This is a genomic window from Streptomyces caeruleatus, from assembly GCF_001514235.1.
Classification (GTDB): Bacteria; Actinomycetota; Actinomycetes; order Streptomycetales; family Streptomycetaceae; genus Streptomyces; species Streptomyces caeruleatus.
Genome location: NZ_KQ948935.1, coordinates 1 through 56,888 on the forward strand (window position 1 = coordinate 1; position 56,888 = coordinate 56,888).

Genomic DNA, 56,888 nt, shown 5'->3' on the forward strand with positions numbered 1-56,888 from the left:
GGGCCGGGCCGGCGTCTTCGCCCTTCCGCCAAGCAGGTCAACGCCTCCGGAGCGGGCGATGGCCCTGCCCGGCTGCTTGTCACCGGCAGCCAATCCGTCGAACACCCAAAGTAGCCTCTTATGATCGGAAAGTGACTACGCCTGCTGTCGTGCCGGACTGCATACCGGTACGCCTGCCACACACCGCGCGGACGAAAGGCCCGCTCCCGACGCCGAGCGGGACGAGCCCGTTGCCCTTCTCACCTCGTCGGAGTCACCATGGCCCCGCCCTCGCCCTCGCCCTCGCCCCCGCCCACGCCCTCACCCCGTCCACGCCGGTTCGGGGCGTCGATCCTGCCGGTCCTGCTCCCCTTCGCCCTTCTGGTCCTGGTGGCGGTGTCCGTGGGGTCCTGGCTGCAGTTCACCGAGCGGAACGCGAACGACACGGTCCACACGGTCGGATCCCGAGCCGCCGACCGGGTGGACGTGGAGGCCACCGTCCAGAGCGTCGACGCCGCGGCCAGAGAGCTCGTCCTGCGGGTCCGGGTCACTCCGCGCGGGGCTCTCGGCGAGGAGGAGGGGACCGTACCGGTGGCCGATCTCAGCCTCCAGACCTCCGGGGCGACCCTCAGCGACCTGGAGTTCAAGGCGCACGAGCGGCTCGCGCCGAAGGACGTGCAGGTCGCGCTCGCAGGTGGGTCGATCAGCGACTACCCCTTCGACACGTACGAGACCGACGTCGAGTTCTGGGCGCTGATGGGTGGCGAGCAGGTGCCGGTGCGGATGCTCTTCTCCAACGCCGAAACGCTCTTCTCCTTCTCCGCAGCGCCCCCTTCTTCCGGACCGGAAGCCGTCGTCGGGCTGAGGCTGTCCCGCTCGGGCAGCCTGCTCGTCTTCGCGGTCTTCATGATGGTCGTGATGTGGGCGCTGGCGGGGTCCGTGCTCCTGGGTGCCTGGTACCTGACGACCCGCCGCGAGGCGCTGGTCTGGCCCGCCCTCTCCTGGATGGCCGCCACGCTGTTCGCTCTCGCCGCGTTCCGCAACACCGCCCCCGGCACGCCCCCGATCGGCTGCGTGCTGGACTGGTTCGCCTTCCTGTGGGCCGAGACCGTCATCGCCCTGTGCCTGATCGCCGTGGTCGTCACCGGCGTCCGCACCGCCCTCCGCGCCGCCCTCCACCCAGGTGACACCCACATCACCCGGTAGAGCTTCGACGGCCACAGGCGCCGACCTCCCCCTTCCCTCCCCCCTCCCCCTCCACTCCACCCCTCCACTCCGCCCTTCGGCCCTTCCACCCCGTCATCCGCCTCTGCGGATGACGGGGGTTCAATTTGCGCCACATCATTCGCTGTTGTTGACGGGTGAAACTCCGGCGAGCGTATGCTCGCAGCCAGTTTCATCCGCTATTGCGGATGGGCGGACGTCGAAGGAGGAGAGGGAGCCATGCCGCGAGCCGACGAGGTGCAGATCGTCGCTGTCGGGGATGTCTTCGTGCATCGCGAACGACCCGACGAGGCGTTCCGGCACGTCAGTGACGCATTTCGGCGAGCGGACGTGGCGTTCGCGAATCTGGAGGGCGTCTACAGCAACACGCGGGAGCGTGCGCCCAGCGCGGGTGTTTTCCCGTCATCGCCGACCCGGGGCACGCGCCGTGCATCCCCGGTGCCGGGTTCGACGTCGTCTCGCTCGCGAACAACCACAGCCTCGACGGGGGATCGCTCGCCCTGCTGGAGACCCGCGACCTGATGCGGGGCGCCGGGGTGGCGACCGCGGGCGCCGGTGAGGACGGCGTGGCGGCGCACGAGCCGGCCGTGCTCGACACCGGCCGTGGCAGAGTCGCCGTCCTCGCCTACGCCAGTGTCTTCCCTCGGGGCTACGAGGCGCGCCCCGGAGGGTCGGGGCTGGCGCCCCTGCGGGCGACCACGCTCTACACCCCGTGGGAGACCAACGAATGGAACCCGGGCCTCCTGCCCCGGGTCACCACCGTCCCCGACGAGGGCGACATGGAGGCGCTGCGCGAGGACATCGCCCGGGCCCGCGACCAGGCCGACGTGGTGCTCACCAGCTTCCACTGGGGCGACTTCACCAGGCCGTACGTCCTCACGGACCACGAGGTCCGCACCGCCCGCGCCGCCATCGACGCCGGCGCGGACGCGGTCCTCGGCCACCATCACCACCTGCTGCGCGGCATCGAGCTCCACCGCGGCCGGCCCATCTTCTACGGCCTCGGCCATTTCGCCTTCGACCTGCCCGGCCTGGAGGAACGGCTGCGCAGGTCCGCCTATCTGGGCCGCGGCGACGCCAGGCTGCGACGCGAGAGCGCCCGCCGCTTCGGTGAGTTCCACATCGGCGACCGTGCGGGCTATCCGCTGCTGCCCTTCCATCCCGACGGCAGGCTCACCGGGTTCGCCGTCCTCGGCTGGGCCGACGGCACGGTCCGCGCCGGATTCGCCCCGTGCGTCCTCGGCCCGGACAACAGCCCGCGCCCGGTCGCCGCCTCGTCGCCCGAGGGAAAGGAGGTCATCGACTACCTGGAGCGCTGCTGCGCGTACGAGGAACTGTCCACGCGCTTCGAACGCGACGCCGGCACGTTCCACGGCCTCCCCGTCACCGCCGTACTGCCCGGCGACTGACCACCGCACCACCGATCGGCAAGCCCGCAACGGATCCAGAAAGGTCTTCCATGTCGGATCGCAAGCGCCACACCGCCACGGAAACGGACGAGGACTACTACTGGCGGCGCGTGCGCCGCAACCTCGGCTGGCTGGGCAACACCGTCGAGGAACAGACCGAACGCCAACTCAGGCTGAGGAACGCGGTCATCGGCATCGCGGGCGTCGGCGGCATCGGCGGTGCCACGGCGGACCGGTTGGTGCGCATGGGCGTGCAGAACCTGAAGGTGGCCGATCCGGACACCTTCGAAGTCTCCAACATCAACCGGCAGTTCGGCGCCACGATCGACACCGTGGGCCGCAACAAGGCCGAGGTCGTCGCCGAGGCCGTGTACAACACCACGCGCGACGTGAACATCGAGGTGTACCCCGAGGGCATCACCGAGGAGGTCGTGGACGAGTTCTTCGAGGGCTGCGACTACGTCCTGGACAAGATCGAGCTGTACGAGATAGAGGCCCGCTACACCCTGCACCGCGCCTTCCGCCGCTCCGAGCGCTGCCGGTTCATGATGTGCACCCCGGTCTTCGGCCACCGCACGTTTTCGAAGTGGCGGCCCGGCGCATCGGCGGCTCGTCCATCGGGCTTCTGCGACGTGGCGACCACCCGCGCCGGCGACTTCTACCGGGAGTCCCTCGAGGACACCGTCCGCCCTGGTGGGCAGCTACACCGACGTCCTGGTGCTGAGGCACACCGACGACGACGCCGCGCACCGTGCCGCCGCCGTCTCCCCGGTGCCCGTCGTCAGCGCCGGCACCGGCGACCGGGAGCACCCCACCCAGGCCATGCTCGACCTGTGGGTCCTGCGCTCCAAGCTGGACGGCCTGGCCGGGGTCACGCTCGGCTACGTCGGCGACCCGGCCTGCCGCTACGCCCGTTCACTCGTGTACGCGCTGGCCGAGTTCGGGGCCGCCGGGGTGGTCTTCCTCCCGCCGGACGGGGCGACGGTCCCCGACGACGTACGGTCGACCCTGGCCAGGGCCGGGATGTCGTGGCGTACGGCGGGATCGGCGACGGAACTGCTCCGGAACGTGGACGCCGTGACGATCATCCCGTTCGAGCTCTCCGACTTCCACGAGAGCGCCGTACGCTCCCATGCCCGGTCCGCACGCCTCGACGAACGGTTCGTGTTCGACCAGGCCCTGCTCAGGCGTACGGGGACGGGGGTGCCGGTGATCCACACGGGGCCGCGCGGTCCGGAGCTGCCGCCGGAGGCGGACGACGCTCCGAACGTGCACTACTTCGAGGGGGTCGCCAAGGGTGTCTTCCTGCGCGCGGCCCTGATGGCCGAACTGCTCGCCGCGCACCTCAGGCGGTAGCGCGTCGGTGGCGTCAAGCGCGGCTCGGCGAGACGGACAGGGGCCGGGCCCGGGGCCAGACACCCTGGGCCCGGCCCACGCCCCTACGTCCACTTCGGCGACTCCTCGGCCCAGGCCGACCGCCGTGTCCCGCACCGGCCTCCCTCGCCCCCGGGCCCCCCTCGCCCCCGGGCCCCCGCTCCCCCCCTCACGCAGCCGCGCGCGTGCGCAGTTCCTGCACGTCCAGGTCCAGCCAGTCACGCAGCCCGCGTGCGCCCTCCTCCGGTACCCGGATCACCCGGCTGCCGGACGCCCTGACCACCCAGCCGAGTTCGAGCAGCCGGTCGAGCAGTGCCGCGCCCACGGCGCCCGCCAGGTGGTGGCGCTGTTCGGTCCAGTCGACGCAGTAGCGCACGGTCGGCCTGGTCGTGCAGGGCGGTCGCACGCCCACCATGTCCAGGATGTGCCAGCCGTCGTCCGTGACCTCGTAGGTCAGGTCCCGGCCCGGCGCGGACAGCCGGTCGCGGACCGATCGGTCGGGGTCGTGCAGCCCGTCCCCGCCGATCAGCACCTTCCGTTCCAGCAACGCCTGCATCAGGCCCACCCCGAGATGGCCCGCGAGGTGGTCGTAGCAGGTGCGGGCCAGGCGCAGGGCGGAGGCCCGGGTCCCGGAGCGCAGGGAGCGCGGCGTGAACGGCGGTGCCAGATCGGCGAGCGACTCCAGCGCGTGCGCGACCTTGGCCGAAGCGAGGCTGTAGTAGCGGTGACGTCCCTGCTGCCGGACCGTCAGCAGCCCCCCGTCGACGAGCTGGGTCAGATGGCTACTGACCGTCGACGGCGCGACGCCGGCCTCCGCCGCGAGCATGGTCATCGGCAGCGCCCGCGCGTCGAGGAGGGCGAGCAGGATCCGGGCCCTGGTCTGGTCCCCGATGAGGGAGGCCGGAGTGAGGAAATTCGCGTCTCCTGCCAGGTCGCGCATGACTCTCCCGAGTGGTCGGTGCAATGGCCATCCAGTCATTCCATGCTGTCACCGACCAGGGCGCCACCGAACCGCCGGAGCGCTTTCCCCCTCGATTTTCCGCCGCTTTTTGCCATTCCCATACGCACCACATTTCGACCTGGCCCGAAACTTTCCGCGACTAGCCTGGCAAGCGACCGCTCCCCCTTGCGCGGACCGTCCCGGCCAATACCGGACCACCGGGTCCGCGGGGTATCCACCCATGCTTTTACGGAGGTACCGATGAGCCGTGAGCTGATCGTCCGAGGAAAGGTGCCCGGCTACCGTTACTCGCCCGGAGTCGTGGTCGGTGACACGGCCTATCTGGCCGGTCATTTCGGCGTCGACGGCGAGGGAAAGCTCGTGGCGGACGACGTCGCCGGCCAGGGGCGCCGGGCGCTGGAGAACATGGGCGCCACGCTGGCGGCCGCCGGGATGCGGCTCGGGGACGTGGTGAGCATGCGGGTCTGGCTCACGACGTACGACGACATGCCGGCCTTCGACGCCGTGTACGGCGAGTTCTTCGCGACCGACCCGCCCGCCCGTACGGCCTTCATGGTGCAGCGACTGCCCCTGGGCGCGGCGGTGGAGCTGGACGCCATCGCCGTGCGCGACTCCGCCGAGGTGAAGGCGCGACTGGCCTGATGCCGGGTACGGAACGGAACGAAGGTACGTCGATGTCCCTGGACGACGGCACCCCTGCGGGCGCGGTCACGACCGCGGCTCCCCGGGCCGACCGCGCCCCCTCCCGGCTGCCGCTGGTCGCGCTCTGCCTCGGGTTCTTCATGGTCATGCTCGACGCGACGATCGTGACGGTCGCGCTGCCCCGGATCGGCCAGGACTTCGCCACCGGCGGGGACCTGACGGGCGCCCAGTGGGTCGCCGACGGCTACACCGTGGTCTTCGCCGGGCTGCTGCTGTCCGCGGGGTCGATCGGCGACCGGCTGGGCAGCAAGCCGGTGTTCCAGGCCGGGCTCGGTCTGTTCGTGCTGACCTCGGTGGGCTGCGGCATCGCACCGTCCCTGTGGTTCCTGGTCGTCATGCGTCTTCTGCAGGGCCTGTCGGCCGCGCTGGTGGTCCCCACGTCGCTGGCGCTGATCCACGCCTCCCACGAGCGCAGGGAGGACCGGGCGCGCGCCATCGGGGTGTGGGGAGGAATCGGTGGCATCGCGGCGGCGGCCGGGCCGGTGCTCGGCGGGCTGCTGGTCTCCGGGTTCGGCTGGCGCTCGGTGTTCTACGTGAACATCCCCTTCGGGGTCCTGGGCCTCGTGCTGACGGCCCGTCATGTCCGTGCGCCCCGACAGCGGGCCGAACGCGGCCTGGACCTGCCCGCCCAGTTCCTCGGCATCGTCACGCTGGGCGCCCTCACCCTCGCCATCATCGAGGGACGCCGGCTCGGCTGGTCGGCCCCTACGGTGGTGGGCGCGCTAGCCCTGTTCGCGGTGGGCGCGGCGGCCTTCGTGCTGACCGAACGGCGCGTCGCCCGGCCCATGCTGCCGCTGGCCCTGTTCCGCCATCCCGTGTTCTCCGGGGCCACGGCCGTGGGACTGCTGCTCAACGTCGGCTTCTACGGGCAACTGTTCGTGGCCACGTTCTACTTCCAGCAGTACCGCCACTACGCGGTGCTGTGGGCCGGGCTCGCCATCCTCCCCCAGACCGCCATGGCGGGTCTCGCCTCGGCCCTCGGCGGACGGGCGACCGCCCGCACCGGACCCCGCGGGCCCATGGTGGCGGGGCTGCTGATCGGCTCGGCGGGGTTCTTCGCCCTGCTCGTCGCCGGGCGTTCGACGCCGTACTGGATGCTGGTCCTGCCGCTGGCCGCGATCGGCTTCGGTACGGCGTTCACCATGCCGGCGACCGTGGCGGCGGTCGTGGAGTCGGCGCCCGCGGACCGCTCGGGTGTGGCCTCGGGCGTGCTCAACGCCGGCCGTCAGGTGGGCAGCGCGGTCGGGGTGGCCCTGCTGGGCTCGCTGGTGGCCGGGGCCGCGCACTTCGAGTCGGGGATGCGCGTCGGGCTGACGATCAGCGGGTGTTGCTTCCTGGTCGGCACGCTGATCGCGCTGACGGCGGTCCGGGGCCGACGGGAGAGTGCGGCCACTGTATGAGACCGTCTTTCCGGCCACCGTATGAAGCCGTCCTCGTCCGCTGAGGTGGATGCGCAGCGCCTGCGGCCGATAGCATCGCCCGATACAGCGGACGGCCCGACGGGGCTGAGTCTCAGCAGAGGACAGCTGATGAAGGAGAGCGACCTCCCCCGCGGCCAGGGCGGCCGGCCGATGCTCGCCAAGTTCGACGAGCGGCTGCGCGCCCTGATCGCGGCGCTCTACCCCGACGAGCGCCGACGCCCGGGCTACGCGAAACTCGCCGCGCAGATCAGGGATTCCACGGGCGGCACGATCTCGGCGACGTACCTGTGGGAACTCGCCACCGGCAAGAAGCGCAACCTCACCCTGGAACAACTCGACGTGCTCGCCGAGTTCTTCGGCGTCCCGCCGGAGTACTTCTTCGACGACGAGGCGGCGGAACGCGTGAACGCCCAGCTCAAGCTCGCCTCCGCGCTGCGCGACGCCCGGGTCCGCAATCTGGCGCTGCGCGCCGACGGGCTGTCCCCGCAGACCCTGGACGCCCTGCTCACCATGGTCAACGAGGCCCGCAGGATCCAGCGCCTGCCGGAGGTCGAGACGCCGGACGAGGCGGAACCCGGCGCCTAGGGCCTGTCGTTTGGATCGTGCCGGCGTCGCGACGGCAACCGGCGCCGGTATTCGCCCGGTTGGCGGCCGGGGGCGTCATGTCGAAGGATTTCGCGGGCCCTGACGTCACAAATGAAACCTGCAACTCGGAGATCGCACGCGTTTCGCGCACACCCGACCCGCATTCGAGGCACCCGCATGCCCCACCATTTCACGCGTCCGCCGCGGCCGGTCCCACCGAACTGTTCACCGACCTCAGCCCGCGCACCGTGCGGCGGCTCCTGGCCCGTACGAGCTATACGACGGTTCAGGAACAGCAGGCCGAGATGCTGGCGAGTCTCATCGGGACGGCCGCCGACCGGCCCCGCAGAGCGCCGTCGGCAGAAGTGCTGGGCCAGTTGGAGGCGGCGCTGGGCGTGGGCGGTCCGCATGCGCACTGATCTGGACTCCGCCGCCCGGCTCGTCGAGGACGTCGGCACCGCGGCCGTCTGGGGCGCCGTCCTGCTGCGCATACCGTCGGTGCGTCACGACCGGCGTCAGCGCGGCCTGTGCCTCGCGGTGGTCGCCGCCGCGGCGGCCATGGCGCTGCGCCTCGGTCCGGTCGGCGGCGCTATCGACCTCGTCACGGACGATCCGCGCACGACCCAGCTGGCGATGCATCTGTTCGGCGCCTTCTCCGCCGTCGTCGTCCTCGACTTCCTCCTGACGGTGTCTGGCGCCGGGCCACGTCGCGCCTTGCTGCACATCATCGGCGGGGCCTGTCTGCTGACGCTGGTGTACCTGGACGTCTCGGCGGCCCCGCACACCGAGGACGTGATCGGGCCGCACGGTGCGCCCGAGCCCTCCCTGGTCTTCTGGCTGACCCTGATCTGCATGCACCTCGTGGCCGACGGCAGCTGTGTCATGGTGTGCTGGCGCTACAGTCGGCGGGGCACGGACGGGCCCTCCCGCACGAGTCTGCTGCTGTTCGGTCTCGGCACCACGTTCGCCGGGCTTTTCTGGGGCTGGGACCTGGTCTACATCGAGGTGCGCTCGCCGTGGATCCCGGCCCTGCTCTCCCTCACGATGGGCCTGCACGGCCTGTTGCGCGCCGCCTCCATCGCGGTCCCCACGCTGCTCGACGCCCGCCGGGCCGTGGGTGACGTGAAGGTGTTGTGCCGACTGGCGCCGCTGTGGCGGGACCTGATCGTGGCGGTGCCGTCCGTCGCGCTGTACGAGCCGCGCCACCCTCTGCTGGAGATCTACTGGCCGCGCGGCCCGAGGAACCTGATCGTCTACCGGAAGATCGTGGAGATCCGTGACGCGATCCTCGACCTGCGCGCCTACGTCCCGCCCGACTCCGCCGAGCGCGGATCGCCGGCCGACCGGGACGGGCGCGGGACCGGCGAGGCGGACGCGGATGCCGTGGCGCGGATGCTGCACAGCGCCCGCCGCGCGAAACTGGCGGGCCGACCGCCGCGCGAGCACTCGGCACGTCCGGTCCAGCCCGCCTGCGCTGACGTGGCGGCGGAGACGGCCTTCCTGACCAGGGTCGCCGCCGCCTACCGCCGCCCGCGGCCCCGGCGGAGCCGACCGGAGCGGGACACGAGCCGCGTCGGCTGAACCCACCGGCCCGCGCGGCCGACTCGTACCGTCCCCACCTGCCGTCGGTTACGGGCTGTCACCGGGAATCAGGGCTGCTGCTTCCCAACCGACTTCCGTGACGGATCTGTTGACCCTGCGGAGACCGCAAAGGCGGCCTCAGGGCCAATGTTTGAGAGTGATAGCATTCCGCCGTCTGCGACCTTGATCCACTTCGCTCAGGCACACCCCGCCTGAGGTGGTCTGCTCTTCGCACCAACAGTCATGCGGTCCCCTGTGACGGGTTGCGGATCCTCGCGAGCTGTATCCGTCGACGCCTGCATGCCACGCGCCGGGAAAGGTTTCCATGAGTCAAGACGCGCTTATCTGGTGTCTGGTTGCGATAGCGGTGACAGCCGTAGCCGCAGTCGTGGCCCTCACACTCCGTAACTCCGCACTGGGGGCGAAGAAGAGGGAAGCCGAGGCCGCGCTGACACAGCGGCTCAGATACACCGAGGGCGAGCTCGGCCGCATGCAGGGAGAACTGCAACGGGTCCGGGACGAGCAGGACGGTGTCATCGGGGAGGCCGAGCAGGCGGCGGAGGAAAGCACCAAGGCGGTCCTCAAGGGCGCCGCCCGCTTCCTCCAGAGCCTCGCGGCCGAACAGACGGCGTTGCTGGACGAGATCCAGCGCAAGTACGGCGGGCACAGCGTCCTGACCGACCTGATGGACGTGAACCACGCCAACGCGCAGATGGCCCGCAAGGCCCAGGGCATCGCGGTCATGTGCGGCGCCCCGCTCGGCCGGCGCAGCCAGCCCGCCAGCGTCTACGACGTGGTGCGCAGCGCCCAGAGCCAGATCCGCAACTTCCACCGGGTCGAGATCATGCAGCCGAGCGGTATCGCGCTGAAGGCGTCCGCGGTGGCGCCGGTGGCCCTCGCCGTCGCCGAACTGCTCGACAACGCTGCCAGCTTCTCGCAGGCCGAGGCGCCGATCGAGGTAACGTTCCAGCGGGTCCAGAAGAACCTGTGCATCATCATCGACGACGCCGGCGTCAGCATGAGCGACGAGGACCGGCAGGCGGCGACCGCACTGCTGTCCGGCGACGAGTTGCCCCGGCTGTCCCAGCTGGGCACCCAGCCCAAGTTCGGCTTCCCCGTCGTCGGCCTGATCGCCCGTCAGTACGGCTTCAAGGTGGATGTCACGGGAGTCTCCCGCTACGGCGGCGTCCGCGCCGTCGTCCTGCTGCCCGAGGAGCTGTGGACCATGGAGGAGACCTCGCCGCCGGCCAGTGAGGTGCCGGTGAGCAGCATCCGACGGGTCGAGGGCCGTGAGCAGGGCAGCGCCCGCACGGTGCACGGCCTGCCGAAGCGCGGTGCCCGCAAGTCGCCCATCGCCAGCGTCCCCTCCGACGGCGGCGGGACGGCGTCCGCGCCCAGGAGGCCGGCGCAGGGTTCCGGCGGCGGGGGCCTGGGGGCGTTCCAGCGCGGCACACTGACCGGCCGTGACCTGGACGCCCCGACGCCCGAAGGGTCCGAAGGCGCATGACTACTACGGACATGTCCTGGATGGTCCAGGACATCGTGGACAACGTCCCCCGGGCCCGGCACGCCGTGGTGCTGTCCGCGGACGGGCTTCCGCGCGGGGTGACGGACGGTCTGATCGACAGCGACGTACGCACGATCGCCGCCGCCATGGCGGGGATGCAGTCGCTCAGCCGCGCCACCGCCCACTTCGCGGGGACGTCCGAGGAGCGGCACTGGAGCCAGACGGTCATCGAGTTCACGCACGGCTGGGTGTTCCTGATCGGGGCCGGGCAGGGCACCTATCTGGCCGCCGCCGCGGAACCCGACGTCGACATGCAGCAGATCTCCTTCCGGATGAACCGGCTGGTCGCCCGGCTGGGCAACAACCTCACCTCGGCGCCCCGGGTGAACGGCGGCGACTCGTCCACGGACCGGGCCGACGCCGCGAACCGCAGCGACGCGGCGGGCGGGTCGGGGTTCGTCCTCGCCGAGCTGGACCAGCTCATCGCCTCGGTGCGCGGTGCCCGGCACGCCCTGCTGCTCGGGGCCGACGGTCTGCCGCGCGGTGCCAGCGGCGGGATCGGCCGGGACCTGGCGGACACCATCTCCGCGGCCATGACGGGCATTCACGCCTACAGCCGAGCGACCGCGCCGTTCGCGGGCGGGCTGCGGGACGAGGGGTGGCGGCAGACGGTCATCGAGTTCCAGCACGGCTGGATCTTCCTCGTCGCGGCCGGTGAGGGCGCCTTCCTCGCGGCGGCCGCCGCCCACGACTGCGACATCGAGGAGTTCACCACTCGGCTGAGCGATGTGGCGCCCAGGCTCACCACACGGCAGGTAGCGCAGGGAGGGAAGGCCGGCGATGCATGACGAACCGGACAGCGAGCTGGAACTGACGTCCGCATTAGTGCCGCTGTTCGTCATCGCGAAGGGACGTGCGCTGCCCGCGGACCACGAGTACGAGCACACCACGCTCGTCACCGCCCAGGAGGGCACCGAGGCCGCTGCCCGCACGCTGTCCCCGGAAGCCAGAGCGGTCATGGACCTGATCACCGACGGCTTCCTGTCCGTGGCCGAGATCTCCGGCTACACACGGCTGCCGCTGGGCATCGTGCGCATCCTGCTGGCGCAGATGGCCGAGGACGGCCTGCTCTACGTGAGGAATCCGGCGCCGCGTGCCGAACGTGTCGACCGCGAACTGCTCACCGCCGTGCTCGATGGCCTGAAGACCCGATTCGGAGCGTAATTCGTGTATCTGGATCCAGCCGTCTCCCGTTCCGTGAAGATCCTCGTCGTGGGCCACTTCGGGGTCGGGAAGACCACCTGCATCGGCAGCATCTCCGAGATCGAGCCGCTGCAGACCGAGGAGGAGATCACCGAGGCGAGCGAGGGCTTCGACGACCTCTCGGGCAACCCGGACAAGACGACCACGACGGTGGCGATGGACTTCGGGCGCCTGTCCCTGAGCGACACCCTGGTCCTCTACCTCTTCGGAACCCCGGGCCAGGAACGCTTCAAGGAGATGTGGGAGGGGCTGTCCCGGGGCGCGCTGGGCGCGCTGGTCCTGGTGGACCCCGAGCGGCTGCACGAGAGCTTTCCGATCCTGGACCTGGTCGAGCAGTTCGGCCTGACGTACGCCATCGGTGTCAACCACTTCGACAGCACCCCCGACTACCCGCTCGACGAGGTACGTGAGGCGCTCAACCTCAGCGAGGAGACCCCGGTCGTCCGCTGCGACGTGCGCGACCAGGGTTCCTCGGCCCAGGCGCTGATCACCCTCGTGAAGCACCTCATGACCACCCTCGGCTAGGAGCCACGGCATGCAACAGCACTTCGACCCGTCCGGGACACCGGCCGGCTGCCCCGCTCACGGCAACATACAGCTGTACGGGCCCGAGTTCGGCTCCGACCCCGAGCGGCACTACACCCAGCTGCGCTCGATGGGGCCGAGCGCGCCGGTCGACATCGCGCCGGACGTCGAGGTCGAGCTGGTCACCAGTTACGACGCGGCCCTCTACATCCTGCAGAACCCCGCGTCGTTCGTGCGGGACGCGCGCCGCTGGAACGCCCTCAACGAGGGGCGGGTGCCCGCCGACAGCCCGGCGCTGCCGATGATGGCGTACCGCCCCAACGCGCTGTTCAGCGACGGCGCGGCGCACGCCCGGCTGCGGCAGGCGGTGACGGACAGTCTGGCCACCGTCAACCAGGTCCAGCTGGTCCGTCAGACGCAGCAGTCGGCCGACTACCTGATCAGCCGGTTCAGCTCCGAGCCCCTCGGCCAGGCCGAACTGATGGCCGCCTACGCCCAGCCGCTTCCGCTGCTGGTGTTCAGCGATCTGTTCGGCTGCCCGCCGGACATCGGTGACCGGGTGATCGTCGGGATCAGCGGCATCTTCGAGGGCACGCCGGGTGCCGACGAGACGCTGGGCGCGGCGCTCGCCGAACTCATCGCCCTCAAGCGCCGCGAGCCCGGCGAGGACCTCACCACCCGGCTGATGGTGCACTCCGCCCGGCTGACGGACGAGGAGGTGCTGCACCAGCTGGTGACCCTGCTCTCCGGCGGCACCATGCCCCTGACCGCCGCCATCGGCACCAGCGCCGCGCTGTATCTGAGCGACGAATGGCCGAGCGGTCTGCCGATCGAGGACGCGGTCGTACAGACCCTGTGGAACTACGCGCCGATCGCCAACTACGCGGGCCACTACCCGGTGCACGACGTGGAGCTCAGCGGCCGGACCGTCAAGGCGGGCGACCCGGTCCTGATCTCGTTCGCCGCGGCTAACACCGACCCCAAGCTGACCCAGCACCGCGAGCAGCTCAGCGCCAAGGCCCACCTGGCCTTCGGGGCCGGCCCGCACGCCTGCCCGGCCAAGGACCCCGCCTTCCTGATCGCGTCCACGGCCGTCGAGTCCCTGCTCAACCGGCTGCCCGACGTCGAACTGCGCGTCCCCTTCAAGGAACTGGCCTGGGCGCCGACGCCATGGAGCCGTTCGCTGGTGACCGTGCCCGTACGGTTCACCCCGCGGGTCGTGACGTCGGCCGCGGCGGCCCGGTCCGCGGCGGCTCGCTCCGCGCAGACGGCGCAGTCGTCCTCGGCGCCGCAGCCGTCCCCCGCGCCTCGGCCGGCCCACGCCGCGCCGCAGCAGAAGGGCGGGCTGTTCAGCCGGTTCCTGGCATGGACCAGGGGCGCGTGACGCAGGTAACTCTATGAGACGGGTGTGTTACTGAATCTTTCAAGGATCACTCGGGTACGTATGGCGGCTGAATCTCAGAAAAGGAGCTGCCATCGTGGGGAGTGTCACCACTCCGATATCCGACCGTCGTGCCACCGTTGCCCTCTTCTCCCGTCTCCGGACGGTCCAGGGCCAGGCCGACCCCTTTCCCCTCTACGCCGAACTCCGGTCGCGAGGAGACGTCAGCCCCGCACCCTGGGGTGGTTTCCTCGTGACCGGTTTCGGCGCCTGCGACCAGGTGTTGCGCAGCGGCACCTGGCTTGAGCCGGACACGGGGTGGAGGCAGCGGCAGGGGGAGCGCACCCGCTGGAGCGCTCCTTCCTCCCGTGAGATCAGCCGCACCCTGCCCGCGCTCAACCCCCCGGAGCACACCCGGGTCCGGCGGGCGGCCGGCACCTTCGACCGAGGCACCATCGAGCAGATCGGCTCGCGCGTGAGCCGGGTGGTCGACGGACTCCTCGACTCCCTGATGGACCATCTGCACACCGGGGAGGCCGACTTCGCCGCCCTGGTCAGCGAGGAACTCCCGATCGCCACGATCGGGGACTGGCTGGGCCTGCCCAGCGCGGACTGGTCCCGGCTGCGCGAACTGACCCACGACCAGGTCTTCACCCAGGAACTGTTGCCCTCCGCCAGCCAGTTGGCCCGGTCCGACGTGGCCATGGCCGAACTGCGTGCCTACTTCCTCGCCCTGGTCGCCGAACGGCGCACACGTCTCGGCGACGACCCGGTCTCCCGCTGGATCCGCACCTGGGACGAGCTGGAACCTGACCGGGACAAGGCCGACGAGGCGGTCTACTTCCTCGCCCTGTTCGTGCTGCTGGCGGCGCTGGAGACGACGTCCACCCTCCTGTCGACCATGGCCCTGCTGCTCGTCGAGGACCCCGACCGATGGGGTCTGCTCGCCGCACAGCCCGATCTCGTGCCCGCGTTCGTGGAGGAGTCGCTGCGCTACGACCCTCCCACCCATGTCATCAGCCGGGTCGCCGCACAGGACTGCGTCCTGGAGGGCGTCGAGGTCCGGGCGGACGAGATGGTCCACCTGATGGTGGGAGCCGCGCACCGGGACCCGGCCCGGTACCCCGCTCCCGACCGCTTCGACCTGAGCCGGGGGCCCGGGCACCTCGCCTTCAGCGGAGGCATCCACTACTGCCTCGGCGCTCCCCTGGCCCGGTTGGAGGCCCAGACCCTGCTCAGCCGAATGATCACCCACCTCCCCCGCCTCACCCTGGTCCGCCGCCCCTCCCGCGCCCCCCGGGTGGCGTTCCGGCGTCTGCTGAATCTGGATGTCGCCCTCGCATGAACCCCCTGACCGCTCGCCCCTCCTCCCCCACCTCCGCCGCCGCACCGGTCCCCATACCCGTGCCGGTGCCCGGACCGGCACCGGCTTTCGCCCCCGCGCACGTGGACATCGCGCAGTCCGGCCCCGTCCTCCACGTCCGGCTCAACCCGACCCGCCAGGACGACACGCTGAGCGCCGCTGTCCTGGACGAGCTCATCGCCGTCCTCGACGACCTCCACGAACGCCCCGACATCCGTGTCCTCGTCCTGTCCTCCCTGGGCGAGGACTTCTGCCTGGGAGCGGACCGACAGGAGTACCAGGACGCCCTGGCCACGGACCCCTCCGGAGCCGCCCTGCGCCGCATCGCGGACAAGGCCCAGCGGCTGTGCCAGGCCCTGGAGGACACCCACGCCATCACCATCGCCCGGCTCCACGGCAAGGTCGTCGGCGCCGGCCTGGCACTCGCCGCCTACTGCGATCTGCGCGCCGGCGCGGACACCTGCCGGTTGCGCATGCCGGAGGTCGGCGTCGGCCTCGCGCCGGCCTGGGGCGGCGCCATGGGCCGGCTGGTCTCGGAGGTCGGCGCCGCGCGGATCCGGGAACTCATGCTCACCTGCGACATCTTCGACGCCGACACCGCCCACCGGCTCGGTCTCCTGCACAAGGTCGCCCCCCTCGACCAGTTGGACGCCACCGTCGCCGCCTGGACCAAGCCCCTCGCCCGCCGGGCCCCGGAGGCGCTCGTCCTGACCAAACGCATGCTCACCGGCTACGCGAAAGCCACCCGCACCGCCGACATCGCCCTCCTCGACGCCCACCTGCTGACCTCCCGGCTGAGCGCGCACACCGCCATGAGGTGACGACCCGCCGGCCGGCGGTCCGTACGGCCGGCCGGACACAGGGGCCCTCTCCGACACGCTCGGAGAGGGCCCGACGCACACCTGGGAGGCCCTGTGCCATTCCGGCTGTGGTGAAGTGGGGATCATGACGACGAGTGACGCGATCGTGGTGCCCGAGCTGTACTCCGGCTACCCCTCGGTGGCCTTCGGCGGCTACGTCGCCGGCGTACTGGCCGAGAGGTCCGGGGCACGGACCGTACAGGTCGACTTCCGTGGCCCGGTGCCCGTGGAGACCCCCGTGCGAATCGCCGAAACGGCGGACGGCGGCGTGGAGTTGGGCGACGCGGCGCGGCCCCTCGCCGTGGCGCGCCCCGCCGACCTGCCGCTCGACGCGCCGGCCGCGCCGTCCTGGGACCAGGCGGCCGGCGCGGCCGAGCGGTTCCGGGCGGCGCCGCCGTCGGGTGTGGTCGACTGCTTCGGCTGCGGCCTGCGCCCCGCCGACCGGGGTCTACGGGTGTACTGCGCCCCGGTGCCGGATGCCGGCCTGGTCGCCTCCGCCTGGACCCCGTCCCCCGCCTTCGCCGGCCCGGACGGCCTGCTGCCGCTCGCCCTCGTCTGGGGCGCCCTGGACTGCCCCGGGAACTGGGCGGGCCGCTTCCTCGGCACCCAGCGCGCGGGCGCGGTCACCGCGTCCCTCACGGGCACGGTTCTGCGGCCGGTCACCACGGGTGAGCCGTACGTCTCCTACGCGTGGCTGCTGTCGGAGTCCGGCCGCAAGCACACGATGGGGGCGGCGCTGGCCACGGCCGAGGGTGAACTGTGCGCCGTCTCGGAGGCGTTGTGGATCGACCCCAGGCCCGCCTCCTGAGCGGTCAGCGTTCCGTCCGTTCCAGTTCCTCATCCAGGGCGAGGGCCGCGCCGATCAGGGCGAGGTGGGTGAAGGCCTGCGGGAAGTTGCCGAGTTGTTCTCCGGTGGGGCCGATCTCCTCGGCGAAGAGGCCCACGTGGTTGGCGTACGTGAGCATCGTGTCGAAGGCGTAGCGGGCCAGGTCGACGCGGCCGGCGCGGGCCAGGGCGTCCACGTAGAGGAAGCTGCACAGGGAGAAGGTGCCTTCGCGGCCGCGCAGGCCGTCGGGGGAGGCCGCCGGGTCGTAGCGGTGGACGAGGCTGTCGGAGACGAGTTCGGTCTCCATGGCGTCGAGGGTGGACAGCCAGCGGGGGTCGCGCGGGGCGATGAAGCCGACCGCGGGCATGAGGAGCAGTGAGGCGTCCAGGACCTCGCTGCCGTAGTGCTGGACGAACGCTTGGCGTTCGCTGCTCCAGCCGCGCTCCATCACCTGGTGGAGGATGGTGTCGCGGGCGGTGGTCCAGCCGGCCAGGTCGGCGGGGCGGGCGTAGTCGCGGGCCAGGCGGATGCCGCGTTCGAACGCCGTCCAGCACATCAGGCGGCTGTAGGTGAAGTCCTGTGGCCCGCCGCGCGTCTCCCAGATGCCCTCGTCGGGGCGGTCCCAGTTGCGCGTCAGCCAGTCCAGCAGTCCGGCCAGCTCCAGCCAGCCGTCGTAGCCGGCCATGTGGGTGAGGTCGCCGGTGTGGCTGAGGGCGTGGACCGCCTCGCCGTAGATGTCGAGCTGGAGCTGCTCGGCGGCGCCGTTGCCGATGCGGACGGGGGCCGAGCCGCGGTAGCCCTCCAGGTGGTCGAGGGTCTCCTCGGCGAGGTGGGGGTCGCCGTCGATCCGGTACATGATCTGCAGGGGCTCGCCGGTGACCGTGCGGCCCGACTTCAGCCGGGCGCCCAGCCACCGGCGGAAGGCGTACGCCTCGTCGGTGAAGCCGAGGCGGAGCAGGGCCCGCATCGACAGGGACGCGTCGCGCACCCAGGTGTACCGGTAGTCCCAGTTGCGTTCGCCGCCGAGCTGTTCGGGCAGGGCCGCCGTCACCGCGGCGACGGGGGCGCCGGTCAGGGCGTAGGTGAGCAGTTTGAGGGTGATGGCGGACCGGTTGACCATGCCCTGCCAGCGCCCCCGGTAGCGGCTGCGGCGGATCCAGCGGTACCAGAAGGAGCGGGCCGCGTCGAAGTCCGCGCGCAGGCCCTCGGCGGTCGGCGGGGCGGGGGGTTCCGCTCCGGTCGCGCACACCGTCAGTACCGCCGCCGCCCGCTCGCCGTGCCGCAGCTCGACGGCCGCCCGGACGTCCGCGCCGTCCCGTTCCAGGGCGAGGGGCCCTGCTGCCTGGAGGTACGCGTCGGTGCCGGGGCCGGCGAAGTGTGCGACGTCCGGGCGCAGGTCGAGGCGGTGGTCGGCGCGGCCGTAGTCGAAGCGGGGCCGGCAGGCGAGCGTGAAGCGGACCCGGCCGCGGGTCACCCGCATGGAACGGACCAGTCGGTGCACGTCGGTGGCGGTCTCCGGAGCCTTAACCGGCATGAAGTCGACGACCTCGCCGACGCCGTCCGGCGTGAGGAAACGGGTGATGAGGACGGCGGTGTCGGCGACGTACAGCTGGCGGGTGGTGACGTCCTCCCCGTCGACCGTGATGCTGAAGTGGCCGCCCCGGTCGTGGTCCAGCAGCGCGGCGAACAGGCTGGGCGAGTCGAAGCGCGGAGCGCAGAACCAGTCGACGACGCCCTCGGAGGAGATCAGGGCAGCCGTCTGGAGGTCTCCGACCAGCCCGTGATCGCCGATCGGTGGATAGCGCCGCATGGTGGTCCTCTCGGCCTCCCGTCGCCGGGTCCGTGCGGGTCCGCCCGCCCGTGCCCCGACCCTCCTGCCGGTCCGGGACGGTCGCCACAGGGAGTACGCCACCTGCGTGAATCCCGCGGCGGGCCCGGCCCCACCGCCCTGCCGACGAATCGGGGCACGCCCCCTTTCCCGGACGACGAGGAGATGGCCCGCCGGACGGTCCTGGACGCCCGGCACAAGCGCGTCGCGCCGCAGATCGCCTCCGACGGCAGCCGGCCCCAGGAGCTGACCCGGACCCGGAGCTGGCACTACTCGACGTTCGACCTGGTCGCCTACACCCGGCTCGCGGCCATCGGCCGGCACGTCGGCGTGGGTCTGTGGGCCTACCGGGGGCCGGACGGGCAGAGCCTGTTCAAGGCGGTGGACCATCTGCTGCCCGCCGCGACGGGGGCGGCCGCCGACGCCGGGGGCAGGCGGGCACAGCGGGCCGTTGCGCTGCTGGAGGAGCCGCCGGGCGGCGATCTGTGGGCCCTGCGCCCGGCGGCGGAACAGCTTGACTCCATCGCGGGCTGACCCGCATGCCCGCTGTCAGACCGTGGAGAGGTCGATCGCCCGGTCGACGTCCTGCGGCCGCAGCACCCGCAGGATGCCTTCCAGCAGGTAGTAGTCGGCGTACGGGAGCGAGATCTCGACCCCGTCCTCGGCCGGCCGGTTGCGGGTGCAGCGGGCCACGACGGCCTCCGCGCGGGTCGAGTTCCTCGTCAGGCAGGTCTCCGACAGGGCGGTGAGCAGCCGCAGCGCCACGTCGCGGTAGGCGGGTCTGCCGGTGGCCGCCGCCAGGTCGAGCAGGCCGCAGGCCATGATCGCCCCGGCCGACGCGTCCTTGATGTCGTACGGCTGCTGCGGGGCGCGGTAGTCCCAGACGGGCACGTGGTCCGGGGTGAGCGCGCCCACCGCGAAGTCGGCGAGTCGGCGCGCGGTGGCCAGGAACTCCGGGTCTTTGGTGCGTCGGTACATGGTGGTGAACCCGTACAGCCCCCACGCCTGCCCGCGCGACCAGCAGGACGTGGGGCTGTAGCCCTGGACGGTGTTCGGGCCGACCGGCGCGCCGGTGTCCGGGGCGAAGTCGTAGACGTGCGGGGTCGATCCGTCCGGGCGCGGGAAGACCCGCCCGGTCGTCCTCGCGTGCTCCACGGCGATGTCCAGGTACTTGCCGTCGCCGGTCTGGCCGCTCGCGAAGGCCAGCAGGTCGAGGTTCATCATCGTGTCGATGATGACCCGGCCGGCGTTCCTCGGATCGTCCAACGCGCCCCAGGCTCTGATGAAGCGCCCGCGCGGGTTGTACCGCTGGATCAGGGAGTCGGCGGCCCGGACGGCGCCGGTGCGCCAGGCGCCGTCGCCCGTGAGCCGCCAGGCGGTGACCCAGGACGGGTAGAAGAGGAAGCCGAGGTCGTGCGTGCCGGTGTCGTACTGGCGCGGGGCCAGCTTCTTCGCCGAGGCCAGGGCCAGATCGCGGAAGGTGTCGTCCTCGCTGTGGAGCCAGGCCATCCACAGGGTTCCGGGCCAGAAGCCGCCGACCCAGTCGCCGTTCTGCGAGTGGACCCACTTCTCGAACTTCGTGCCGACCGGGAAGGCGGTGACGGTCGGGGCGACGGCGTGGAGCTTCTCGACGGCGTAGTCGGCCGCCGCGCGGAGCTTGCGCAAAGTCGGTGCCGGTGACGGTGCCGCGGCGGCGGGTGTCGTGGAAGTGCCCAGCACTGCGGCACCGGCCGCCGTGGCCAGCACGGTACGTCGGGAAACGCTCATGACCGTCCCTCCAACTGGACTACGGGGGAAAGGAGTTGACCGAGCCTTGCACGGCCGAAGCGATGCTGTACACCCACGTGAGCAATGTTCATGTACGTGAAGCAGCACTGCCGCCTGCGGACCAGCCCGCCCGCGCCGTCCTCGATCGTCTCGACCAGCCGGCGTCCGGGGCCGATGGTCAGCGGCACCCCCGACTCGTGGGCGACGGCGAGCCCGGCCTCGGCCGCGTCGGAGTTGGGGCGCAGGCCGACGCGCTGGAAGGCGCCGGGGGGTGAAGTCCATGTGATCACGATGACCGGCTGCCCCGCGCTGTCGGTCCCGGCCGGCCCGCGTCGGGTTGTCAGTGGTGGGTGACACGATGACCGTATGAACGAGGAGCTTGACGACGTACTGGCCGACCCCGCGCGGCTGTTGACCGCTGACCGCGCGGCGGTGCGCGGCCACATCGCCGCCGAGGACGGTGCGGGGGATGTGGGGCGGGAGGGGCCGGAGGTCTTCCTCCAGGCCGAGGCGATCTTCGGCAGCGACGACGTGACGCGGGCCGAGTTCGCCTCCTGGCTGCACTTCGCGGCCAAGGCGACCGGCCACGAGGAGTACGCCGAGCGGATCGCGAAGGCCGAGCCGGGCATGCCGTGGCGGACGGTGTGGGCGTGGTGGCGGCCCGCCAACTGGTTCATAGCCCACCCGAGCCTGAACGGCGACTACTACCAGGTCCACCGTCGTCTGCACGAGGATCGGCTGCTCATCGAGGTGGCGACGGACTGGCGCGGCTGTCTCTGGCTCGACGCGGAGACGGGAGGCCGGGTGAGGCTCCAGGTCGAGGGCACCCTGCCGGTAGCGCCCTCGGCCCGGGAGGCGCTCGACGCGCCCGACCTGAACGACTGGAACCTCACCGCGCCGGTGAGCTGGGAGGGCGCGGCCGCGTTCGCCGCCGAGGGCGGCAGGACCCGCTATCTCGTCCAGAGCGCCTCGGGCCTGGCGGTGATCGAGACGGACGCGGAGGTGCTGCGGGACTGGCCGCGCGGCGAGGGCATCGACTGCGGCTCGGCCGACGAGGCGCTGCCCGAGACCGAACCGGAGGTACGGCGGCCAAAGGGCCCGCTCACCGCGGACCGGGTCGACGACGCCTTCGGTGAGCGGTATGTACTGCGCATACCCGAGAGCGACCTGCCCGAGGGACTCGAACACCCGGGCAGCAGGCGCTTCTTGAGGGACATCGGCCTGCCCACGATGTGGTTGTGCCACGGCGCCGAGTACGAGGCCCGACGGCCCGAGGCCATGCGGCCTCCGACCGACGACGAGCTGCCGGGGGACGGCCTGCCCGAGGGGGTGACCGCCTCGGACCTGATCACCTTCGGCACGGTCGACTACGGCGACCTGTATCTGCACCGCCACGACGGGTCCGTGCACATCTGGAGCCGCCTGGACGGCCTGACCGACAAGACACTGGTGCGGCTCGCGCCGGACCTCGATGTCTTCACCCGCGTCCTTGAGGCCGTCTACCGCTACAGCAACGCCTGCTGGCACCCCTACCTGGTGGAGGGAGGCCAGGACGCGGTGGCGGAGGTGTTCAAGGACGAGATCGACGAGCTGTCCCCCGGCCTGTTCGACCCGGAGACGCCGTGCGGCGAGGTGTGGAGCTGGCTCTACGCAGGGATCACCGAGCTGGGGGTGGACGGCTTCTAGGCACCTCCGGAGGCGATGAACAACGCCTGGTTGTACGTCTAGGGTGGCGGGGGTGGACCTCAACGCCGTACGCACCTTCGTCGCCGTCGCCGACGCCGGGCAGTTCCAGAAGGCCGCCGTCGACCTGGCCCTCACTCAGCAGGCCGTCTCCAAGCGCGTTGCCGCACTGGAGCGGGACGTCGGTGTGCGGCTGCTGACGCGCACGCCGCGCGGGGCCGGGCTCACCATCGACGGGCAGGCGTTCCTGTCCCATGCGCGGGCGCTGCTGCAGGCCGAGGAGCGGGCGCGGGCGTCCGTGCGGCCCGGGAGCCGTGCCCTGCGGATCGACGTGGTCGGCCGGCGGGTCTCGCTGGCCGGATATCTGCGCGACTTCCATCGGGCCCACCCCGAGATCGCCCTCGACATCGTGACGCTGCCCGGCGCGGAGGAGGCCCTGGCGGCCGTCCGGGACGGCGTCATCGACGCCACCTTCCGGGCGGTCGCCATGCCGGGGCAGCGGATCCCGGACGGCATCGAGTTCACCCCGGTCCATGACGAACCGATCCACCTCTTCACCGGCCCGGCCCACCCGTTCGCGCGCGCCGCCTCGGTCTCCCCCGCCCAGCTGGCCGGCCACCGGATCTGGATGCCGGGCAACGTCCCCGGCGCGGAGTGGACCGCGTACTACGACGCGCTCGCCGCCGACTTCGGGCTGACCATCGAGGCGACCGGCCCCAACTTCGGGGTCGAGGCCCTCATCGACACGATCGCCGCCTCCTCGACCCTGGCGACCTTCCTAGGCACCCAGACGCCCCTCGTCTGGCCCGCCGGCTACGACATGCGGCTGATCCCGCTGCGCGACCCGACGCCGGTCTACCCGCACTCGATCCTCTGGCGCGCCGACAATCCGCACCCGGCGCTGACCGCGGTGCGGGAGTACCTGGCCTCCGTCCACCACGACCCTCCGGACGGCGAGGTCTGGACACCGCAGTGGGCTCACCGCTCGTGTGCTCACCGCTCATGAGCTCACCGCTCTACGAACGGCTCCTCAGGTCCGCGCTGACCGCCGCCGCGACGACCCGGTCCCGTTCGGCGGAGGTGAACAGGCCCTCGGCCAGCCAGGTTCCGGCGAGTGCGCGCACCGCCGCCACGAAGCTGCCCGACGACGCGAAGGGTGCCTGCTCCCAGAGGACGTCGAGGAAGGTCAGGCCGTCGCCGCGAGCGCGGTTCGGGACGCCCGAGTCGGTCGTACCGAACAGGACGACGGGTTCGGCCCTCTGGAAGTAGGCGTGGTAGCGGGCGTCGTCGGCGAGATGGAAGGGGGCGAGGGTGAGGCCGTGGGTCGTGAAGTGCAGCGGGCGGCCCTCGGGGCGGATCGCGTCGGCGAGATCGCCCCGCAGCGTGAAGTCCTTGTAGAAGGAGAACACCCGGAACTGCGCCGCGTCGCTGCGCGCGACCAACAGCACCGGCCCGTGGAACAGCGACTGCACACCGGGATCGTCCAGCGCTCGCTCGATGCGCAGACGGTAGGGGGCGGTGACGCTGACCCGGTCGCCGCGCACCCAGTTCCTGCTCAGGGTGAGGTACGTGCCGGGTGTCGCCGCGACCCGTTGCCGTACCCCGTTGACCGCGACGGTGAAGCCGCCCGTCGCCCAGGAGGGCACCCGCAGCTTCAGGTCGAGCCTGCCGCCGCCCTCCCGGAACGTCAGGGTGCGCGCCCCCTCGGCCGGGAAGTCGCCGGCCTGCTCGATGACGAGACCGCGCTCCGGCCAGCGCAGTGTCGAGGCGAGGTACAGGTTGACGTACAGGGACTCGCCGTCGGCGGAGCGGAAGTAGACCGAGTCCTGGTACTTGGTGTGGTTCTCCATGCCGGTGCCGCCGCAGCAGGTGCCGGTGTTGCCGTACTCGCGCACGACGCCCGGACCCATGCCGACGAAGTAGGTCACCTCGGGGCTGCTCGTGCTGGGGGCGGCCCGGCGGGAGGCGAGGATGTGGTTGGTCAGGCCCCGCTCGTAGTAGTCCATGTACGCGGGGTCGGGTGCGTGGAAGAACAGCTGCCGGCTCAGCTTGAGCATGTTGTGCGTCGCGCAGGTCTCGGCGTTGTCGGCGTCCAGAGTGGCCGCGATGGCGCCCCGCGCGCGGAACATCTCGCCCTGGCCGGTGCCGCCCAGGCTGTACATGCGGGTGCCGGTGACCATGCCCCAGAAGTTGCGGGCCGCGGCGGCGTACGTCTCCTCCCCGGTGTGGTCGAACAGCCTGACGTAGCCGGTGAACTGGGGGATGTGCTGGTTGGCGTGCCGGCCCTCCAGGACGTCCCGGTCCGCGGCGCAGGCGTCCAGCAGCGCCGTGTTGTCGAAGCAGCGGGCGGCCGCGAGGTGCTCCTGCCGTCCGGTGAGGGCGTACAGGTCCGCCATCACCTCGTTCATCCCGCCGTACTCCCCGGCGATGTAGATCGACCACATCCGCTCCAGCTGGGCCCTGGGCAGCCGGCCGAGTCGGCTGTGCACCCAGTCGCCCATCCCGGAGACAATCCGCAGCGCCTGCGCGCTCCCCGCCAGGGTGTGCGCGTCGAGCAGGCCGCGCATGATCTTGTGGCAGGTGTAGTACGGCGCCCAGATGGTCGGGTAGGTGGTGTAGCTCTCCAGCAGGATGAACTGTGTCTCCGGGTACGCCGCCAGATAGCCGGGGTGGCTCGGCCTGGGGTCGCCGTGCTCCGCCAGGGCCTGCCGGCACTCGCCGAGCGCGGCGACCAGGTAGTCGAGCTTGGCCTTGAGGGCGGCCTCACGGGTGTCGGCGTAGGCCTGGGCGAGGAGGGTGAGGAAGTGGCCGCCGTAGTGGCCGCGCAGATTGCCGTCGGAGGTCTCCCAGCCGCCGGGCGGCCTGGCGCCGCGGGTGTCGAGCCCGGCGTTGGCGCGGAAGACGGCCAGGATGCGGTCGGCCGGGTAGGACCGGGCGTAGTCGAGCATCAGGTCGCGTGTGCGGCGGAAGGCTCCGGCGCCGAGGGTGACCTGGTCGAGGGGGAAGGGGTGTACGGCCCAGGTGGGCGGCGGTACGGGGGCGGCGGCGTACGACGGCGTGGTCAGCTGGGCGAGGGGGACGGTGGCCGCCGTGGCGGCGCCGATGCCCAACACGCGTCTGCGGGTGGGGGGGTTGGGACATGCTCGGTCTCCAGGGTTGAGACATGCTCGGCCTCGTCGGCTCGGAAGCTGGTCAGTGCCCTGTCGTCGGCAGCCACACGCGCATCGTCGAAGGGCCCCGGTTCGCCCAGGAGTGGTACGGCACCAGCACGACCCCGTGCGGCTCGGCGGGGGACGGCCCGGCCTGGCCCGGCGATCGGTACGGCCATGCCCGGACATCACGCTGTTCTCCCGGTCCGGCCAGTTCACCCGGTGCCACCACGGTTCCGTCCGGCCCGTCCGCCGGCTCGGCGTGCGCGTCCACCCGTACGGCGTCGGCCTCCCGTCCGTCGGGAAGGTCCACGGACTCGGCGCAGTACACCAGCGGACCGCGCTGGACCGCGACCGTGCCGCGTACCGCGTCGATGCGGGGGTCCGGTGCGATCCAGCGTGGGGTGACGGGCAGTTCGAGCCGGATCTCGTCGCCGGGCCGGAAGGCGCGGGTGACCGTGGCCGTGCCCGGGGTGACGGTCCGGCGGGTCCCGTCCGCGTCGACCAGCGAGGCGGTGCCGCCCTCGGTCCACGCCGGGACGCGCAGCGACAGGGTCCAGGGCCGGTCCGGGGACCGGGCGATGCGCACGGACACGGTCCCGCCGGACGGGTAGTCGGTGCGGACGCGCAGGGCGATGCCGCCGGTGGTGATCTCCGCGTCGGCGTACTGGTGCAGTTGGATGCCGTCGTCGGACGCCGTGGCGAGGTACGCCGGCAGCACGGCCAGGGTGCGCGCCACGTTCGTCGGGCAGCAGGACACCGCGAACCAGGGTGCGCGCAGGCTCGACTCGGCGCGCGGGCTGTCGCTGTCCGCCGGCGGGACGGTGCCTCGGCGGCGGCGGTGCAGGGTGTTGGCGTAGAAGAAGGCCCGGCCGTCCTCGGCGGGGGAGGCGGCGACGACGTTGAACAGGGTGCGTTCCGCGAGGTCGGCGAAGCGGGGCTCGCCCGTGGCGAGGAGCAGTCGCCAGCTGAGCATCACGGAGGCGACACCGGCGCGGTCTCCGAGTAGGCGCGGTCCGGGGGCAGTACGAAGTCGTCGCCGAAGGACTCGTCGCGGTGGTGCGAGCCCACGCCGCCGGTGAGATACGTCCGCCTCGCGACCGTCGCCTCCCACTGCCGTACGACCGCCGCGAGCAGCTCGTCGTCGCCGGTCTCCACGGCCACGTCGACCGCTCCGGCCGCGAGGTAGAGGGCACGCACGGCGTGGCCGCGCAGGACGGTGGCCTCCCGTACGGGCATGTCGTCCTGGTAGTAGGCGCGGCCGAACTCGTTGTCGGCGAGCGTGCCGTGGCCGCGGCGGTCGACGAACAGGGCGGCCTGGTCGAGGTAGCGCTGTTCGCCGGTCACCCTGGCCAGTTCGACGAGGGCGGTCTCGATCTCGGGGTGGCCGCAGACGCCTTCGATGCCGCCGCGCCCGAACGTGGCGCACACGTGGTCGGCAGCACGTAGGGCGATCTTCGCCAGCGGGCCGTCGCCGCGCGTCCGGATCTGGGCCACGCCCGCCTGGATAAGGTGGCCGTAGCAGTACAGCTCGTGGCCCCATTCGAGGTCGCTGTAGCGGGGTTGCTGGCCGGGGCGGCCGAACGCGGTGTTGAGATAGCCATCGGGTTCCTGGGCGGAGCCGATCACCTCGGGGATCGTGTCGGACCCGGTGCCCGTCCAGGCCGTGGCTTCGAGCAGCTTGTAGACGTCGGAGTCGGCGAACTTCCATCCCCGCCGCTGCGCCATGGGCGCGGAGAAGTTGCCGATCCAGCCGACGCGCTCCATCCAGTGGCGGCAGTGGTCGAGGGTGGCTGTGACGTTGGCCTCCCGGCGCCGGGCCCAGAATCCTCCGGTGATCCGGACCTCTTCGAGGCCGAGAGGCCGTAGGCGACCGCGGCTCGGGGCCACCGGTACGACAAGATCTGTGTTCTCCTTCAACGCGTCATCCCTTCAAGGCACCCGACATGAAGCCCCCGCACGTAGTGCCGTTGCAGCAGCAGGAACACGAGCAGACAGGGCACGGCGAGCACCACCACGCCCGCCTCGGTGGCCCCCGTAGTCGACGGCGCCCATGCTCTGCTGGCGCAGGTTGGCGACGGCCAGCGGCAGGGGCGCCTTCTCGCTGTCCGAGATGAGGATCAGGGGCGCGATGAAGTCGTTCCACGCGGCGAGGAACGCGAACAGCCCGACGGTGATCAGCCCCGGTTTCACCGCCGGCAGCAGCACCCGGCGCAGCGCGCCGGAACTGGACCCGGGCATTCTCCAACTCAACGGCAGGCTCTATCTGTTGGGCTCCTTCTACAACGGCTCGCAGCCGATGTTCATACGGCCGCTGTCGAACCCCTGGACGGCGAGCGGCACCCGGCGCGTGCTGTCCACCCCGACGTACAGCTGGGAGACGGTGGGCGGCGCGGTCAACGAGGGCGCCGAAGTGCTCCAGCGGGGCGGGAAGACGTTCATCGTCTACTCCGCCAGCCACTGCTCCACGCCCGACTACAAGCTGGGGATGCTCACCTACAACGGCGGTGACCCGCTGGACTCCGCGTCCTGGGTCAAGTCCCCGAACCCGGTCTCCGCCAGCCACTGCTCCACGCCCAACGCGAACGGGGTGTACGGCCCCGGCCACAACGGCTTCTTCAAGTCGCCCGACGGGACGGAGGACTGGATCGTCTACCACGCGAACAGCTCCGCGAGCGGCGGCTGCGACATGAACCGCAGTACCAGGGCGCAGAAGTTCACCTGGAACGCCGACGGCACTCCGAACTTCGGCACCCCGGTGGCCCTGGGCGTACCGCTGACGTCGCCGTCGGGTGAACAGGCGGACTAGGCGGACCAGGCCCCGAGGAGGGTGGCGATGCCGAGGACTCCGACGGTTCCGAGCAGCGTGCCGAGCGTGGCGGTCCACATCCGGCCGACGCCCTGGCGGGCGTAGTGCATGCCCGCCGCGCCGAGGGTGACGGCCAGACCGCCGGCGATCAGCGCGAACGGGGAGAAGACGAAGGACGTCAGAGCGGCGATGACGCCGAAGACGAGGGCGGTGGGCCCCAGGGCGACGGCCGGCGAGTCGTGCTGGGCCGCGACGATCGGATCACGCATTACCAGTACCCCCTGTTTCTGAACACGTTCAAAGTATCACGGGGTGCTGAGGTCGTCCCCCCGTTCCCCCTCGGCCTGGGAGGGCTCGGTCCTGGGGACGTCCGGGTGCTGTTCCATGGCCGTGCGCTCCGCGGGTTCGTCGCGTTCGCCCTCGGCCTGGGAGGGGGTGTGCGAGTACAGCCAGCGGTCGTAGTCCGAGGCTCCGGTCTTCATGGCTGACCTCCCTGGGTCGCTCCTCTTCCATGCTGCTCCCGGGGCGTGGCGCCGACCAGTCGTCCCCGCCTCTCACCCGGTGAGGCCGATCTCGGCGCAGGCAGCGCGGAGCTGCGAAGTGCAGATCTGGTCGACGGTGTAGCGGCCGGCGTTGACGAGGGTCTGCCTCAGGTTGCCGGCCGTCACCAGGTTCGGGGTGAGCAGGATGGACGGGATGTCCTTGGTGGTCGGGCTGTCGGTCGTCGTCGTGGCGACGTCGTGGGCTCCCTCGCCTCGCCCCACGGCGACGGCCATGGCGGCGGCTGCCGCGGCCTCCTTCTCGAACGGTTTGTAGACCGTCATGGACTGCTCGCCCTTGACGATGCGCCGCACGGCCTCCAGGTCGGCGTCCTGGCCGGTGATCGGCGGGAGGTCCTTGACGCCGGCCTTCTTGAACGCGGAGATGACACCGGCGGCGATGGCGTCGTTGGCCGCCACCACGCCGTCGATGTGGTCAGCGCCGAGGGCGGAGATCGCGGCGGTCATGTTGGCGTGCGCGTTCTCCGGGCTCCAGCCCGCCGTCTCGTACGACCGGGCGATCTTCGCCTTGCCCGAGATGACGGACATCGTGCCCTTGCGGAACCACGCCGCGTTGGCGCTGCTCGGATCGCCGTTCATCATCACGACGGTTCTGCCCTTCCCTCGCTCCGCCATGGCCTTCAGCAGCGCCTCGCCCTGGAGCCGGCCGACCTGTGCGCCGTCGAAAGTGACGAAACCCGAGATCGGGCCCTCGGCGAGGCGGTCGTAGGCGATGACCGGGACGCCGGACTGCCGTGCCTCCTGGATCGAGGAGCGCACCGCCCTGCTGTCGGCGGGGTCGAGGATGAGGACCTTCGCGCCGTTGGTGATCATCGAGATCACCTGCTGCCGCTGCCGCGCCGCGTCGTTCTCGGCGTTGGCGTACACCATCGTGCAGTCGGGGCACAGCTCCTTGAGCCGCTGTTCGATCAGGGGCTTGTCGGAGTGCTCCCAGCGCGGAGTGACCCGGTTCGGGAGGAGCAGGCCGACCGTGAAGCTCTCCGTGCCCGCTCCGTCGTCCTCGCCGCAGGCCGTCAGGGAAACCGTCATGAGGCCCGCGACGAGCGCCGCGATCACGTGCAGCGTACGGGTCCTCATGACAGCTCGCCTCGTTCCGTTCAGAGCTTCGAGTCGGTGGAAGCGGGCTCGTCCCTGGGCACGGTGACCTCGCTCCACACCTGCTTTCCGCCCGCGACCGGCACCGAGCCGCAGGAGTCGGACACCGCCTCGACCAGCAGCAGCCCTCGGCCGCCCGTCGACTCCCAGTCCACGATCACCGGCTTGGCGGGGGCGCGTGGCGAGGAGTCGCTCACGCAGACCCGGACCCGGTCCCCGCGGAGCATCAGGTCGAGGCGTACGGACCCCTGGGTGTGCACCAGGGCGTTGGTGACCAGTTCGGACACGACGAGCAGCACCGCGTCGGCCGTGTCCTCGACCCTCCACCTGCGCAGGGTGCGCGCGGTGAAGCGCCGGGCGTGCATGACGGCGTCGGGCAGCCGCCACACCACCCAGCCGGCCCGGATCGGCCGGGTCTTCATGCCGTCGTAGCGCAGCAGCAGCAGCGCGACGTCGTCCTCGCGCCGGCCGATGTCGCCGAGCAGCGCGTCGGCCATCCGGGCCGGATCCTCGGGGTCGGCGGCGGCGAGCGCGGTGCGGGTGCGTTCCATGCCCACGTCCAGGGGCAGGTCGGCGGCCTCGACCAGGCCGTCGGTGACCAGGGCGAGCACGGTGCCGGGGGTCAGGGCGAGCGCGGTCATGGGGAACTCCGCCTCGGCGAGGACCCCGAGCGGGGGTCCGCCCTCGACCTCCACCTCCTCGGTACGGCCGTCGGGATGGCGCAGCAGCGGGGCGAGGTGTCCGGCGCGGACGACCAGGGTGTTGCCCTCCTCCATGTCGAGCTCGACATAGCAGCAGGTGGCGAAGAGGTCGGTCTCCATGCCGACGAGGAGGCGGTTGGCATGGGAGACGACCACGTCGGGCGGGTGGCCCTCGACCGCGTACGCCCTGACCGCCGTACGCATCTGGCCCATGATCGTCGCGGCTCCGGCGCTGTGTCCCTGCACATCGCCGATGACCAGCGCGACCCGGTCCTCGGACAGGGCGATGACGTCGTACCAGTCGCCGCCCACCTGAAGCCCGCGTCGGGCGGGCAGGTAGCGGGCGACGGCGGTGCCGCCGGGGAGTTCGGGCAGGCGCCTGGGCAGCAGGCTGCGCTGGAGCATCGTCGCGAGTTCCTGCTCGGCGTCGTAGGCGTGCGCCCGTTTGAGGGCTTGGCCGATCAGGGCCGCGGTGGCGGTGAGCAGGGACCGCTCCTCGGGGATGAACTCGTGCGGCTGGTCCCAGCCGACCAGGCACACCCCGGCGACCCGGCCCTTGGCGGGGAGGGGCAGGACGGCCAGGCCGCCGGCGCCGATGCCGGCGAGTCCCGGTTCGAGGGCGGTGCCCGCGGGCCAGAGGTCCATCCGGCCGTCCCGCAGGGCCAGTTGGAGGGTGGGCAGGGCGCTGACCGGTGCGTCGGGCCACTCGGAACGCCACTGGGCGCGCCACAGCTCGGGCCAGGCGTCGGGCTGGGGCGGGTCGAGCAGGGTGACCACGAGCCGGTCGTCCCGGACGTCGGCGAGCGCCACCCGGTCGGCGCCCAGCGGCTCGCGCAGCGCGGCGACCGCGACATGGCCGACGTCCCGGACGGTCGCGGCGTCGTCGAGTACGGCGGTGAGCCACTGGATCCGGGAGACGTCGTCGGCGCTGCGGCTCTTGACCGAGGTGGCCGTCACCACGCCCAGCACCTGCTCGGGCTGCTCGTCGGTGGGCCCCAGGACCCGGCAGATCAGGCTCAGCCAGCGCATCTCCAAGGTGGGGCAGCGGACCCGGAACTCCAGCTCCCGTCGGCCGGGCGCCTGGGCGGACGGTTCCAGGACCGACATCAGCGCGGGCATGTCCTCCGGGAGGGCGTGCGCGAGCAGGGTGTCGGCCTTGCCGTCGAAGTCGTCGGGCGTGGTGCCGACCAGTTCGAGCAGCGTGCCGTCGGCCTCGATCAGGCCGGTGTCCGGGACCAGGACGAAGGTGCCGACGCGCAGCCCGCGCAGGGCGCGGCCCAGCAGGTACGGCTGCGCGGGCCGGCCGGACTCGGCCAGCAGCAGGCCGGCGACGGCGTCGGCGTACCGCTCCAGGAAGCGCTGCTGTCCGGCGTCGAAGCCGTCGGCGGAGGCGCCCACGACGACGAGGCAGCCGAGCCGGTTGCCCTCCCGCTCCAGGGGCAGCGCGCCGAGCGAGGCCGACCTGGCGCGTGGGGGCGTGGGTGCGCCCACGGGGTAGGAGGCGAGGGCGGCGGCGTTCAGCCACAGCGGGCGGTCGGTGCGGAAGGCGTGGGTCGCGGCCGAGCCGCCCGACACGGACAGCCGGTCCGGCAGCCGGTACTCGGAGGTGGCGCCGACCGTCTCGACCAGTTGGAGCTCCTCGTCCCCGGCGGTGGGCGCGTAGACGCCGGCCAGCGCTGCTCCGGCGAAGGTCAGGGCGCGGTCGCTCGTGGCGGCACCCGGCTCCGTAGGCGGTGAACCGGTGCCCGCGGTGCCGACCTCCCATGCCCCCGGCGCCGAAACTCCGGTCCGGGCACGGCCGTCGTGCGGCATGTCCGCGCCTACCTCCCGTCCGTGCCGGAGGTGCCGAAGGGGATCGGGGCACCACCTCCCGCCGCCCCGGTCGCTTCCCCACACCAGAATCGCATATATGGATGAGCCAGACATATCAGGCTGCGGCTTCCTCGGCGGTTCCGCGCTGCTCCCCAGCCGGCTCCGCGCTGCTTCCCAGCCGGCTCCGCGCTGCTCCCCAAGCCCGCTCCGCGCTGGTTCCCACCGGGTTCCTCGCCGGTTCCGCGCCGGTTCCGCGCCGGTTCCGCGCCGGTTCCGCGCTCCCCTGGCGGGGCCTTCGCTGCGTTCGCAGATCACCGCGGCCGGTGTCAGACTGACCACGTGGTCGTCCTGCCACGTCCAAGAACCCGGCCCTTGTGCCCGGGGTGGCCCCGCACACGCGTCCTCGACACCATGAGCGCCTCCTCGCCACGCCGGGCGAAGGACAAGGGAGGTCTCTCACATGAAGGCCCGCATCCGGAGCGCGGTTCTCGCCCTGACCGCGGTCTCCACGGCCGTGGCCCTCGGGGCCTGCGGGGCGGGCGGCGGGAGCGACTCCGCCGAGGGGGACGCGCCGGTGATCGGGGTGCTGCTGCCGGACGCCACCACGGCACGCTGGGAGACCCGGGACAAGCCGCTGCTCGACAAGGAGATCAAGGAACGGTGCCGTGACTGCACGATCGAGCAGGCCAACGCCAAGGGCGATGTGGCCATGCAGCAGGAGCAGATGAACTCGATGATCACCAAGGGCGTCGACGCGATCCTGCTCGTGGCGGTGGACGGCAGGTCGCTCGCTGCCTCGGTCCGCAAGGCGGTGGAGGCCGACGTCCCGGTGATCGCCTACGACCGCCTCGCCGAGGGCCCGATCTCCGGTCATGTCTCCTTCGACGGCGAGGAGGTGGGCCGGCTCCAGGGCAGGGCACTGCTGAAGGCCATGGGCGACGAGGTGCCGGGCGCCCAGATCGTCATGATGAACGGCGACCCCATCGACCCCAACGCGGTGCTCTTCAAGAAGGGCGCGCTGTCCGTGCTCACGGGGAAGGTGAGGATCGGCAAGGAGTACGACACCCTCCAGTGGCGGACCGAAGCGGCCCACCTGAACATGTCGGCCGCCATCTCCGCCCTCGGCGTCGACAACATCCAAGGGGTCTACGCCGCCAATGACGGCCTCGCCGCCGGCAGCATCTCCGCCCTCCGGGCGAACAAGGTGGACCCGATGCCGCCGGTCACGGGGCAGGACGCCGAGCTGCGCGCCGTGCAGCGCATCGTCGACGGGCAGCAGTACATGACCGTCTACAAGCCCTTCGAACCCGAGGCGGCGGCCGGCGCCGCCATGGCCGTGGCCGCGGCCCGCGGGGAGAACCTCGACCGGGTGGGCAAGGACGAGGTGACGACGCGCGGTGGAGGGCGGGTCCCGGCCGTCATGCTCACCCCGGTCTCCGTGACCGTCGGCAACATCAAGGACACCCTGGTCAAGGACGGGGTGTACACGATCCGGCAGATCTGCACCCCCGAACTCGCGGCCGCGTGCGCCGCGGCCGGGCTGACCTGACATCCGGTGCGCCCCGTCCGGACGTCGGACCGGTGCCCGGATCCACGGGAAGGAGATCGTCTCCGTGTCCGCTCCCCCACTGCTGGCCCTGCACGGCGTGTGCAAGCGTTACGGCGCCGTAGAGGTCCTCGTGGACATCGAGCTGGAGATCCACGCCGGCCAGGTCGTCGCCCTGCTCGGCGACAACGGGGCCGGCAAGTCCACGCTGATCAAGGTGATCTCCGGGGTCACTCCCGCGGACAAGGGCGTCATCGAGTGGGAGGGCCGTACGGTCCACATCCGGCGCCCCAACGACGCCCGCGATCTCGGTATCGCCACCGTCTTCCAGGACCTCGCGCTGTGCGGGAACCTCGACGTCGTCGGCAACCTGTTCCTCGGGCGGGAGATCCGCAGGTTCGGGTTCCTCGACGAGATGGAGATGGAGCGCCGCACCCTCCGGTTGCTGCAGCAGCTGACCAGGGGCGTCCCGGAGCTGCGCGCCCCGGTCGTGTCGCTGTCCAGCGGTCAGCGACAGACGGTCGCCATCGCCCGCTCACTCCTCGGCGACCCCCGGCTGCTCCTCCTGGACGAGCCGACCGCGGCACTGGGCCTCCAGCAGACCACCGAGGTGATGGACCTCGTCGACCAGCTGCGCGACCGCGGCCTGGGCGTGCTGCTCATCAGCCACAACATGGGCGACGTCAAGGCGCTCGCGGACCGGGCCGCCGTGCTGCGGCTCGGGCGCAACAACGGCTTCTTCGACGTGAACACCGCCTCCCAGGAACAGATCATCTCCTCCATCACCGGGGCGACGGAGAACACGCCCCGCAGGCCGGCCCACCAGGAGGCGGGATGGTGAAAGGGACACGCGACCGGGCGGACGACCCGCAGGCCGACGCCGCCGTACCCGCCCCCGAGGCGGCCCGGCCGGCGGATCGCGGACCGGCCGTGGCCCGAGCCATGGAGAGCTGCGCCCGTGCCCTGGAGGGCTGGGTCGCCTTCTCCCGGCGCAAGCTGCGGGCCGGCGAGCTGGGCTCCCTGCCTGTCGTCCTCGTCCTCGCCGTCGTCTGGATCACCTTCCAGTCCCTCAACTCGAACTTTCTCTCGCCCCGGAACCTGTCCAACCTCAGCGTGGACATCGTGGGTACCGGTCTGATCGCGGTCGGCATCGTCTTCGTGCTGCTGCTCGGCGAGCTCGATCTGTCGGTCGGTTCGATCAGCGGACTCGCGGCGGCCGTCTTCGCCGTACTGAACGTGAACAACGGCGTGCCTGAGTGGCTCGCCCTCATCGTCGCGGTGCTGGCCGGCACCGCGGCCGGGACCGTGCAGGGCTATTCCTTCGCCAGAACCCGGGTGCCGGCGTTCGTCGTCACGCTCGCGGGGCTGCTGACCTGGAACGGGCTCATGCTCTACATCCTGGGCACCAGCGGCACGATCAACCTCGACGAGTCCGGACTCGTCGCCGACCTGACCAGCTACTACTTCACCAACGACGCCGTCGCCTACGGCCTGGCGGCACTCTCCGTGGGACTGGTCTTCCTGGTGTCCTACCAGGACCGGCGGCGTCGCACGGCCGCCGGCATGCCGCACCGCTCGCTCCAGATCATCGTGGTGCGCACCGGAGGGCTCGCGGTGATCGCGTTCGTCACCGCGTATCTCCTCAACCGCTTCCAGGGACTGCCGCTCGCCCTGCTGATCTTCCTGGTGGTGGTCGCCGGACTCGACGTCATCCTGCGCCGCACGCACTACGGACGGCAGGTCTACGCCCTCGGCGGCGGGATCGAGGCGGCCCGCCGCGCCAGCCTCCGTGTGACGCGGGTGCAGACCGCGGTACTCGCGGTGTCCGGCACGATGGCGGCCGTCGGCGGGCTGTTCCTGGCCTCGCGGATCACCTCGGTGAGCCAGAGTTCGGGCTCGGGCGTGCTGCTCCTCAACGCCATCGCGGCGGCCGTCATCGGCGGCACCAGCCTGTTCGGCGGGCGCGGCTCCACCTGGTCGGCGGTGCTCGGCATGCTCGTCATCCAGTCGATCGCCTCCGGCATGGCGATCACGGACACCCCCGCCGCGGTCCAGTTCATGATCACGGGCGGGGTGCTCTTCGCCGCCGTGGTCATCGACGCGCTGTCCCGCCGCTCCCAGGAGGCACACGGCCGGGCCTGACCGCGGCCGCGCCCGCCACCCGTCAGAGAGGCGGCGCGCACGCGATGCTTGAGGAAAGGGTGGCCGACGAGGACGGTCAGGAGGTGAGGGCGGTGATCGCCGTGAACCCGATGGACAGCGACTCGGTGCTGGCGACCTTCGGTGCCCTCGGGGTCCTCGTGGTGATCTTCGCGGAGTCGGGTCTGCTCGTTTTCGGCTTCTTCCTGCCCGGCGACACCCTGCTCTTCCCGGCGGGCGTGCTGTGCGCGGCGAGCGCCGACCAGGCGCCCCGGCTGATGCTGTGGCAGGTGCTGCTGTGCGCGGCGGTCGGTGCCGTGCTCGGGGCCCAGGTCGGCTTCCTGCTCGGACGGCACGGCGGGCGGGCCCTGCTGGCCCGCACCTCCAGACGCCGCGTCCGGGAGGCGGCGGCCCGGGCGGAGAAGCTGCTGGCCCGGTACGGCTACGGAAAGGCCCTGGTGATCGGCCGTTTCATCCCGATGGTGCGGACCGTCCTGCACCCGGCGGCCGGCGCCCTCGGCGTGCCCACCCGGACGTTCACCGTCTGGCAGATCGTCGGCGGCCTGCTCTGGTCGACGAGCCTGGTCATGGCCGGATACGCCCTCGGCACCACCGTCCCCGACGCCGACGACTTCCTGCTGCCGATGGTCGCCGCCGTCGTCGTGCTCTCCCTGCTGCCCCTGATTCCCGTACTGACCGAGGCACGCCGCTCCAGGCGCGACCGCTGACGCCCGCTCCCCGCGACTGGTCCGGCGGCGGCCCGGGTATGCATGCGGGGTGCTCGAACTCGCCCGCCCCGTCGTGCGGTTGCCCGCACGGGAGCGCTGACACCGTGGCCACACCAGCCCGGACACCGGGGCTCGAACCCGGCCGGGTCGCCGAGATCATCGTCGCCCGGGGCGACGCGGGACCCGGCAGCCGCGCGTCCGGGTATCTGGTGGGCGACCGCTGGGTTTTCACCGCGGGGCACGCCGTGTCCGCGGCCGGCGCCGGAGCCGTCACCGTACGCTTCAACGCCGGGCTGCCGGCCCAGTGGTCCGCCCCCGCACGCGTCCCGCTCCTCGCCGAGTCGGCGGATGTGGCCCTTCTGGAGGTCACCGGCCCCACGCGCCCGCCCCTCACTCGTTCGACTCATCGGACATCGTTCGAAAACTCTTGACGCTGTGCCACACCCCGGCTGACACTCTCGCAACACGACGTCACACAGCCGAAACGGCAGGGTGCCCATGGCCGAGGCCCCGCCATGCCTCAGCAGGGAAAACCACATGCCGTACATCGCACGTGCCCGTGACCGCGTGAGACGCCGGGCGGGCCGACTCGCCGGGCTGACCGCCGTGTCGCTGTTGCTGGGGCTCGCCGCCCCCGCCCTTCCCGCACAGGCCGCCGACACGGCCCAAGCGGCGGAGGTCACCGATGGTCTCGCCCTCTGGTACAAGCTCGACGCCGCCTCCGGCGGCACGGTGCCCGACGCCTCCGGCCACGGCCGGGACGCCACGGTGAACGGCACCGCGGACTGGTCGGGCACCGGCGAGGGGCTCGCCTTCAACGGTTCGGACACCTACCTCAAGGTGCCGGACGACGTCATGAAGGGCATGGACGCGATCACCGTCTCGCTGGACGTGCGGATCGACTCCGCGCAGAGCACGCCGTATTTCCTGTACGGCTTCGGCAACTCCAGCGGCGGCAACGGCAACGGCTACCTCTTCACCACCGGCAACTCCCTGCGGACGTCCGTCGCGAGCGGCAACTGGTCGACCGAGCAGACCACCAAGCCCGCCGACTCCCACAACCTCACCCGCGCGGTCTGGAAGCACCTCACCTACACGCAGACCGGCACCACGGGCGTGCTGTACGAGGACGGTGTCGAGGTCGGCCGCAACACCTCCGTCGGCATCACCCCGGGCTCGATCGGCTCCGGCACCACCACCGCCAACTACATAGGCAAGTCCGTCTACTCGGGCGACAAGCTGTTCAAGGGCCGCATCCGTGACTTCCGGGTCTACGACCGCGCGCTCGCGGCGTCCGAGGTCGAGCAGCTCGCCCTCCCCGTCGCCACCGAGGGCGTCACCGACGACAAGGCGGCGCTGAGCCTCGGGGACACCAGTGCCGTCACGGCCGACCTCGACCTGCCGAGGACCGGCACGGCGGGCGGCTCCTCGATCAGCTGGGCCAGCGACGCGCCGTCCGTGGTGTCGGACACCGGCAAGGTGACCCGCCCGGCCGCCGGACAGCCCGACGGCCACGCCACGCTCACGGCCACCCTGAAGAAGGGCACCGTCACCGGCACCAGGACCTTCGAGGTCACGGTGCTGCCCGACTTCGACGACCGGACGGCCGCCGAACAGGCCGCCGAGGCCCTCACCGTCCACAACCTCGACGACGTACGCGGCAACCTGACCCTCCCGACGACCGGCGCCTACGGCACGGCCGTCACCTGGTCCTCCGCGCGGCCGGACGTCGTCTCCGCCGACGGCGTCGCCCACCGCCCCGCGCACGGCGACGGCACCACCACGGTCGAGCTGACCGCCACCGTCACCAAGGGCGAGGCGAAGGCGACCCGCGCCTTCACCGCGAAGGTCCCGGAACTGCCGAAGCAGGAGGCCCTCAAGGGCTACATGTTCAGCTACTTCACCGGCGAGGGCACGGCCGACGGCGAGCAGCTGTACGCCGCGCTCAGCAAGGGCGACGACCCGCTGAAGTGGCGTGAGCTGAACGACGGCAAGCCCGTCCTGACCTCCACGCTCGGCGAGAAGGGCCTGCGCGACCCGTTCATCATCCGCTCCCCGGAGGGCGACAAGTTCTACCAGATCGCCACCGACCTGAGGATCTACGGCAACGGCGACTGGGACGCCTCCCAGCGCACCGGCAGCAAGTCCATCATGGTCTGGGAGTCCACCGACCTCGTCCACTGGACGAACCAGCGCCTCGTCAAGGTCTCCCCGGACAGCGCGGGCAACACCTGGGCGCCGGAGGCGTTCTACGACGCCAAGCTCGGCGAGTACGTGGTCTTCTGGGCGTCGAAGCTGTACGACAACGAGGCGCACTCCGGCGACACGTACAACCGCATGATGTACGCGACCACCCGCGACTTCTACACCTTCAGCGAGCCCAAGGTCTGGATCGACCGCGGCTACTCCGTCATCGACTCCACGGTGATCCAGCACGACGGAACGTACTTCCGCCTCTCCAAAGACGAGCGGAACAACACCTCCTCGACGCCCAACAGCAAGTTCATCTTCGAGGAGAAGTGCGACTCCCTCCTCGACCTGTCCTGGGACGCCGTCGCCGAGGGCATCGGCAAGGGCGCGATGAACGCCGCCGAGGGGCCGCTGGTGTTCAAGTCGAACACCGAGGACAAGTGGTACGCGTTCCTGGACGAGTTCGGCGGGCGCGGCTACATCCCGTTCGAGACGACGGACCTCGCCTCCGGCACCTGGACCCCGTCCACCGGCTACGACCTCCCGGCCAAGCCCCGCCACGGCACGGTGCTCCCGGTGACGCAGGCCGAGTACGACCGGCTGCTGCGCGCCTACCAGCCGGACCAGTTGGTGACGGGCGTCGAGGACGTGACGGTGAAGACGCGGACCGGTGAGGCGCCGGTCCTCCCGGCCACCGTGATCGCCGAGTACGCCGACGGCGTCAAGCGTCCCGTCTCCGTGACCTGGGAGGACGTCCCGGCGTCGAAGTACGCCCAGGCCGGCACCTTCACCGTGACCGGCAGCCTGCCCGACGGCACGGCGCTGCCGGTCCGGGCCGAGGTGACCGTCTCGGCGGAAGGACCGGACGTCCCGGCCGACCTGCTCCTGCGGTACGACTTCGACGAGACGGGCGGCAACATCGCCCGGGACGCCTCCGGGCACGGCTACCACGGCACCTACGTCCGTACTCCCGACTTCGGCACGGGCATCGACGGCGGCTCGTTCAAGATGTCCGGCGCCTCCGACTCGCCGTATGTGAAGATCCCGAACGGCGTGCTGCGGAACGCCGACAGCGTCACCGTCTCGACCTACGCCAAGTGGAAGGGCGGCGGCAACTTCCAGTGGCTGTTCGGGCTCGGTCCGGACAGCGACAAGTACCTGTTCGCGACCCCCTCCAACGGCGGCTCCAGCCTCTACTCGGCGATCACCAAGGCGAGTTGGTCGGCGGAGTCGAAACTGACGGCAGGCCGGCAGCTCACGCCCGGCGAGTGGCGGCACGTCACCGTCACCCTCGACGGCACGACCGGCACGATGGTCCTCTACGTGGACGGCATCGAGGCGGCGCGCACGACGACGACCATCAAGCCGTCCGAGCTGTACGACGCGAACAAGGACCACTCCGGCTACATCGGCCGGTCCCTGTACGCGGCCGACCCCTACTTCGGCGGCGAGGTCGACGACTTCCGCGTCTACGACCGGGCCCTGACGGCCGCCGAGGTCATGGAGCTCAGCGGGAACACCGCGGGCATCGCCAAGGCCACGCACCCCGCCCTGAAGGTCGACGCGCTGATCGACAACGCCGACGGCACGATCACGCTGCCGATGAAGGAGGGCACCGATCTCACGGCCCTCGCCCCGGAGTTCACCCTCGCCCACGGCGCGGCGATCAGCCCGGCTTCCGGCAGCGTGCAGGACTTCAGCAAGCCGGTGACGTACGAGGTGACCGGTTCCGACGGCCAGAAGCGCGGCTGGACGGTCTCGGCACTCGTCATGAGGAGCCCGGTGCTGCCGGGGCTCAACGCCGACCCGAACATCGTGCGGTTCGGCGACACCTTCTACCTGTACCCGACCACCGACGGCTTCGAGGGCTGGAGCGGTACGCAGTTCAAGGCGTACTCGTCCACCGACCTGGTCCACTGGAAGGACCACGGTGTCATCCTCGACCTGGGTCCGGACGTCTCCTGGGCGGACAGCAGGGCGTGGGCGCCGACGATCGCCGAGAAGGACGGGAAGTACTACTTCTACTTCTGTGCCGACGCCAACATCGGCGTCGCGGTGTCCGACTCGCCGACGGGGCCGTTCAAGGACGCGCTGGGCAAGCCGCTGCTCAAGGCGGGCCAGTTGAGCGGCCAGATGATCGACCCGGCCGTGTTCACGGACGACGACGGGCAGTCGTACCTCTACTGGGGCAACGGGCACGCGTACGTGGCGCCCCTGAACGCCGACATGACCTCGATCGACACGTCGAAGGTCGAGGACATCACCCCGAGCGGCTACAACGAGGGCACCTTCGTCATCAAGCGCAAGGGCACCTACTACTTCATGTGGTCGGAGAACGACACCCGGGACGAGAACTACCGCGTCGCCTACGCCACCGGCCCCTCCCCCACCGGCCCGTGGACCAAGCACGGCGTGATCCTGGAGAAGGACCTCTCCCTCGGTATCAAGGGGCCCGGCCACCACTCCGTCGTCCATGTGCCGAACACCGACGACTGGTACGTCGCCTACCACCGGTTCGCCATCCCCGGCGGCGACGGCACCCACCGTGAAACGACCGTCGACAAGCTGGAGTTCGACGCCGACGGCCTGATCAGGAAGGTCGTGCCCACGCTCACCGGCATCGACCCGGTGACCGTCGTGCACGCCGGTGCGGACGGCACCGGGAAGGAAGGCGACGCGATCCCGCTGAACGGCACGGTCTCCGGTGCGGGCAGCCCGAAGTGGACGGTCGAGGCCGGCGCGCCCTGCGCGGTCGCCGATCCCGAGGCCGCCCGGACCATGGTCACCTGCACCGACAACGGCACGTACGACGTCACCCTGGCCGGGGGCCGCGGCAGCGACACGGCCACCGTCGACGTCGCCAACGCGGCACCGGCGATCACCTCGGCCACCGGCCCGAAGTCGACCGTGTCGGTCCGCCAACGCGCCACGGTCACCGCCGGGTTCGGCGACGCGGGGGCCCGGGACACCCACACCTGCGCGGTCGACTGGAAGGACGGCACCGACCCGACCACCGGCACGGTCACCGGCACCGTGTGCCGAGCCGAGCACACCTACACCAGGCCCGGCATCCACCGTCCGGTGATCACGGTCACCGACGACGACGGCGCCTCGGACAGCACCACGCTCCCCGAGCTGATCGTCTACGACCGCGGCGCGGGCCCCGCACTCGGCACCGGCGTGATCACCTCCCCGGCCGGCGCCTACCCGGCCGAGCCCGCTCTGACCGGCAAGGCGGCCTTCTCCTTCGCCGTCGCGTACGGCAAGGGAGCCACCGTCCCGACGGGCAAGGCGACCTTCGACTTCGGGCCGGCCAGGCTGAAGTTCCGCTCCACCGGCTCCGACTGGCTGGTGATCACCGGCTCCCGGGCGGTCTACCAGGGCTCCGGCACCGTCAACGGCAGCGGCGGCTACGGCTTCCGGATCACCGCGACGGACGCCCCGGACACCTTCCGTATCAGGATCTGGAAGAAGTCCACCGGTGACGTCGTCCACGACAACCTCACCGGCGCGAGGACGTCGGGCATCGTCAAGATCGGCGGCGACCCCGGGGGCCGTGCGGGCTGACCACCGGTGGGGGGCGCCTCAGCGCCGTTGAAACCGCGGTGAAACCGAGCGGAAGTCGGCTCCCCGCAGGCTCTGAGGCGTCTCCCACCAGCGGAAAGGCCGCCACCATGACCGGCGCCCCGCACCTCACCCCCGAGCTCGTCGAGGACCCCGTCCGCGGTTACGCCGACCTGCGTGCCCGCACCGACGTCGGCCACGCGGTCCTGCCGGGCCTGGACACCCCCGTGCGGCTGCTGACCCGCTTCGGCGACGTCCGGGCCGCGCTGACCGAGCCGCGGCTGATCCGGGACCGTGGCGCCGTCCCCGGTGGCTCCGACATGCCGGACCCGCAGGCCGAGTTGCTGACCCAGGGCATGGAGGACTTCCCGGCGGAGTACGCGCAGTACCCATCGGGGCACCTGGCGCTGTTCGACGGCGACGAGCACACCCGGCGACGCGGCCCGCTCACCCGCGCCTTCACCGCCCGCCGGGTGTCCGCGCTGCGCCCCTTCGTGGAGAAGTCCGCACGGGAACTCGCCCTCGCCGACCGTTCCGAACGCGAACAGGTCGATCTGCTCGGCGAGTCGACGACGGCGTGCAGCGTGCGGTGGCGCTGCGGCGCGTCCCGGGGACCGCCGCGCAGCAGGGCGAACCGGTCCTCCAGACGGCGGGCGATCTCGGCGACCGACATCACCCGGACGCGGGCGGCGGCCAGCTCGGTGGCGAGCGGCAGTCCGTCGAGGCGGCGGCACAGGTCGGCCACGGCGTCGGCGGGCGGTTCGGCGTCGGGGCGGGCGGCGCGGGCGCGCTGTTCGAACAGCTCGACGGTCGTGGCCGGGTCCAGTTCGGGCAGCGGGTGGACGGTCTCGGAGGTCAGTCCGAGCGGGGCGCGGCTGGTGGTGAGGACGCTGATGTTCCTGGTCATCGACACCAGGGCGCGGACGAGGTCGGCGACGCCGGAGACGACCTGCTCGCAGTTGTCCAGGACGAGCAGCGCCGGTCCGGGGCCGAGGGCGCCGACGATGCCGGCGAGCACGTCGGCGGGCGGCCCGAAGCCCGCGGCGGGGGCGCGCAGGCTCTCCCCGACGCCGAGCGCGGAGGCGACCTCGCCGGCGACGTCGGCGTCCACCCGGACACCGGCGAGCGGCACCAGGTGCACGACCCGGTGCTCGGCCTCGCGGGCGACGGCACTGGCGAGGCGTGTCTTGCCGAGGCCGCCCGGTCCGACGACCGACGTGACCCGTGAGCTGTGGATCAGCCGGGTGACGGCGGCGACGTCGGCCTCCCGCCCGAGCAGCGGGTTCGGCTCGTGCGGCACCCCGCGCCGCACCACGGGCGCCTGCCCGCGCAACAGCTCCTGGTGCAGCTCCTGCAGGGCCGGGCCGGGGTCGGTGCCGAGTTCGTCGCGCAGCCGGCGCCGGTAGGTGTCGTACGTCGCCAGCGCGGCGGCCGCTCCCGCGGTGCCGGTCCGGCAGCGCATCAGCTCCAGGAGCAGCTCCTCGTCGAGGGGGTGCGCGGCCACCAGCTCGCCGAGCGGCCCCGCCGCCTCCTCCCGGCGTCCCGCGCGGGCCAGGGACAGCGCCCGCAGCCGCGTCAGGGCCAGGTGTGCGGCGCCCAGTTCGAGACGCAGGTCCACCAGGGGGTCGCCGAGGACGACGCCCTCCGCGGGGCCGCCGTCCCACAGCGCGAGGCCCGCTTCGGCCTCGGCGACGGCGCCGTGGTGGTCGCCTGCCCGGTCCTTGTCCGCGCCGGCGTCGGCGTGCAGCTGGACGGCCCAGGCGTCGACCTGGTCCTCGCGCAGGGCGATGCGGTAGCCGGTGGGCGTGTTCGCGATGGCCTCGGCACCCAGTAGCGATCGGGCCCGTGAGACCAGGATCTGCAAGGCCTTGGTCGGGTTCTCGGGCTGCTCGTCCGGCCACAGCCCGTCCACCAGGCGCCCCGTGCCGCAGCCGGCTCGCGGCTCCCCGGCGAGCAGCGCGAGCAGCCCGCGCAGACGGGGCGCGGTGATCTCCTTGCCCCGGTGGGAGACGGACGTCAACAGCGTCAGCCCGATGGTCACCCGAGCAGCGTAGTCAGAGGATCGGGTGCAACCCTCTCGCAACGTTGCCCGTGCTGCCCTTGCCGCCATGTATGAGGAGACTCCGCGCGTCGAACTCACCCCAGCTGCCGCCGACCTGCTGCGCCGTCTGCGCGCGACGCACGGCCCGCTGATGTTCCACCAGTCCGGCGGCTGCTGCGACGGCAGCGCGCCGATGTGCTACCCGGAGGGCGAGTTCCGCACCGGCGGCTCGGACGTGCTGCTGGCGGAGCTCCAGGTCGAGGGGGTGGCGGAGCCGGTGGCGTTCTGGATGTCGCGCGGTCAGTACGAGGCGTGGAGCCACACCCGGCTGATCGTCGACGTCGTCGAGGGCCGAGGCAGCGGATTCTCGCTGGAGGCACCCGAGGGGGTACGTTTCCTCACCCGTTCTCGCGTCGTCGGCGCCTAGCAACCCCGCAGGTCATCGCCGTCTGGTGCACTTCCCCTGAGTCCTGGGACATTTGACGAGACATCAGGGGGAGGAATCGTGACGCGTCGTCAGAAACGGTTCGGAGCCGCCAGAGCGGCCCTCACACTGCTCACGGCACTCGGTGCGCTGGCCGGTGCGGCCCTGACGGGGGCGGCACCGGCCGGCGCCGCCCAGGGCACCCCGATCGCGCCCGGTGTCACCTACGACGAGTTCGACATCCCGGCGGCCAAGGGCACGACGCACGCCCATGTCCTCACCGTGGACCTGCGCGATCCGCGCGTACGCCTCGACCTGCTGCATCCGGGTGCGGTGGCGGCACGGGCCACCGTCTCGCGGCAGGCCACCGCCCAGGGTGCCGTCGCGGGCGTGAACGGCGACTTCTTCAACATCAGCGAGACCCAGCACCCGGGTGTCCAGGCGACCGGCGCGAGCGTGGGACCTGCCGTCGCGCGCGGCCGGGCACTGAAGGCGGCGGTGCCGGACGGCCAGCGGTTCGGGCCGGCGCTGCCGCCCGGCACGAGCACCGAGGACGTGGTCGGCGTGGGCATCGACCGGCGGGCCCGGATGGACGCCCTGAGCCTCGCCGGCTCGATCCGCACACCGGAGGGCTCGCTGCCGCTGCGCGGGCTCAACCAGTACGCCCTGCCGGTGGGCTCCATCGGGGCGTTCACCACCAGGTGGGGCGAGGTCTCCCGGGTCCGCGCCACCTGTGGCACCGACACCGACCGGGCGGCCCCGTGCAGCACCGACACCTACGAGGTGACGGTCCGCGACGGCCGGGTCGTGTCGGCCGCCGACACTCCGGGCAGTGGCCCGATCGCCGAGGGCACGACCGTCCTCGTGGGCCGGGAGGCGGGCGCGCAGCGGTTGCGGAAGTTCTCCACGGGCGAGCGGGTGACGGTACGGCACCGGCTGGTGGCGGCGAAGTCGCGCGTCCCGTTCCGCTTCGCGCTGGGCGGCTATCCGGTTCTCGACGACGGACAGCCGTTGCCCGGTCTGGACGACAGGGCCTCGGCCGTACGGACGGCGGTGGGCATCGCGGATCGCGGCCGGCGGTTGCTGCTGCTCGCGCTGGACGGCGCGCCCGAGTACCGCACGGGTCTGACCGTCGCGGAAGTGGCGTCCGTCATGCGGGAGCTGGGTTCGGTGGACGCCTTCAGCCTGGACGGCGGCGGTTCGTCGACGCTGGTCGCCCGGTCACCGGGTACGTCGGCGGTCTCCGTGCGGAACCATCCGTCCGACGGCGTGGAACGCCCCGTCCCGAACGGCATCGGGGTCTTCTCCACCGGCTGAGCCTCACGGTCTGAGGCTGCTGACGATGTCCGCCGTGGCCGTCAGACCGCTGCTGATGGTGGGCGCCATGCTGGTGCTGGCCAGGTAGAAGCCGAGCAGCAGGCACACCAGCGCATGGGTGATCTTCAGTCCGCCGTTGCGTACGAAGATCACCGCAAGGATGAACAGCAGCAGCACCACAGAGATGGAAATAGCCATCGTCAACCTCCTCCGCCACGCCGCCTCGCCCGGTTCACGGCGTTCGGCCGCAAGTGTGGCGTAGCGGAGGGTTCGTCCGGGCGGCTGAGCCGTACTCCGAACGTGTGGTGTCCTGCCGTTCGGTGCCAGGTCGTGTCCGGCCTAGGCCGTGCGACGGGCGTCGAGGAAGGCCTCCAGGCCGGCGAGGTCGTCGGTGTTGAGGAAGTCGATGTCGGCGGCCAGCAGTTCGGCCCAGAGGGCGTCGCGGGCGGGTCCGGCGACGTCCGGGGTGGCCCAGAAGCGCACCTTCTGCCCTCGGGAGTGCGCCGCCCGGACGATGCCGCGCAGCTTGCGCCGCTCGGCGTCCGGGAAGGCGCCCACGCCGAGCCAGGTGAAGTTGAGCGTCCAGTTGTCGCTGATCAGCGGGACGAAGGAGGCGGGCGCGGAGCTGCCGAGGTCGGCGAGGCGGCCGTCGTAGAAGGCCCGGCGGACGCTCTGGGCCTCCATCGGCGTACGGGCCGCGCGGTCGCCGGAGATCACGGCGGTGACGGCGCCCGGGAACACCCGGCCGTGGGCGTACGTCGTGAACAGGTGCTTGTAGCGCCTCAGATGCCTGTCGAGTTCGAGGTACGTCGAGGCGCCCTCGGTCTTGATGTCGACGAGCAGCTGGAGCGGCCCCCGGTGCCCCCGGTAGACGGACCCGTGGTTGGCCCTGACGCGGGCGGCCAGCGGGTCGAGGTAGAGGGACTCCAGCGTGCGGGTGGGGGCGAGGTCCTCGGGGTCGTGCGCCACGAGGAGTTGGCCGCCGACGAGGTAGATGTCGGCTTCGAGGCTGCCGAAGCGGTGGTCGAGGGCGTCGAGGAGGGGGCGCGGGTGCTCGTAGTCGTTGTGGGCGTGTGCCCGCCACAACGGGCGTGGGCCGTGCCGCCGTTCGCCCGCGAGCGCTTGGCCGGCGGGCAGGGCGACGGTGCCCGCGAGGGCGGCGCCGAGGGTGGTGAGGGCTCTGCGACGGGTGGTGAGGGCCATGCTCTGCCTCCCTGGTGGGGCCGGACGGAACCGCTGTGAGTATGCGGTTCCGAAGGGCCCGAACAGCAGGGCTGTGCGGTGAGTTGGCCGGACTGCCGTCGCGTGTTCACTTCGCGGGATACGCGCACACGGAAAAGCCCGCCGCAGGTCGGGCGGGCTTTCCGTGCGCTTCGCTCAGGTGTACGTCAGGGAGCCTGGAGGTCGACGAGTTCGGCCAGCGCGGCGCGGTGGGCGCCCGCCGTGCCGTAGGCGATGGAGTCGGCCTTGGCGCGCTTCAGGTAGAGATGGGCGGGGTGCTCCCAGGTCATCCCGATACCGCCGTGCAGCTGCACGGCCTCCTCGGCGGCGTGCACGGCGACGGACGCCGCGTAGGACTGCGCGACGGCCACCGCCACGTCGGCGTCCTCGCCGCTCGCCAGCGCGTCGGCGGCGCCCCGCGCGGCCGCGCGCAGGTTGACGACCTCCAGCCACAGCTGTGCGAGCCGGTGCTTGAGGGCCTGGAAGCCGCCGACGGGCCGGTTGAACTGCTTGCGGTCCTTCAGATAGCGGACCGTCTCGGTCAACGTCCAGTCGGCGAGCCCGAGTTGCTCGGAGGCGAGCAGTCCGGCCCCGGCGCGCAGGGCGCGTCGCACGGCGGGTTCGGCATCGCCGAGCAGCCGTCCGGGCGCACCGTCCAGGGTGACCGTGGCCACGGGGCGGGTCAGGTCCAGGGACGACTGCGAGGTGACGGTCACCGCGTCGGCGTCCACCGCGTACAGCCCGCCGTCGTCCGCGGGCACGAGCAGCACATCGGCGGCAGCCGCGTCCGCGATGCCGGTCAACTCCCCGTGCAGACGGCCGCCCTCATGGCGTACGACCTTGTAGGCGCCGCCGGGTCCGACGCTCAGCGCGACCGCGAGGGCGCCGATCCGCCGGCCGGTCGCCAGCTCGGCGAGCAGGCCCGCGTCGGTCTCGCAGGCGAGCAGCGCCTCGGTGGCCACGACGGCGCTGGTCAGATAGGGCACCGGAGCGACCGCGCGCCCCAACTCCTCCAGCACGACGGCGACTTCGCGGTGCGTGGCGCCCTGGCCGCCCTTGTCCTCCGGGATCAGCAGCCCGGCCAGGCCCATGCCGTCGGCGAGGGCCTTCCAGGCGGCCAGGTCGTGCGGGGTGTCCGACTCGGTGCGGGCGATGACGCCGGGCGCGTCGCAGTGGTCGGTGAGCAGGTCGCGTACGGCGGCCCGCAGCGCTTCCTCCTCCTCCGAGTACAGCAGGTCGGTCATCGTGCGAGGTCCTTCCAGGCGACGTCCTTGTCGGTGCGCGGCTCCGCGGGCAGGCCCAGGACGCGCTCGGCGACGATGTTCAGCAGGACCTCGCTGGTCCCGCCCTCGATGCTGTTGCCCTTGGAGCGCAGATAGCGGTAGCCGGCGTCGCGGCCGGTGAAGTCGACGAGCTCCGGGCGGCGCATGGTCCAGTCGTCGTACAACAGGCCCTCCTCACCGCGCAGTTCGACCTCCAGGCCGCTGATCTCCTGGTTGAGCCGGGCGAACGCGAGCTTCATGCCGGCGCCCTCGGGTCCGGGCTGGCCGGCGACGAGCTGCTGGCGCAGCCGCTCGCCGGTGAGGCGGGCGACCTCGGCCTCGACCCACAGCTTCAGCAGCCGCTGGTGCAGGTCGTGGGTGCGCAGTTCGGGCCGTTCGCGCCAGGTCTTCGAGATCGGGCCGATCATGCCGCCCTCGCGGGGCAGTCGCATGCCGCCGATCGCGACGCGTTCGTTGTTCAGCGTGGTCTGCGCGACCCGCCAGCCGTCGCCGATCGCGCCGAGGCGACGCGAGTCCGGGATACGGACGTCGGTGAGGAAGACCTCGTTGAACTCGGCCTCACCGGTGATCTGCCGCAGCGGCCGGACCTCGACGCCGGGGTCGGTCATGTCGCAGAGGAAGTAGGTGATGCCCGCGTGCTTGGGCACGTCCGGGTCGGTGCGGGCGATGAGGATGGCCCAGCGGGCCACGTGCGCGCTGGAGGTCCACACCTTCTGTCCGTTGACGACCCAGTCGTCGCCCTCCCGCACGGCCCGGGTGCCCAGCGCGGCCAGGTCGGACCCGGCGCCCGGCTCGCTGAAGAGCTGGCACCAGACCTCCTCGCCGGTCCACAGCGGCCGCAGATAGCGCCGCTTCTGCTCCTCGGTGCCGTACTGGAGGATCGTCGGGGCGGCCATGCCGAGGCCGATGCCGATGCGCCGGGGGTCGTTGTCGGGCGCTCCCGCGGCCTCCAGCTCGGCGTCCACGACGACCTGGAGAGAGCGGGGCGCGCCGAGTCCGCCGAGGCCCTCCGGGTAGTGCACCCAGGCCAGGCCGGCGTCGAAGCGGGCGCGCAGGAAGTCCAGCCGGTCGGTCGTGGCCGGCGGGTGCGCGGCCAGCAACTCCGCTGTACGGCGGCGCAGTTCGGTGGCGTCGGTCATGCCGCTCCTCCTTCGGTGAGTCCCGGGATCACGGCGACGCGGCCGGTGGTGACACCGTCGGCGACGCGCTGCACGGCGGCCGCGGCACCGCTCAGCGGGACGCGCTCGCTGACCAGCGGCTTGATGGCGCCCCGCGCGGCCAGCTCGGTGAGCTGTTCGTGGCAGTGCTGGATCAGCTTCGGGTTCTTGGTGTTGTACAGGCCCCAGTGCAGGCCGAGGATCGAGTAGTTCTTCACCAGGGCGTGGTTGAGCGCCGGGCTGGGGATCGACCCGCTGGCGAAGCCGACGACGACGATCCGGCCCTCGAAGGCGACGACCTTGGCGGACTGGGCGTAGGCCGCGCCGCCGACGGGGTCGTAGATCACGTCGGCGCCCCGGCCGCCGGTGGCCTCCTTCACGGCGGCGATGACGTCCTCGCCACGCCGGTCGATCACCACGTCACAGCCCAGCTCCCGGGCGACGGCCGCCTTCTCGGAGCCGCCGACGACACCGATGACGGTGGCGCCGGCGGCCTTCCCGAGCTGCACGGCCGCGCTGCCGACCCCTCCAGCGGCAGCGTGGACGAGCAGGGTCTCGCCGGCTTCCAGACCGGCCCGGCGGTGCAGGCCGAACCAGCCGGTCTGGTAGCCGATGTGCAGGGCGGCGGCCTCGGCGTCGTCCAGCGCCTCGGGTGCGGGCAGGAGAGCGGCGGCGTCCGCGACGGCGTACTCGGCGAAGCCGCCGTACGGCAGCGCCGGGTTGGCGAGGACGCGGCGCCCGTCCTCGGTCTCGCCGCAGATCTCCACGCCCGGCGTGAACGGCAGCGGCGGCCTGACCTGGTACTGGCCCCGACACAGCAGCGCGTCCGGGAAGTTGATGTTCGCGGCACGCACCTTCAGCAGGACCTGGCCGTCACCGGGCGTGGGCGTCCCGACGTCGTCGAGCCGCATCACCTCGCTCGGCTCGCCGTTCTCGTGCACTTGCCATGCCTGCATGCGGTGCCTCCACGCGACTGCTTCGTCTGACCGGGGTCCCTACGCATACTAAGCGGTCGCTTGCCATGAGGGAACCGTCATTCGGCAACAGTCGGGTGTGTCACGACCGCGGGGGTCACGACCGCAGGGGTCACGACCGCTTGGGCCGCGCCCGCACATGCATCCGCTCCCCCTGCGGCCCGAACAGACTGAGGAACTCCACCGGCCCCTCCCCCGTCGACCCGAACCAGTGCGGGACCCGCGTGTCGAACTCGACGGCCTCCCCCGCGGTCAGCACGATGTCGTGATCGCCCAGCACCATCCGCAGCTTCCCCGCCATCACGTACAGCCACTCGTATCCCTCATGGGTCCGCGGCTCCGGCTCGGCCTTCTCCTGCGGCACCAGCACCTTGAACGCCTGGAGGCCACCGGGCTGCCGGGTCAGCGGCCAGTACGTACGCCCGTGCCGCCTGATCGGCTCGGCCCGCACCCGGGGGTCGCGCACCACCGGCGCGGCCACCAGTTCGTCCAGCGCCACCTCGTGCGCTCGCGCGATCGGCAGCAGCAGTTCCAGACTGGGCTTGCGCAGCCCCGACTCCAGCCTGGAGAGCGTGCTCACCGAGATGCCGGTCGCCTCCGACAGACCGGCCAGCGTCGCACCCCGCTCCTTGCGGATCCGGCGCAGCCGTGGACCGACCTCCGCGAGCACCGTGTCCATCTCGTCGTCCTCACTCATGACCTCCATTGCAGTTTCGGCAAACACGTTTGTCAATACGGTAGCGACCGCGTGACTGTCTCGGTGGAGGTGGTCACCATGACCGAGCACAACACCGGTTCGTACGAAGTGATCGTCGTCGGAGGCGGCGCCGCGGGCCTGTCCGCCGCCCTCGTCCTGGGCCGCGCCCGGCGCCGCACCCTGGTCGTCGACGCCGGCGAACCCCGCAACGCGCCCGCCGCCCACATGCAGGGCTACCTGTCCCGGGACGGCATGTCACCCGCCGAGTTCCTGGCCGTCGGACGTGAGGAGATCGCCCGGTACGGCGTGGAGCTGGTCCGGGACCGGGTGGTGGACGTCGAGCGCGGCAAGGACTTCGCGGTCACCCTGTCCGACGGCCGGCACCTGCACGCCCGGCGCCTGGTCATCGCCACCGGCCTCAAGGACGAGCTGCCGGACGTCCCCGGCGTCGCCGAGCGCTTCGGCCGCGACGTGCTGCACTGCCCGTACTGCCACGGCTGGGAGGTCCGCGACCAGGCCTTCGGCGTGCTGGCGACCACGCCGATGAGCGTGCACCAGGCGCTCATGGTGACGCAGTGGTCGAAGGACGTGACCTTCTTCCTGCACGAGGTCGCCGAGTCCGACCTCACGGACGACGACCTGCGCAGGCTCGCGGCGGCGGGCGTGAAGGTGGTGCCGGGTGCGGTGGCCGGGCTGGTGATCGAGGACGACCGGATCGCCGGAGTGCGGCTCGCCGACGACACGGAGCACGCGCGCGAGGTCCTGTTCGTCGCCCCGCGCGCGGTGCCGCAGACCGGGTTGCTGGAAAAACTCGGCGCCGAAATGCAGCAGACCCCCTTCGGCTCGTACCCGACGGTCGACCCGACGGGGCTGACCTCGGTGCCGGGCGTCTGGGCCGTCGGCAACGCGATGGGCTTCTCCGAGCAGGTCATCAGCGCTGCGGCAGGCGGCTACCGGGCTGGAGCCTTCATCAACGGCGAGCTTCTTTTCACCGACCTCGACGACACGCCGCCAGGGACGCGGGGAACTGCGCGACCAGCCACAACGCGCCCGCAGCCGAAAGACGACCCATCGAGGAAATAACCGTTCGTCGGCGTGTAATCCAGCGGAGCGCACCGCACCATGGCTGCATGCTCCTGACCCGGCTGGCCAACGTATCCCAGGAGATCGCCGCGACCTCGGCCCGCTCCCGGAAGACCGCCCTGCTGGCGGAACTCTTCCGGGACGCCGAGCCGGACGACGTGCCGATCGTCATCCCCTACCTGGCGGGACGCCTCCCCCAGGGCCGCCTCGGCATCGGCTGGAAGGTGCTGAGCCGCCCGGTCGCCCCGGCCGTCGAGCCGACCCTCACGGTGGCCGAGGTGGACGCCCGCCTCACGGAGCTGGGCAAGGTGACCGGCACCGGATCCCAGGCGGAACGGACCCGTCTGGTGGGCGAGTTGATGAGCGCGGCCACGGAGTACGAGCAGCGCTTCCTCTTCGGCCTGATCACCGGCGAGGTACGGCAGGGCGCCCTGGACGCGGTGGCGGTCGAGGGACTGGCCCAGGCGACCGAGGCGCCGTCGGCCGACGTACGCCGGGCGGTGATGCTCGCCGGGTCCCTCCAGACGGTGGCCGAGGCCCTGCTCGCCGAGGGACCCGACGCGCTCGCCCGCTTCCGGCTCACCGTGGGCCGCCCGGTGCTGCCGATGCTGGCGCACAGCGCCTCGTCGGTGGCGGAGGCGGTCGAGAAGCTGGAGGCCTGCGCGGTCGAGGAGAAGCTGGACGGCATCCGCGTCCAGCTGCACCGCTACGGCGACACCGTACGGATCTACACCCGCACCCTGGACGACATCACCGACCGCCTTCCCGAACTCACCGCCACCGCCCTGGAGTTGAGGGGTGAGCGCTTCATCCTGGACGGCGAGGTCATCGCCTTCGACGACGCGGGCCGGCCCCGCTCCTTCCAGGAGACCGCCGGCCGCGTCGGCTCCCGCGTGGACGTGGCGACGGCGGCGAAGGAGGTCCCCGTCTCCCCCGTCTTCTTCGACGCCCTGTCCGTCGACGACCACGACCTGCTGGACCTGCCGTTCGCGGAACGTCACGCGGAGCTGGCCCGGCTGGTCCCCGAGCCGATGCGGGTGCGCCGCACCCTGGTGGCCGGCCCCGACGACCTTCCCCAGGCCGAGGACTTCCTTGCCGAGACCCTGCAGCGCGGCCACGAGGGCGTGGTCGTCAAGTCCCTCGACGCCCCCTACAGCGCGGGCCGCCGGGGCGCCTCCTGGCTGAAGGTCAAGCCCGTCCACACCCTCGACCTGGTGGTGCTGGCCGCCGAGTGGGGCCACGGCCGCAGGACCGGCAAGCTCTCCAACCTGCACCTCGGGGCCCGCACGGCGGACGGCGGTCTCGCGATGCTCGGCAAGACGTTCAAGGGGATGACCGACGCCCTGCTGACCTGGCAGACCGAGCGGCTCCAGGAGCTGGCCGTGGAGACCAGGGGTTGGGGTGTCACCGTACGCCCCGAACTCGTCGTCGAGATCGCCTACGACGGCCTCCAGCGCTCCACCCGCTACCCGGCCGGCGTGACGCTCCGCTTCGCGCGCGTGGTCCGCTACCGCGAGGACAAGCGGCCGGAGGAGGCCGACACGGTCGAGACGCTGCTCGCCGCCCACCCGGAGGTGAAGCCGTGACGTCGTCGCGGGGCAAGCACAGCGCCGGTCTGCTCCTCTTCCGCCGCACCGGTGACGGCCTGGAGGTGTTGCTCGGCCACATGGGCGGGCCGTTCTTCGCCAAGAAGGACGCCGGGGCGTGGACGGTCCCGAAGGGCGAGTACGAGCCCGACGAGCCCGCCTGGGAGGCGGCCCGCCGTGAGTTCCGGGAGGAGCTGGGGCTGGCGCCGCCCGACGGGGAGGCCGTGCCGCTCGGCGAGGTCAGGCAGACCAACGGCAAGATCGTCACGGCGTGGGCGGTCGAGGCCGACCTCGATCCGGCGACGGTCGTGCCCGGCACGTTCCGTATGGAGTGGCCGCCGCGCTCGGGACGGACCCAGGAGTTCCCGGAGCTGGACCGGGTGGAGTGGCTGGGCGTCGAGCGGGCGCGCGAGGTGATCGTCAAGGCCCAGGCCACGTTTCTCGACCGGCTGGCGGAGCACTCGGCCTGAGCGGCCGTACACGCGTTGCGGTAGCCACCGCCGCGCGGGAAGGTCGAAGCATCAGCCCGCTCCCAGGAGGTCGGTCATGCCCATCGCGACGGTGAACCCGGCGAACGGCGAGACGCTCAAGACGTACGAGGCCATGGGTGCCGAGGAGATCGAGCGCAGGCTCCAGCTCGCCGAGGCCACGTTCCGCACGTATCGGACGACGGGCTTCGTCGACCGGGCTCGTCTGCTGCTCCAGGCGGCGAGCCTCCTGGAGGAGGACCAGCAGGACGTCGCCCGGATGATGACGACCGAGATGGGCAAGCCCATCAAGCAGTCCCGCGCCGAGGTCGCCAAGTGCGCCAAGGCGATGCGCTGGTACGCCGACCGGGCCCAGGAACTGCTCGCCGACGAGGAGCCGCCCGACGCGGACGTGAAGGACTCCGGCGCCTCACGTGTGCGGGTGCGGTACCGGCCGCTCGGCCCGGTGCTCGCGGTCATGCCGTGGAACTTCCCCCTCTGGCAGGTGATCCGCTTCGCGGCCCCGGCGCTGATGGCCGGCAACGTCGGTCTCCTCAAGCACGCCTCGAACGTCCCGCAGACCGCCCTCTACCTGGAGGACCTGTTCCACCGCGCGGGCTACACCGAGGGCTGCTTCCAGACCCTGCTCATCGGCTCCGGGCAGGTCGACGAGATCCTGCGCGACGAACGCGTCAAGGCCGCCACCCTGACCGGCAGCGAGCCGGCCGGCCGCGCGGTCGCCTCCACCGCCGGGGAGATGATCAAGAAGACGGTACTGGAGCTGGGCGGCAGCGACCCGTACGTCGTCATGCCGTCGGCCGACCTCGACCGTGCCGCGCAGGTCGCGGTGACCGCGCGCGTGCAGAACACCGGGCAGTCGTGCATCGCCGCCAAGCGGTTCATCGTGCACACGGACGTCTACGACGCCTTCGCCGCACGGTTCGTCGAGGGCATGAAGGCGCTGAACGTCGGCGACCCGATGCTGGACGAGACGGACGTCGGCCCGCTCTCCAGCGAACAGGGCCGGACGGACCTCGAGGAACTGGTCGACGACGCCAAGCGGGCCGGCGCGACCGTCCTGTGCGGCGGCCACGAGCTGCGCCGGCCCGAACTGCCCGGCTGGTACTACCCGCCCACCGTGCTCGCCGACATCACCCGCGCGATGCGCATCCACCGCGAGGAGGCCTTCGGCCCGGTCGCCACGCTGTACCGGGCGGCTGACCTGGACGAGGCGGTGCTGATCGCGAACGACTCGCCCTTCGGACTGAGTTCGAACGTATGGACGCGGGACGAGGCCGACGTCGACCGGTTCGTACGGGATCTGGAGGCCGGAAGTGTGTACGTCAACGGGATGACGGCGTCCCATCCGGCGTTCCCGTTCGGCGGAGTGAAGCGGTCCGGGTACGGGCGTGAGCTGTCCGGGCACGGAATCCGCGAGTTCTGCAACATCACTACGGTTTGGCAGGGTGCGTGAGCGCCGCGCGGCTACGATCCCGGGTGTGAACCGCGAAGTTACTCTGCCGCTGATCGTTGACGACCGCGGGACCCTGCAGGTGGCTGCCGCCGATGTGAGCAAGCTGCTGCGTACCGTGGGTGGACGATGGCTGCACCTCGTCGAGGCCGGGGATGACGGCCTCGACGAGGACACGGTGGCGGCGCTGACCATCGAACTGGCGAAGCTCGCGGACCGGATCGACGTGGCGTGCATCGCGCACAGCAGCGGGAGCGCGCCGTAGGGGTGGCGGTTCGGTGCCGTCTGCCGGTACGTCGTGGCTGGTCGCGCAGTTCCCCGCGCCCCTTGAGGGGCGCGGGGAACTGCGCGAGCAACCACGGACGACCCGCAGACCGCATCGCGCAGAAACCCCCACGGCGCTACCGGATCGGCATCCCCGACAACGTACGGGCGATCACCAGCCGCTGGATCTCACTGGTCCCCTCGAAGATCGTGTAGATCGCGCTGTCCCGGTGCATCCGCTCCACGGGGTACTCCCGCGTATAGCCGTTGCCCCCGAGGATCTGTATCGCCTGGGCGGTGACCTTCTTCGCCGTCTCGCTCGCGAAGAGCTTCGACATCGAGCCCTCGGCCGCCGTGAACGGCTTCCCGTT

At 71.7% G+C, this 56,888-nt stretch carries 48 protein-coding genes and 5 pseudogenes (1 of these 53 running past the window's edge); 34 read left to right on the top strand and 19 right to left on the bottom strand.

Annotated elements, in window-relative coordinates:
- Positions 1 to 258: 258 nt before the first annotated feature.
- Entirely contained in the window at positions 259 to 1,185 is a 927-nt protein-coding gene (locus AQJ67_RS31750; RefSeq protein WP_079056284.1) for a DUF4436 family protein, read from the top strand.
- Positions 1,186 to 1,320: 135 nt separating this feature from the next.
- Here AQJ67_RS31750 and AQJ67_RS48390 read toward each other — a convergent pair whose 3' ends face one another.
- Positions 1,321 to 1,506, bottom strand: a complete 186-nt coding sequence (locus AQJ67_RS48390) for a hypothetical protein (protein WP_167366239.1) — start codon at positions 1,504 to 1,506, stop codon at positions 1,321 to 1,323.
- 128 nt (positions 1,507 to 1,634) lie between these two features.
- On the opposite strand from AQJ67_RS48390, the gene AQJ67_RS31755 reads away from it, so the two are divergent.
- The 3 genes and pseudogenes from AQJ67_RS31755 (at position 1,635) to AQJ67_RS31765 (ending at position 3,968) form a co-directional block, all read left to right on the top strand.
- Entirely contained in the window at positions 1,635 to 2,612 is a 978-nt protein-coding gene (locus AQJ67_RS31755) for a CapA family protein (RefSeq protein ID WP_107123040.1), read from the top strand.
- Between the two features lie 50 nt (positions 2,613 to 2,662).
- Positions 2,663 to 3,067, top strand: a pseudogene (locus AQJ67_RS45820) (ThiF family adenylyltransferase); the annotation flags it as partial.
- Between the two features lie 238 nt (positions 3,068 to 3,305).
- The gene (locus tag AQJ67_RS31765; RefSeq protein WP_062722803.1) at positions 3,306 to 3,968 is read left to right on the top strand and encodes an aspartate carbamoyltransferase; all 663 of its coding nucleotides are present in this window, start codon (positions 3,306 to 3,308) and stop codon (positions 3,966 to 3,968) included.
- 187 nt (positions 3,969 to 4,155) lie between these two features.
- Here AQJ67_RS31765 and AQJ67_RS31770 read toward each other — a convergent pair whose 3' ends face one another.
- Positions 4,156 to 4,926, bottom strand: coding sequence for an ArsR/SmtB family transcription factor (locus tag AQJ67_RS31770; protein ID WP_062722804.1), 771 nt, complete (start codon positions 4,924 to 4,926; stop codon positions 4,156 to 4,158).
- Positions 4,927 to 5,187: 261 nt separating this feature from the next.
- On the opposite strand from AQJ67_RS31770, the gene AQJ67_RS47860 reads away from it, so the two are divergent.
- From AQJ67_RS47860 to AQJ67_RS31830, 13 genes are all read left to right on the top strand, one after another.
- Positions 5,188 to 5,589 (top strand): RidA family protein, encoded by a 402-nt coding sequence (locus AQJ67_RS47860; protein ID WP_062722805.1) that lies wholly within the window; start codon positions 5,188 to 5,190, stop codon positions 5,587 to 5,589.
- A 32-nt stretch (positions 5,590 to 5,621) separates the two neighbouring features.
- Positions 5,622 to 7,049, top strand: a complete 1,428-nt coding sequence (locus tag AQJ67_RS31780; protein WP_062723012.1) for an MFS transporter — start codon at positions 5,622 to 5,624, stop codon at positions 7,047 to 7,049.
- A 129-nt stretch (positions 7,050 to 7,178) separates the two neighbouring features.
- Positions 7,179 to 7,655, top strand: coding sequence for a hypothetical protein (locus tag AQJ67_RS31785; RefSeq protein WP_208615079.1), 477 nt, complete (start codon positions 7,179 to 7,181; stop codon positions 7,653 to 7,655).
- A gap of 77 nt (positions 7,656 to 7,732) precedes the next feature.
- Positions 7,733 to 8,074, top strand: a complete 342-nt coding sequence (locus tag AQJ67_RS47865) for a hypothetical protein (RefSeq protein WP_159058860.1) — start codon at positions 7,733 to 7,735, stop codon at positions 8,072 to 8,074.
- Positions 8,064 to 9,236, top strand: a complete 1,173-nt coding sequence (locus tag AQJ67_RS31790; protein ID WP_062722806.1) for an MAB_1171c family putative transporter — start codon at positions 8,064 to 8,066, stop codon at positions 9,234 to 9,236. The genes AQJ67_RS47865 and AQJ67_RS31790 overlap by 11 nt, the downstream gene beginning before the upstream one ends.
- 388 nt (positions 9,237 to 9,624) lie before the next feature.
- Positions 9,625 to 10,743, top strand: a complete 1,119-nt coding sequence (locus AQJ67_RS31795) for an ATP-binding protein (RefSeq protein WP_079056287.1) — start codon at positions 9,625 to 9,627, stop codon at positions 10,741 to 10,743.
- A 20-nt stretch (positions 10,744 to 10,763) separates the two neighbouring features.
- Positions 10,764 to 11,591, top strand: coding sequence for a roadblock/LC7 domain-containing protein (locus AQJ67_RS31800; RefSeq protein WP_062723014.1), 828 nt, complete (start codon positions 10,764 to 10,766; stop codon positions 11,589 to 11,591).
- On the top strand, positions 11,584 to 11,967 hold the full coding sequence (locus tag AQJ67_RS31805) for a DUF742 domain-containing protein (RefSeq protein ID WP_062722808.1): 384 nt from the start codon (positions 11,584 to 11,586) through the stop codon (positions 11,965 to 11,967). The genes AQJ67_RS31800 and AQJ67_RS31805 overlap by 8 nt, the downstream gene beginning before the upstream one ends.
- A 3-nt stretch (positions 11,968 to 11,970) precedes the next feature.
- A complete protein-coding gene (locus AQJ67_RS31810) occupies positions 11,971 to 12,531 on the top strand; it encodes a GTP-binding protein (protein ID WP_062722809.1) in 561 nt (186 codons plus the stop codon).
- Positions 12,532 to 12,541: 10 nt separating this feature from the next.
- On the top strand, positions 12,542 to 13,915 hold the full coding sequence (locus AQJ67_RS31815; RefSeq protein ID WP_062722810.1) for a cytochrome P450 family protein: 1,374 nt from the start codon (positions 12,542 to 12,544) through the stop codon (positions 13,913 to 13,915).
- A gap of 94 nt (positions 13,916 to 14,009) precedes the next feature.
- On the top strand, positions 14,010 to 15,257 hold the full coding sequence (locus AQJ67_RS31820; RefSeq protein ID WP_062722811.1) for a cytochrome P450: 1,248 nt from the start codon (positions 14,010 to 14,012) through the stop codon (positions 15,255 to 15,257).
- Complete coding sequence (locus AQJ67_RS31825) at positions 15,254 to 16,096, top strand: enoyl-CoA hydratase/isomerase family protein (RefSeq protein ID WP_079056288.1); 843 nt, start codon at positions 15,254 to 15,256, stop codon at positions 16,094 to 16,096. The genes AQJ67_RS31820 and AQJ67_RS31825 overlap by 4 nt, the downstream gene beginning before the upstream one ends.
- A 124-nt stretch (positions 16,097 to 16,220) precedes the next feature.
- Positions 16,221 to 16,943, top strand: a complete 723-nt coding sequence (locus AQJ67_RS31830) for a hotdog fold domain-containing protein (protein WP_062723016.1) — start codon at positions 16,221 to 16,223, stop codon at positions 16,941 to 16,943.
- A 4-nt stretch (positions 16,944 to 16,947) separates the two neighbouring features.
- Here AQJ67_RS31830 and AQJ67_RS31835 read toward each other — a convergent pair whose 3' ends face one another.
- Entirely contained in the window at positions 16,948 to 18,771 is a 1,824-nt protein-coding gene (locus tag AQJ67_RS31835) for a glycoside hydrolase family 15 protein (RefSeq protein ID WP_062722812.1), read from the bottom strand.
- Positions 18,772 to 18,945: 174 nt separating this feature from the next.
- Here AQJ67_RS31835 and AQJ67_RS31840 point away from each other — a divergent pair.
- Positions 18,946 to 19,323, top strand: a pseudogene (locus AQJ67_RS31840) (alginate lyase family protein); the annotation flags it as partial.
- Positions 19,324 to 19,338: 15 nt separating this feature from the next.
- Here AQJ67_RS31840 and AQJ67_RS31845 read toward each other — a convergent pair.
- Together AQJ67_RS31845 and AQJ67_RS31850 are read right to left on the bottom strand one after the other, a co-directional pair.
- Positions 19,339 to 20,556, bottom strand: a complete 1,218-nt coding sequence (locus AQJ67_RS31845) for a glycoside hydrolase family 88 protein (protein ID WP_062722813.1) — start codon at positions 20,554 to 20,556, stop codon at positions 19,339 to 19,341.
- Complete coding sequence (locus AQJ67_RS31850; RefSeq protein ID WP_062722814.1) at positions 20,553 to 20,846, bottom strand: hypothetical protein; 294 nt, start codon at positions 20,844 to 20,846, stop codon at positions 20,553 to 20,555. Before AQJ67_RS31850 ends, AQJ67_RS31845 begins: the two co-directional genes overlap by 4 nt.
- Before the next feature lie 76 nt (positions 20,847 to 20,922).
- Between AQJ67_RS31850 and AQJ67_RS31855 the strand changes: the two genes are divergently transcribed.
- Complete coding sequence (locus AQJ67_RS31855; protein WP_062722815.1) at positions 20,923 to 22,242, top strand: SUKH-4 family immunity protein; 1,320 nt, start codon at positions 20,923 to 20,925, stop codon at positions 22,240 to 22,242.
- Positions 22,243 to 22,294: 52 nt separating this feature from the next.
- Positions 22,295 to 23,245: a LysR family transcriptional regulator gene (locus AQJ67_RS31860; RefSeq protein WP_062722816.1), complete on the top strand. Its 951-nt coding sequence runs from the start codon at positions 22,295 to 22,297 to the stop codon at positions 23,243 to 23,245.
- A 10-nt stretch (positions 23,246 to 23,255) separates the two neighbouring features.
- On the opposite strand, the gene AQJ67_RS31865 is transcribed toward AQJ67_RS31860, so the two are convergent.
- Positions 23,256 to 25,349 (bottom strand): glycoside hydrolase family 127 protein, encoded by a 2,094-nt coding sequence (locus AQJ67_RS31865; protein WP_425264197.1) that lies wholly within the window; start codon positions 25,347 to 25,349, stop codon positions 23,256 to 23,258.
- Positions 25,350 to 25,431: 82 nt separating this feature from the next.
- Positions 25,432 to 27,308, bottom strand: a pseudogene (locus AQJ67_RS31870) (glycoside hydrolase family 127 protein).
- 301 nt (positions 27,309 to 27,609) lie between these two features.
- On the opposite strand from AQJ67_RS31870, the pseudogene AQJ67_RS31875 reads away from it, so the two are divergent.
- Positions 27,610 to 28,197: pseudogene (locus AQJ67_RS31875) on the top strand (glycoside hydrolase family 43 protein); the annotation flags it as partial.
- Here AQJ67_RS31875 and AQJ67_RS31880 read toward each other — a convergent pair.
- The 4 genes from AQJ67_RS31880 to AQJ67_RS31890 form a co-directional block, all read right to left on the bottom strand.
- Entirely contained in the window at positions 28,194 to 28,466 is a 273-nt protein-coding gene (locus tag AQJ67_RS31880) for a hypothetical protein (RefSeq protein WP_062722818.1), read from the bottom strand. The pseudogene AQJ67_RS31875 and the gene AQJ67_RS31880 sit on opposite strands and share 4 nt — an antisense overlap.
- A 36-nt stretch (positions 28,467 to 28,502) precedes the next feature.
- A complete protein-coding gene (locus AQJ67_RS48395; RefSeq protein WP_167366240.1) occupies positions 28,503 to 28,679 on the bottom strand; it encodes a hypothetical protein in 177 nt (58 codons plus the stop codon).
- A gap of 72 nt (positions 28,680 to 28,751) precedes the next feature.
- Positions 28,752 to 29,834 (bottom strand): sugar ABC transporter substrate-binding protein, encoded by a 1,083-nt coding sequence (locus AQJ67_RS31885; protein ID WP_062722819.1) that lies wholly within the window; start codon positions 29,832 to 29,834, stop codon positions 28,752 to 28,754.
- Between the two features lie 20 nt (positions 29,835 to 29,854).
- Positions 29,855 to 32,365 (bottom strand): SpoIIE family protein phosphatase, encoded by a 2,511-nt coding sequence (locus AQJ67_RS31890; RefSeq protein WP_062722820.1) that lies wholly within the window; start codon positions 32,363 to 32,365, stop codon positions 29,855 to 29,857.
- A 460-nt stretch (positions 32,366 to 32,825) separates the two neighbouring features.
- Here AQJ67_RS31890 and AQJ67_RS31895 point away from each other — a divergent pair, with 460 nt between their 5' ends.
- From AQJ67_RS31895 to AQJ67_RS31920, 6 genes are all read left to right on the top strand, one after another.
- Positions 32,826 to 33,914, top strand: a complete 1,089-nt coding sequence (locus AQJ67_RS31895) for a substrate-binding domain-containing protein (RefSeq protein WP_062722821.1) — start codon at positions 32,826 to 32,828, stop codon at positions 33,912 to 33,914.
- 64 nt (positions 33,915 to 33,978) lie between these two features.
- Entirely contained in the window at positions 33,979 to 34,752 is a 774-nt protein-coding gene (locus tag AQJ67_RS31900; protein WP_062722822.1) for an ATP-binding cassette domain-containing protein, read from the top strand.
- A complete protein-coding gene (locus AQJ67_RS31905) occupies positions 34,746 to 36,053 on the top strand; it encodes a sugar ABC transporter permease (RefSeq protein ID WP_062722823.1) in 1,308 nt (435 codons plus the stop codon). Before AQJ67_RS31900 ends, AQJ67_RS31905 begins: the two co-directional genes overlap by 7 nt.
- A gap of 92 nt (positions 36,054 to 36,145) precedes the next feature.
- Complete coding sequence (locus tag AQJ67_RS31910; RefSeq protein WP_062723017.1) at positions 36,146 to 36,778, top strand: DedA family protein; 633 nt, start codon at positions 36,146 to 36,148, stop codon at positions 36,776 to 36,778.
- A gap of 104 nt (positions 36,779 to 36,882) precedes the next feature.
- Positions 36,883 to 37,209, top strand: coding sequence for a hypothetical protein (locus tag AQJ67_RS31915; protein ID WP_062722824.1), 327 nt, complete (start codon positions 36,883 to 36,885; stop codon positions 37,207 to 37,209).
- Between the two features lie 106 nt (positions 37,210 to 37,315).
- Positions 37,316 to 42,535, top strand: a complete 5,220-nt coding sequence (locus AQJ67_RS31920) for a family 43 glycosylhydrolase (protein WP_062722825.1) — start codon at positions 37,316 to 37,318, stop codon at positions 42,533 to 42,535.
- 562 nt (positions 42,536 to 43,097) lie between these two features.
- On the opposite strand, the pseudogene AQJ67_RS31925 reads toward AQJ67_RS31920, so the two are convergent.
- Positions 43,098 to 44,573 (bottom strand): annotated as a pseudogene (locus tag AQJ67_RS31925) (ATP-binding protein); the annotation flags it as partial.
- Between the two features lie 67 nt (positions 44,574 to 44,640).
- Between AQJ67_RS31925 and AQJ67_RS31930 the strand changes: the two are divergent.
- The gene (locus AQJ67_RS31930) at positions 44,641 to 45,000 is read left to right on the top strand and encodes a DUF779 domain-containing protein (protein ID WP_062722826.1); all 360 of its coding nucleotides are present in this window, start codon (positions 44,641 to 44,643) and stop codon (positions 44,998 to 45,000) included.
- 78 nt (positions 45,001 to 45,078) lie between these two features.
- Positions 45,079 to 46,314, top strand: a complete 1,236-nt coding sequence (locus AQJ67_RS31935) for a phosphodiester glycosidase family protein (protein WP_062722827.1) — start codon at positions 45,079 to 45,081, stop codon at positions 46,312 to 46,314.
- A 3-nt stretch (positions 46,315 to 46,317) separates the two neighbouring features.
- Here AQJ67_RS31935 and AQJ67_RS31940 read toward each other — a convergent pair whose 3' ends face one another.
- The 6 genes from AQJ67_RS31940 to AQJ67_RS31965 form a co-directional block, all read right to left on the bottom strand.
- Positions 46,318 to 46,512 carry a hypothetical protein gene (locus AQJ67_RS31940; RefSeq protein WP_007502902.1) on the bottom strand — a complete coding sequence of 65 codons (195 nt, stop codon included), beginning with the start codon at positions 46,510 to 46,512 and terminating at the stop codon, positions 46,318 to 46,320.
- Positions 46,513 to 46,653: 141 nt separating this feature from the next.
- Positions 46,654 to 47,517, bottom strand: coding sequence for a phosphatidylinositol-specific phospholipase C/glycerophosphodiester phosphodiesterase family protein (locus AQJ67_RS31945; protein WP_062722828.1), 864 nt, complete (start codon positions 47,515 to 47,517; stop codon positions 46,654 to 46,656).
- Positions 47,518 to 47,702: 185 nt separating this feature from the next.
- Positions 47,703 to 48,779, bottom strand: coding sequence for an acyl-CoA dehydrogenase family protein (locus AQJ67_RS31950; protein WP_062722829.1), 1,077 nt, complete (start codon positions 48,777 to 48,779; stop codon positions 47,703 to 47,705).
- Entirely contained in the window at positions 48,776 to 49,957 is a 1,182-nt protein-coding gene (locus AQJ67_RS31955) for an acyl-CoA dehydrogenase family protein (RefSeq protein ID WP_062722830.1), read from the bottom strand. The genes AQJ67_RS31950 and AQJ67_RS31955 overlap by 4 nt, the downstream gene beginning before the upstream one ends.
- Entirely contained in the window at positions 49,954 to 50,931 is a 978-nt protein-coding gene (locus AQJ67_RS31960; RefSeq protein WP_062722831.1) for an NADPH:quinone oxidoreductase family protein, read from the bottom strand. The genes AQJ67_RS31955 and AQJ67_RS31960 overlap by 4 nt, the downstream gene beginning before the upstream one ends.
- A 130-nt stretch (positions 50,932 to 51,061) precedes the next feature.
- A complete protein-coding gene (locus tag AQJ67_RS31965) occupies positions 51,062 to 51,646 on the bottom strand; it encodes a helix-turn-helix domain-containing protein (protein ID WP_062723018.1) in 585 nt (194 codons plus the stop codon).
- Between the two features lie 78 nt (positions 51,647 to 51,724).
- Here AQJ67_RS31965 and AQJ67_RS31970 point away from each other — a divergent pair, with 78 nt between their 5' ends.
- The 5 genes from AQJ67_RS31970 to AQJ67_RS31990 all read left to right on the top strand — a co-directional run bounded on the left by AQJ67_RS31970 (position 51,725) and on the right by AQJ67_RS31990 (position 56,518).
- A complete protein-coding gene (locus tag AQJ67_RS31970) occupies positions 51,725 to 52,729 on the top strand; it encodes an NAD(P)/FAD-dependent oxidoreductase (RefSeq protein ID WP_079056299.1) in 1,005 nt (334 codons plus the stop codon).
- 47 nt (positions 52,730 to 52,776) lie between these two features.
- Positions 52,777 to 54,315, top strand: a complete 1,539-nt coding sequence (locus tag AQJ67_RS31975) for an ATP-dependent DNA ligase (RefSeq protein ID WP_062722832.1) — start codon at positions 52,777 to 52,779, stop codon at positions 54,313 to 54,315.
- Entirely contained in the window at positions 54,312 to 54,785 is a 474-nt protein-coding gene (locus AQJ67_RS31980; RefSeq protein ID WP_062722833.1) for an NUDIX hydrolase, read from the top strand. The genes AQJ67_RS31975 and AQJ67_RS31980 overlap by 4 nt, the downstream gene beginning before the upstream one ends.
- Before the next feature lie 76 nt (positions 54,786 to 54,861).
- A complete protein-coding gene (locus tag AQJ67_RS31985) occupies positions 54,862 to 56,256 on the top strand; it encodes an NADP-dependent succinic semialdehyde dehydrogenase (protein WP_062722834.1) in 1,395 nt (464 codons plus the stop codon).
- Between the two features lie 25 nt (positions 56,257 to 56,281).
- Positions 56,282 to 56,518: a DUF6213 family protein gene (locus tag AQJ67_RS31990; RefSeq protein WP_062722835.1), complete on the top strand. Its 237-nt coding sequence runs from the start codon at positions 56,282 to 56,284 to the stop codon at positions 56,516 to 56,518.
- Positions 56,519 to 56,654: 136 nt separating this feature from the next.
- On the opposite strand, the gene AQJ67_RS31995 is transcribed toward AQJ67_RS31990, so the two are convergent.
- Positions 56,655 to 56,888, bottom strand: partial view of an acyl-CoA dehydrogenase family protein gene (locus tag AQJ67_RS31995; protein ID WP_062722836.1) — the 3' portion only. 996 nt of this gene lie beyond the right edge of the window; 234 of the gene's 1,230 nt are visible here — the last part of the coding sequence; its start codon lies beyond the right edge, outside the window — the gene reads right to left on this strand; the stop codon is at positions 56,655 to 56,657.

What these genes read in the sequence shown, in the direction of transcription:
- AQJ67_RS31750 (WP_079056284.1), top strand. Translation starts at nt 259, where the DNA reads ATGGCCCCGCCCTCGCCCTCGCCCTCGCCCCCGCCCACGCCCTCACCC.
- AQJ67_RS31770 (WP_062722804.1), bottom strand. Translation starts at nt 4,926, where the DNA reads ATGCGCGACCTGGCAGGAGACGCGAATTTCCTCACTCCGGCCTCCCTC.
- AQJ67_RS47860 (WP_062722805.1), top strand. Translation starts at nt 5,188, where the DNA reads ATGAGCCGTGAGCTGATCGTCCGAGGAAAGGTGCCCGGCTACCGTTAC.
- AQJ67_RS31780 (WP_062723012.1), top strand. Translation starts at nt 5,622, where the DNA reads ATGTCCCTGGACGACGGCACCCCTGCGGGCGCGGTCACGACCGCGGCT.
- AQJ67_RS31785 (WP_208615079.1), top strand. Translation starts at nt 7,179, where the DNA reads ATGAAGGAGAGCGACCTCCCCCGCGGCCAGGGCGGCCGGCCGATGCTC.
- AQJ67_RS47865 (WP_159058860.1), top strand. Translation starts at nt 7,733, where the DNA reads ATGTCGAAGGATTTCGCGGGCCCTGACGTCACAAATGAAACCTGCAAC.
- AQJ67_RS31790 (WP_062722806.1), top strand. Translation starts at nt 8,064, where the DNA reads ATGCGCACTGATCTGGACTCCGCCGCCCGGCTCGTCGAGGACGTCGGC.
- AQJ67_RS31800 (WP_062723014.1), top strand. Translation starts at nt 10,764, where the DNA reads ATGGTCCAGGACATCGTGGACAACGTCCCCCGGGCCCGGCACGCCGTG.
- AQJ67_RS31805 (WP_062722808.1), top strand. Translation starts at nt 11,584, where the DNA reads ATGCATGACGAACCGGACAGCGAGCTGGAACTGACGTCCGCATTAGTG.
- AQJ67_RS31815 (WP_062722810.1), top strand. Translation starts at nt 12,542, where the DNA reads ATGCAACAGCACTTCGACCCGTCCGGGACACCGGCCGGCTGCCCCGCT.
- AQJ67_RS31825 (WP_079056288.1), top strand. Translation starts at nt 15,254, where the DNA reads ATGAACCCCCTGACCGCTCGCCCCTCCTCCCCCACCTCCGCCGCCGCA.
- AQJ67_RS31830 (WP_062723016.1), top strand. Translation starts at nt 16,221, where the DNA reads ATGACGACGAGTGACGCGATCGTGGTGCCCGAGCTGTACTCCGGCTAC.
- AQJ67_RS31835 (WP_062722812.1), bottom strand. Translation starts at nt 18,771, where the DNA reads ATGCGGCGCTATCCACCGATCGGCGATCACGGGCTGGTCGGAGACCTC.
- AQJ67_RS31845 (WP_062722813.1), bottom strand. Translation starts at nt 20,556, where the DNA reads ATGAGCGTTTCCCGACGTACCGTGCTGGCCACGGCGGCCGGTGCCGCA.
- AQJ67_RS31855 (WP_062722815.1), top strand. Translation starts at nt 20,923, where the DNA reads ATGAACGAGGAGCTTGACGACGTACTGGCCGACCCCGCGCGGCTGTTG.
- AQJ67_RS31880 (WP_062722818.1), bottom strand. Translation starts at nt 28,466, where the DNA reads ATGCGTGATCCGATCGTCGCGGCCCAGCACGACTCGCCGGCCGTCGCC.
- AQJ67_RS48395 (WP_167366240.1), bottom strand. Translation starts at nt 28,679, where the DNA reads ATGAAGACCGGAGCCTCGGACTACGACCGCTGGCTGTACTCGCACACC.
- AQJ67_RS31885 (WP_062722819.1), bottom strand. Translation starts at nt 29,834, where the DNA reads ATGAGGACCCGTACGCTGCACGTGATCGCGGCGCTCGTCGCGGGCCTC.
- AQJ67_RS31890 (WP_062722820.1), bottom strand. Translation starts at nt 32,365, where the DNA reads ATGCCGCACGACGGCCGTGCCCGGACCGGAGTTTCGGCGCCGGGGGCA.
- AQJ67_RS31895 (WP_062722821.1), top strand. Translation starts at nt 32,826, where the DNA reads ATGAAGGCCCGCATCCGGAGCGCGGTTCTCGCCCTGACCGCGGTCTCC.
- AQJ67_RS31905 (WP_062722823.1), top strand. Translation starts at nt 34,746, where the DNA reads ATGGTGAAAGGGACACGCGACCGGGCGGACGACCCGCAGGCCGACGCC.
- AQJ67_RS31920 (WP_062722825.1), top strand. Translation starts at nt 37,316, where the DNA reads ATGCCGTACATCGCACGTGCCCGTGACCGCGTGAGACGCCGGGCGGGC.
- AQJ67_RS31930 (WP_062722826.1), top strand. Translation starts at nt 44,641, where the DNA reads ATGTATGAGGAGACTCCGCGCGTCGAACTCACCCCAGCTGCCGCCGAC.
- AQJ67_RS31940 (WP_007502902.1), bottom strand. Translation starts at nt 46,512, where the DNA reads ATGGCTATTTCCATCTCTGTGGTGCTGCTGCTGTTCATCCTTGCGGTG.
- AQJ67_RS31945 (WP_062722828.1), bottom strand. Translation starts at nt 47,517, where the DNA reads ATGGCCCTCACCACCCGTCGCAGAGCCCTCACCACCCTCGGCGCCGCC.
- AQJ67_RS31950 (WP_062722829.1), bottom strand. Translation starts at nt 48,779, where the DNA reads ATGACCGACCTGCTGTACTCGGAGGAGGAGGAAGCGCTGCGGGCCGCC.
- AQJ67_RS31955 (WP_062722830.1), bottom strand. Translation starts at nt 49,957, where the DNA reads ATGACCGACGCCACCGAACTGCGCCGCCGTACAGCGGAGTTGCTGGCC.
- AQJ67_RS31960 (WP_062722831.1), bottom strand. Translation starts at nt 50,931, where the DNA reads ATGCAGGCATGGCAAGTGCACGAGAACGGCGAGCCGAGCGAGGTGATG.
- AQJ67_RS31965 (WP_062723018.1), bottom strand. Translation starts at nt 51,646, where the DNA reads ATGAGTGAGGACGACGAGATGGACACGGTGCTCGCGGAGGTCGGTCCA.
- AQJ67_RS31970 (WP_079056299.1), top strand. Translation starts at nt 51,725, where the DNA reads ATGACCGAGCACAACACCGGTTCGTACGAAGTGATCGTCGTCGGAGGC.
- AQJ67_RS31975 (WP_062722832.1), top strand. Translation starts at nt 52,777, where the DNA reads ATGCTCCTGACCCGGCTGGCCAACGTATCCCAGGAGATCGCCGCGACC.
- AQJ67_RS31985 (WP_062722834.1), top strand. Translation starts at nt 54,862, where the DNA reads ATGCCCATCGCGACGGTGAACCCGGCGAACGGCGAGACGCTCAAGACG.